Annotated in this window: 54 protein-coding genes and 3 pseudogenes (2 of these 57 cut by a window edge); 27 read left to right on the top strand and 30 right to left on the bottom strand. The window is 59.2% G+C overall.

Going from position 1 to position 57187, the window contains the following annotated elements:
* The 6 genes from HFC70_RS02770 to HFC70_RS02745 all read right to left on the bottom strand — a co-directional run.
* Window positions 1-107 carry the 5' portion of an ABC transporter ATP-binding protein gene (locus tag HFC70_RS02770; RefSeq protein WP_168471651.1) on the bottom strand. The gene continues 964 nt to the left of window position 1, outside the view, so 107 of the gene's 1071 nt are visible here — the first part of the coding sequence; its start codon is at window positions 105-107; its stop codon lies off the left edge, out of view.
* The gene (locus HFC70_RS02765; RefSeq protein WP_168471650.1) at window positions 104-931 is read right to left on the bottom strand and encodes a carbohydrate ABC transporter permease; all 828 of its coding nucleotides are present in this window, start codon (window positions 929-931) and stop codon (window positions 104-106) included. Before HFC70_RS02765 ends, HFC70_RS02770 begins: the two co-directional genes overlap by 4 nt.
* The gene (locus HFC70_RS02760) at window positions 928-1830 is read right to left on the bottom strand and encodes a carbohydrate ABC transporter permease (protein WP_168471649.1); all 903 of its coding nucleotides are present in this window, start codon (window positions 1828-1830) and stop codon (window positions 928-930) included. Before HFC70_RS02760 ends, HFC70_RS02765 begins: the two co-directional genes overlap by 4 nt.
* Window positions 1831-1947: 117 nt before the next feature.
* Window positions 1948-3183, bottom strand: coding sequence for a sugar ABC transporter substrate-binding protein (locus HFC70_RS02755; RefSeq protein ID WP_168471648.1), 1236 nt, complete (start codon window positions 3181-3183; stop codon window positions 1948-1950).
* Window positions 3184-3264: 81 nt separating this feature from the next.
* Entirely contained in the window at window positions 3265-4131 is an 867-nt protein-coding gene (locus HFC70_RS02750) for a sugar phosphate isomerase/epimerase (RefSeq protein WP_168471647.1), read from the bottom strand.
* Between the two features lie 50 nt (window positions 4132-4181).
* Window positions 4182-5216 carry a Gfo/Idh/MocA family protein gene (locus tag HFC70_RS02745; RefSeq protein WP_168471646.1) on the bottom strand — a complete coding sequence of 345 codons (1035 nt, stop codon included), beginning with the start codon at window positions 5214-5216 and terminating at the stop codon, window positions 4182-4184.
* Between the two features lie 131 nt (window positions 5217-5347).
* On the opposite strand from HFC70_RS02745, the gene HFC70_RS02740 reads away from it, so the two are divergent.
* Window positions 5348-6364 carry a LacI family DNA-binding transcriptional regulator gene (locus HFC70_RS02740; protein ID WP_168471645.1) on the top strand — a complete coding sequence of 339 codons (1017 nt, stop codon included), beginning with the start codon at window positions 5348-5350 and terminating at the stop codon, window positions 6362-6364.
* A gap of 126 nt (window positions 6365-6490) precedes the next feature.
* On the opposite strand, the gene HFC70_RS26910 is transcribed toward HFC70_RS02740, so the two are convergent.
* The 6 genes and pseudogenes from HFC70_RS26910 to HFC70_RS02715 form a co-directional block, all read right to left on the bottom strand.
* Window positions 6491-6673 (bottom strand): transposase, encoded by a 183-nt coding sequence (locus HFC70_RS26910; protein WP_246735639.1) that lies wholly within the window; start codon window positions 6671-6673, stop codon window positions 6491-6493.
* 109 nt (window positions 6674-6782) lie between these two features.
* Complete coding sequence (locus HFC70_RS26905; protein ID WP_246735618.1) at window positions 6783-7004, bottom strand: hypothetical protein; 222 nt, start codon at window positions 7002-7004, stop codon at window positions 6783-6785.
* 309 nt (window positions 7005-7313) lie between these two features.
* Window positions 7314-8522, bottom strand: a complete 1209-nt coding sequence (locus HFC70_RS02730; RefSeq protein ID WP_168471644.1) for an MFS transporter — start codon at window positions 8520-8522, stop codon at window positions 7314-7316.
* A 50-nt stretch (window positions 8523-8572) separates the two neighbouring features.
* Window positions 8573-9568: an AraC family transcriptional regulator gene (locus tag HFC70_RS02725; protein ID WP_168471643.1), complete on the bottom strand. Its 996-nt coding sequence runs from the start codon at window positions 9566-9568 to the stop codon at window positions 8573-8575.
* Between the two features lie 303 nt (window positions 9569-9871).
* Window positions 9872-11466, bottom strand: a pseudogene (locus HFC70_RS02720) (hypothetical protein); the annotation flags it as partial.
* A 76-nt stretch (window positions 11467-11542) separates the two neighbouring features.
* Window positions 11543-12565: a LacI family DNA-binding transcriptional regulator gene (locus HFC70_RS02715; RefSeq protein ID WP_168471642.1), complete on the bottom strand. Its 1023-nt coding sequence runs from the start codon at window positions 12563-12565 to the stop codon at window positions 11543-11545.
* Between the two features lie 303 nt (window positions 12566-12868).
* Here HFC70_RS02715 and HFC70_RS02710 point away from each other — a divergent pair, with 303 nt between their 5' ends.
* From HFC70_RS02710 to HFC70_RS02680, 7 genes are all read left to right on the top strand, one after another.
* Window positions 12869-14203: an ABC transporter substrate-binding protein gene (locus HFC70_RS02710; RefSeq protein WP_168471641.1), complete on the top strand. Its 1335-nt coding sequence runs from the start codon at window positions 12869-12871 to the stop codon at window positions 14201-14203.
* 104 nt (window positions 14204-14307) lie between these two features.
* The gene (locus HFC70_RS02705) at window positions 14308-15255 is read left to right on the top strand and encodes a carbohydrate ABC transporter permease (protein WP_168471640.1); all 948 of its coding nucleotides are present in this window, start codon (window positions 14308-14310) and stop codon (window positions 15253-15255) included.
* Window positions 15252-16190, top strand: a complete 939-nt coding sequence (locus HFC70_RS02700; protein ID WP_168471639.1) for a carbohydrate ABC transporter permease — start codon at window positions 15252-15254, stop codon at window positions 16188-16190. Before HFC70_RS02705 ends, HFC70_RS02700 begins: the two co-directional genes overlap by 4 nt.
* Complete coding sequence (locus HFC70_RS02695; protein WP_168471638.1) at window positions 16187-16375, top strand: hypothetical protein; 189 nt, start codon at window positions 16187-16189, stop codon at window positions 16373-16375. Before HFC70_RS02700 ends, HFC70_RS02695 begins: the two co-directional genes overlap by 4 nt.
* A gap of 2 nt (window positions 16376-16377) precedes the next feature.
* On the top strand, window positions 16378-17475 hold the full coding sequence (locus HFC70_RS02690; protein ID WP_168471637.1) for an ABC transporter ATP-binding protein: 1098 nt from the start codon (window positions 16378-16380) through the stop codon (window positions 17473-17475).
* Window positions 17468-18463: an ABC transporter ATP-binding protein gene (locus HFC70_RS02685; RefSeq protein ID WP_168471636.1), complete on the top strand. Its 996-nt coding sequence runs from the start codon at window positions 17468-17470 to the stop codon at window positions 18461-18463. Before HFC70_RS02690 ends, HFC70_RS02685 begins: the two co-directional genes overlap by 8 nt.
* Before the next feature lie 12 nt (window positions 18464-18475).
* The gene (locus HFC70_RS02680) at window positions 18476-20104 is read left to right on the top strand and encodes a dihydroxyacetone kinase subunit DhaK (RefSeq protein ID WP_168471635.1); all 1629 of its coding nucleotides are present in this window, start codon (window positions 18476-18478) and stop codon (window positions 20102-20104) included.
* Window positions 20105-20312: 208 nt separating this feature from the next.
* On the opposite strand, the gene HFC70_RS02675 is transcribed toward HFC70_RS02680, so the two are convergent.
* Window positions 20313-23132 (bottom strand): winged helix-turn-helix domain-containing protein, encoded by a 2820-nt coding sequence (locus tag HFC70_RS02675; RefSeq protein ID WP_168471634.1) that lies wholly within the window; start codon window positions 23130-23132, stop codon window positions 20313-20315.
* 436 nt (window positions 23133-23568) lie between these two features.
* On the opposite strand from HFC70_RS02675, the gene HFC70_RS02670 reads away from it, so the two are divergent.
* The 5 genes and pseudogenes from HFC70_RS02670 to HFC70_RS02650 all read left to right on the top strand — a co-directional run.
* Window positions 23569-24399 carry an alpha/beta fold hydrolase gene (locus HFC70_RS02670; protein ID WP_246735638.1) on the top strand — a complete coding sequence of 277 codons (831 nt, stop codon included), beginning with the start codon at window positions 23569-23571 and terminating at the stop codon, window positions 24397-24399.
* 124 nt (window positions 24400-24523) lie between these two features.
* Complete coding sequence (locus HFC70_RS02665) at window positions 24524-25345, top strand: alpha/beta hydrolase (protein WP_168471632.1); 822 nt, start codon at window positions 24524-24526, stop codon at window positions 25343-25345.
* Window positions 25346-25399: 54 nt separating this feature from the next.
* On the top strand, window positions 25400-26245 hold the full coding sequence (locus HFC70_RS02660) for an MBL fold metallo-hydrolase (protein ID WP_168471631.1): 846 nt from the start codon (window positions 25400-25402) through the stop codon (window positions 26243-26245).
* A gap of 234 nt (window positions 26246-26479) precedes the next feature.
* Window positions 26480-27382 carry an alpha/beta fold hydrolase gene (locus HFC70_RS02655; protein WP_210259108.1) on the top strand — a complete coding sequence of 301 codons (903 nt, stop codon included), beginning with the start codon at window positions 26480-26482 and terminating at the stop codon, window positions 27380-27382.
* Between the two features lie 211 nt (window positions 27383-27593).
* Window positions 27594-27755 (top strand): annotated as a pseudogene (locus tag HFC70_RS02650) (MmgE/PrpD family protein); the annotation flags it as partial.
* Window positions 27756-27964: 209 nt separating this feature from the next.
* On the opposite strand, the gene HFC70_RS02645 reads toward HFC70_RS02650, so the two are convergent.
* Window positions 27965-30268: an FdhF/YdeP family oxidoreductase gene (locus tag HFC70_RS02645; protein WP_168471630.1), complete on the bottom strand. Its 2304-nt coding sequence runs from the start codon at window positions 30266-30268 to the stop codon at window positions 27965-27967.
* A gap of 156 nt (window positions 30269-30424) precedes the next feature.
* Between HFC70_RS02645 and HFC70_RS02640 the strand changes: the two genes are divergently transcribed.
* The gene (locus HFC70_RS02640; RefSeq protein WP_168471760.1) at window positions 30425-31645 is read left to right on the top strand and encodes an MFS transporter; all 1221 of its coding nucleotides are present in this window, start codon (window positions 30425-30427) and stop codon (window positions 31643-31645) included.
* Window positions 31646-31655: 10 nt separating this feature from the next.
* Entirely contained in the window at window positions 31656-32771 is a 1116-nt protein-coding gene (locus HFC70_RS02635) for an FAD-dependent monooxygenase (protein ID WP_168471759.1), read from the top strand.
* Window positions 32772-32864: 93 nt separating this feature from the next.
* On the opposite strand, the gene HFC70_RS02630 is transcribed toward HFC70_RS02635, so the two are convergent.
* The 5 genes from HFC70_RS02630 to HFC70_RS02610 form a co-directional block, all read right to left on the bottom strand.
* Window positions 32865-34538: an FAD-dependent oxidoreductase gene (locus HFC70_RS02630; protein ID WP_168471629.1), complete on the bottom strand. Its 1674-nt coding sequence runs from the start codon at window positions 34536-34538 to the stop codon at window positions 32865-32867.
* A 56-nt stretch (window positions 34539-34594) separates the two neighbouring features.
* Entirely contained in the window at window positions 34595-34900 is a 306-nt protein-coding gene (locus HFC70_RS02625; RefSeq protein WP_168309547.1) for a UBP-type zinc finger domain-containing protein, read from the bottom strand.
* Between the two features lie 24 nt (window positions 34901-34924).
* Window positions 34925-35296 (bottom strand): response regulator transcription factor, encoded by a 372-nt coding sequence (locus tag HFC70_RS02620; RefSeq protein WP_168471628.1) that lies wholly within the window; start codon window positions 35294-35296, stop codon window positions 34925-34927.
* 90 nt (window positions 35297-35386) lie between these two features.
* Window positions 35387-36028 carry a response regulator transcription factor gene (locus HFC70_RS02615; protein WP_168471627.1) on the bottom strand — a complete coding sequence of 214 codons (642 nt, stop codon included), beginning with the start codon at window positions 36026-36028 and terminating at the stop codon, window positions 35387-35389.
* Window positions 36021-37598 carry an ATP-binding protein gene (locus HFC70_RS02610; RefSeq protein WP_168471626.1) on the bottom strand — a complete coding sequence of 526 codons (1578 nt, stop codon included), beginning with the start codon at window positions 37596-37598 and terminating at the stop codon, window positions 36021-36023. The genes HFC70_RS02615 and HFC70_RS02610 overlap by 8 nt, the downstream gene beginning before the upstream one ends.
* A 371-nt stretch (window positions 37599-37969) precedes the next feature.
* On the opposite strand from HFC70_RS02610, the gene HFC70_RS02605 reads away from it, so the two are divergent.
* Both HFC70_RS02605 and HFC70_RS02600 read left to right on the top strand, forming a co-directional pair.
* Window positions 37970-38488 (top strand): Dps family protein, encoded by a 519-nt coding sequence (locus tag HFC70_RS02605; RefSeq protein ID WP_168471625.1) that lies wholly within the window; start codon window positions 37970-37972, stop codon window positions 38486-38488.
* Between the two features lie 70 nt (window positions 38489-38558).
* The gene (locus HFC70_RS02600; protein ID WP_168471624.1) at window positions 38559-39530 is read left to right on the top strand and encodes an alpha/beta fold hydrolase; all 972 of its coding nucleotides are present in this window, start codon (window positions 38559-38561) and stop codon (window positions 39528-39530) included.
* Window positions 39531-39879: 349 nt separating this feature from the next.
* Here HFC70_RS02600 and HFC70_RS27235 read toward each other — a convergent pair.
* Both HFC70_RS27235 and HFC70_RS02595 read right to left on the bottom strand, forming a co-directional pair.
* Window positions 39880-39978 (bottom strand): annotated as a pseudogene (locus HFC70_RS27235) (VOC family protein); the annotation flags it as partial.
* A 149-nt stretch (window positions 39979-40127) separates the two neighbouring features.
* Window positions 40128-41021 carry a LysR family transcriptional regulator gene (locus tag HFC70_RS02595; RefSeq protein ID WP_168471623.1) on the bottom strand — a complete coding sequence of 298 codons (894 nt, stop codon included), beginning with the start codon at window positions 41019-41021 and terminating at the stop codon, window positions 40128-40130.
* A 140-nt stretch (window positions 41022-41161) separates the two neighbouring features.
* Here HFC70_RS02595 and HFC70_RS02590 point away from each other — a divergent pair, with 140 nt between their 5' ends.
* The 8 genes from HFC70_RS02590 to HFC70_RS02555 all read left to right on the top strand — a co-directional run bounded on the left by HFC70_RS02590 (window position 41162) and on the right by HFC70_RS02555 (window position 47267).
* Window positions 41162-41728 (top strand): hypothetical protein, encoded by a 567-nt coding sequence (locus HFC70_RS02590; protein WP_168471622.1) that lies wholly within the window; start codon window positions 41162-41164, stop codon window positions 41726-41728.
* Complete coding sequence (locus HFC70_RS02585; protein WP_168471621.1) at window positions 41725-41976, top strand: Atu4866 domain-containing protein; 252 nt, start codon at window positions 41725-41727, stop codon at window positions 41974-41976. The genes HFC70_RS02590 and HFC70_RS02585 overlap by 4 nt, the downstream gene beginning before the upstream one ends.
* A 385-nt stretch (window positions 41977-42361) precedes the next feature.
* Window positions 42362-43366 carry an AraC family transcriptional regulator gene (locus tag HFC70_RS02580; RefSeq protein WP_168471620.1) on the top strand — a complete coding sequence of 335 codons (1005 nt, stop codon included), beginning with the start codon at window positions 42362-42364 and terminating at the stop codon, window positions 43364-43366.
* A gap of 217 nt (window positions 43367-43583) precedes the next feature.
* Window positions 43584-44804 carry an adenylate/guanylate cyclase domain-containing protein gene (locus HFC70_RS02575; protein ID WP_168471619.1) on the top strand — a complete coding sequence of 407 codons (1221 nt, stop codon included), beginning with the start codon at window positions 43584-43586 and terminating at the stop codon, window positions 44802-44804.
* 434 nt (window positions 44805-45238) lie between these two features.
* Window positions 45239-45988, top strand: a complete 750-nt coding sequence (locus HFC70_RS02570; RefSeq protein WP_168471618.1) for an SDR family oxidoreductase — start codon at window positions 45239-45241, stop codon at window positions 45986-45988.
* A gap of 57 nt (window positions 45989-46045) precedes the next feature.
* A complete protein-coding gene (locus tag HFC70_RS02565; RefSeq protein WP_168471617.1) occupies window positions 46046-46594 on the top strand; it encodes a flavin reductase family protein in 549 nt (182 codons plus the stop codon).
* 49 nt (window positions 46595-46643) lie between these two features.
* A complete protein-coding gene (locus tag HFC70_RS02560; protein ID WP_168471616.1) occupies window positions 46644-46928 on the top strand; it encodes a DUF1330 domain-containing protein in 285 nt (94 codons plus the stop codon).
* 36 nt (window positions 46929-46964) lie between these two features.
* The gene (locus tag HFC70_RS02555) at window positions 46965-47267 is read left to right on the top strand and encodes a putative quinol monooxygenase (protein WP_168471615.1); all 303 of its coding nucleotides are present in this window, start codon (window positions 46965-46967) and stop codon (window positions 47265-47267) included.
* A 245-nt stretch (window positions 47268-47512) separates the two neighbouring features.
* Here the strand turns inward: HFC70_RS02555 and HFC70_RS02550 are convergent, their stop codons facing one another.
* Window positions 47513-48346: an AraC family transcriptional regulator gene (locus HFC70_RS02550; protein ID WP_168471758.1), complete on the bottom strand. Its 834-nt coding sequence runs from the start codon at window positions 48344-48346 to the stop codon at window positions 47513-47515.
* Between the two features lie 196 nt (window positions 48347-48542).
* Window positions 48543-48842 carry a hypothetical protein gene (locus HFC70_RS26900; protein ID WP_246735617.1) on the bottom strand — a complete coding sequence of 100 codons (300 nt, stop codon included), beginning with the start codon at window positions 48840-48842 and terminating at the stop codon, window positions 48543-48545.
* On the opposite strand from HFC70_RS26900, the gene HFC70_RS02545 reads away from it, so the two are divergent.
* Window positions 48816-49544 (top strand): AraC family transcriptional regulator, encoded by a 729-nt coding sequence (locus tag HFC70_RS02545; protein WP_246735616.1) that lies wholly within the window; start codon window positions 48816-48818, stop codon window positions 49542-49544. The genes HFC70_RS26900 and HFC70_RS02545 overlap by 27 nt on opposite strands.
* Before the next feature lie 132 nt (window positions 49545-49676).
* Here HFC70_RS02545 and HFC70_RS02540 read toward each other — a convergent pair whose 3' ends face one another.
* The 7 genes from HFC70_RS02540 to HFC70_RS02510 form a co-directional block, all read right to left on the bottom strand.
* Window positions 49677-50657, bottom strand: a complete 981-nt coding sequence (locus tag HFC70_RS02540) for an alpha/beta fold hydrolase (protein WP_168471614.1) — start codon at window positions 50655-50657, stop codon at window positions 49677-49679.
* Window positions 50658-50725: 68 nt separating this feature from the next.
* Window positions 50726-52324: an MFS transporter gene (locus HFC70_RS02535; protein WP_168471613.1), complete on the bottom strand. Its 1599-nt coding sequence runs from the start codon at window positions 52322-52324 to the stop codon at window positions 50726-50728.
* A complete protein-coding gene (locus HFC70_RS02530; protein WP_168471612.1) occupies window positions 52321-52764 on the bottom strand; it encodes a DoxX family protein in 444 nt (147 codons plus the stop codon). The genes HFC70_RS02535 and HFC70_RS02530 overlap by 4 nt, the downstream gene beginning before the upstream one ends.
* Before the next feature lie 185 nt (window positions 52765-52949).
* Window positions 52950-54932, bottom strand: coding sequence for an amidohydrolase (locus tag HFC70_RS02525; protein ID WP_168471611.1), 1983 nt, complete (start codon window positions 54930-54932; stop codon window positions 52950-52952).
* Window positions 54932-55222: a XapX domain-containing protein gene (locus HFC70_RS02520; protein ID WP_168471610.1), complete on the bottom strand. Its 291-nt coding sequence runs from the start codon at window positions 55220-55222 to the stop codon at window positions 54932-54934. Before HFC70_RS02520 ends, HFC70_RS02525 begins: the two co-directional genes overlap by 1 nt.
* Window positions 55223-55284: 62 nt before the next feature.
* Window positions 55285-55977, bottom strand: a complete 693-nt coding sequence (locus HFC70_RS02515; protein WP_168471609.1) for a hydrolase — start codon at window positions 55975-55977, stop codon at window positions 55285-55287.
* A 95-nt stretch (window positions 55978-56072) separates the two neighbouring features.
* The gene (locus HFC70_RS02510) at window positions 56073-57005 is read right to left on the bottom strand and encodes a VOC family protein (protein ID WP_168471608.1); all 933 of its coding nucleotides are present in this window, start codon (window positions 57003-57005) and stop codon (window positions 56073-56075) included.
* A 118-nt stretch (window positions 57006-57123) separates the two neighbouring features.
* On the opposite strand from HFC70_RS02510, the gene HFC70_RS02505 reads away from it, so the two are divergent.
* Window positions 57124-57187: the 5' end (the start) of a LysR family transcriptional regulator gene (locus tag HFC70_RS02505; protein ID WP_168471607.1), read on the top strand. 836 nt of this gene lie beyond the right edge of the window; the window shows 64 of its 900 coding nt (coding positions 1-64); it begins with the start codon at window positions 57124-57126; its stop codon lies beyond the right edge, outside the window.

Genomic DNA, 57187 nt, shown 5'->3' with positions numbered 1-57187 from the left:
ACAAGGGCAACGAAGGCACCTTTGCGGATGGTGAGGTCAATGTCCTTGAGCGCGTGGTAGGCGCCGTAATATTTGTTGACGCCCGACAATTCGATTTGATTGGTCATTTGAGAGCTCCCGATGTGAGGCCGGAAACGATGCGGCGCTGCAAAAGGATGAAAATCGCAAGGATCGGGGTCACATACATGGTCGCATAGGCCATTATGTTGTTCCATTCGCTGGTGTTTGGACCCATGAACGAGTTGAGACCGACGCTTGCGGGCTGCAATTCGATGTCCTGAATTATCGACTTCGAGTAAACGAACTCTCCGAATGCCTGCATGAAAATGAGAATGGCGCTGACAAGAATACCGTTTCGGGCAAGCGGCAGCACGATGTGGAAAAAAGCGCCGATGCGGGAGTTGCCATCGACCAACGCGGCCTCCTCAAGCTCCATTGGCACCGCCATGAAGGTCGCCCGCACCAGCACCACGAAGAACGGCATGCTCTTTGCCGCAATCGCCAGAATGACGGCAAAGCGCGGATAGTCCAGCAATCCGACCTGTGAAAACCCGACAAAGATCGGGGTGATCATCAAGGATGCGGGCAAGACCTGTAGCATCAGAATGAGGAAAAGGCCCACATCCACCCAGCCGTTACGATAACGCGCCAGCACATAGGCGCAGCCGGTGCCGAGAACGGCGATCAGCGCCACTGAGCCGAAGGCGATGAATGTCGAGTTCCACAGATAGCGGCCCATATTGCGGCTTTCCCAGACATAGACAAAGGTGTTCCACTGCGCTGTCGATGGCCAGAAGCTAGGCGGGCTGGCGAACATTTCCGAGCCGGTTTTCAGTGCCGTGATGTACATCCAGTAAAGCGGAAAAAGATAGATCGCCGCCATGATGAGGGCGATGGCGAGCATCAATCGATCTCGAGCGGTTTCACTCATCCGCGCACCTCATGACGTGTCGAGCGCACATAGACGATGGCTGCGAACATCACGAAGACAGTCATGATGACCGAAATCGTCGCTCCCTTGCCAAAGTCATATTGCCGGAAGGAAAGATCCCAGGCCCAATATTGGGCAACGTTGGAGGAATTGTTCGGTCCGCCATCGGTAATGGCGGCGAATAGGTCGAATTGTTGCAGGGTGAAGATCAGCCCAAGCGAAATGATTGCGCCGATCGTGGAGCGCATCATGGGCAAGGTGATCGTCCAGAAACGCTGCCACGCATTGGCGCCATCGAGTTCTGCCGCTTCATAAAGATCATCGGGAATGGCGAACAGACCTACCGACAACAAGATCATGTTGAAGGAGGTTCCGAGCCAGATATTGGCAAGGATGACGGCCCAAAGGGAGAAATTGGGGTCGGAGCGCCAGAAGATATTGCTTTCGATCAGGGCGCTCTCGCGCAGGAAAAAATTGAGTACGCCGAAATCACCGGAAAGGATCCAGTTCCAGATCGCGCCGACGACAAGCCCCGGCATGACCCAGGACACAAGAAACAGGCCTCGCAGCCACGAGGAGCCTGGAAAGCCCATCCAGAAAAACAGGGCAAGCCCAAACCCGACGAGAAATTGACCGGCAATAGAGCCAGCCACGAAGATGACGGTATTGTAAAAAATGAGCAGGGTTTCAGGTTGTTCGAAAAGATCGACGTAATTTTTGAAGCCGACGAACGGCCTGGTGATACTTCCAAGGCTGAACATGTCCACTTCCTGAAAGCTCATCAAGATGTTGTAGAGCAAGGGCAAGCCCGCCAGGATGAACAGAAAGATAAACGGTACTCCGATCAGACCGATGTCGAACCCTCGCCCATCTGTGATGCTGGAAAGTATCCTTTTCATAGAAACCTCATATGAACCGGCGAGGAGCTGCCAGACACCGAAGCATCAAGCAGCTCCTTCCGGGAGGAAAAGGTGGATGGCACGAATGCCATCGGTTTCTTGACGTAGACGTTGGCCTTAGCCTTCGATAAGCTTGATCTTCTCGGCAGCCTGATCGAGCGCTGCCTTAGGCTCCATTTGACCGGTCAGCGCTGCCTGGACGGCATCTTGAATCGCCTTGGAAATTTTCGGCCATTCCGGCGAAGGGCCGCGTGGCTTGGCATATTTCAGCTGTTCCACGAAGGTCTTGAGGGCCGCATCCTTGAGCACATTTCCGGTCGGCGGGATCGGCAGGTCGGAACGGGCGGGGATCTGGCCGAAATCCTTGTACATGGTGACGTCCTTGGAGGCGAAGAACTCAAGCGCCTTGAACGCCTCTTTCGGATGCTTGGTGTTGGAGAAAATCGCCCAGTTGTAGTCGCCCATGGCGGAAGAGCGCTCGGCACCTTGCTGCGGCACCGGCAAAAGCGCGGTTCCCCAGTCAAACTTGGCATCCGTCAGCATGCGGTCGATTTCCCAAGGGCCGGAAATGGCCATGGCGGCATTGCCCGCATTGAAAGTTGCCGTGGCATCCCACTGACTACGCGTCAACGTGTCAGGAGACGCCATTTTGCCGTCCAGCAATTGCTTCCAGATCGTCAGCGCCCTGACGGCCCCCTCGCTATTGATGGACTTGTAGGTTGCGCCACCCATTTGCGCCCAAGGCAGGAACTGGAAGGTGCCTTCCTCATTGGCCTTAGCCGAGAAAGTAATGCCGTAAACATTCTTGGACGGGTCTGTTAGCTTCTTGGCAGTTTCCAGCAACTCATCCCAGGTTTGCGGCGGTTTTTTCGGATCGAGACCAGCGGCCTTGAACAGGTCCTTGTTGTAGTAGAGCGCGATTGTGTTCGTAGCCTTCGGCACGCCGTAATATTTTCCGTCCCAGGTGGCGGAGGCGAGCGGTCCGGGGAAATAATTCTCCGGCTTGATAGCCGTCGATTTGGCAATCATCTCGGTGAGATCAAGAAAGGCTTTTCGCGACGCGAACATTGCATGATTGGGATTGTCGATCGTGATGATGTCGGGTGCGTTGCCTGTCGAATAGGCCCGCATCGCTTCGCTGACGACGTCATCGAACTGGATCTGGCGATACTCGATCTCGATGCCGTTTTTCTGGGCGTTGAATTCCTTGATAAGATTGGGGGCAGGCTGAATGTCGCGGTCGAGCGACCACAGCGTCAGCTTGACGTCTTCTGCTTGCGCGCCGAGCGCGAAGAGTGAAGTACTCGTTGCAAGCGCCGTTGCAACAGCAATCATATACGTGCGGATACCCATATTCTCCTCCTTTGTGGTTATCCCTATTTCCATGAGCCGGGACGCCAACCTCCTCCGTGGGAGTCCCTCGGATTGACCGACTTATACCGAATCGACGACGAAGCTGCCGCCACGCGCCTGCTTCAGATGGTTGAGGCCGTGGATCTGACCGGTCATTTCCAGTGCATCCCGATAGACCGGGTCGTGCCAGCCTTCGATGTCGATGGAGCCAGACCAGCCTGCCAGCCGTAGTTCGGAGATGATGTCCGTCCAGTTGCTGTCACCGAAACCCGGTGTCCGCATGAACACGAACGGATGTTTGCCGAAGATGCCGTGTTCACGGATAACGTTCCAGCGGATGGTCGCATCCTTGCCGTGTACGTGGAAGATTTTCGAAGCCCATTTCCGGATCTGCGGCAATGGATCGATCAGGTAGACCATCTGATGGCACGGCTCCCACTCAAGACCGATATTGTCTTCCGGTGTCTCGTTGAAGATCAGCTCCCAGGCGTCGGGGTTGTGCGCGATGTTCCAGTCACCAGTTGCCCAGTTGCCGTCCATCGCGCAATTTTCAAAGGCGATCTTCACACCCTTGTCGGCCGCGCGTTTGGCAAGCTCGCTCCAGATTTGCTTGTAGCGTGGCAGGCTGTCGGGCAATGGCTTGTTACGGATGCGACCGGTGAAACCGGCAACGCAGGTTGCGCCGAAGTGGTGCGCGTTGTCGATGCAATCTTTCCAGCCCTGGAGGGTCTGAAGGTCCATGTCGGTTTCTTCCAGCGGATTGCCGAACATGCCGATCGTCGAGATCGTGATGTCGCGGTCACCAATGGCATCGCGGCATCGCTTGCCGAGATCCGCGATGTCTTGACCATTGGTCGTCTGCCAGAAAAACGGCTCGAAACTTTCAAACCCCATGTCGGCGATCTGTGAAATGCGCTCAGCCGCCTGGCCCTTGGAGGCACTGACCATGGTGCCGATGCGAATGGACTGTCCCTGCTGATAACTCAATGTCGCGGTCCCTATGCTGCAATGTCGATGGGTTGGCCCGACTTGGCGCTTTCAATCGCGCCAAGCACCATGGCCAGGCTTTTGATATTGTCGTGGCTGACTGTCTCGGGTTCGCGCCCGGAACTGATGGCGTCGAGGAAATCGGCAATCACGCTGACATGGCCATGTGTTTCCTCGTCCTTTTCCGGGGGCGGCACGTCGATGGGCGTAAAACCATGCAGGAGCCCAGGCTCGGTCCCGGCGACGGCAGCCTTGAAGGTCTCTTCGCCATCCCAGGTCAGCATGCCTTTTGAGCCGACGATGCGCCAGGCGCTTTCCCAGCTTGTACGTTCGCCTTCGGCACACCAGGAGCCGCGATAGGTAAAGACCACCTCATCGGACAGCCTGAAAATGGCATTAGCTGCGGCGCCGTGGGTGTACCACGAGCCTGATGGATTGGTTTCGAGGCAATAGACCGATAGGGGCGACTTACCTGAAACGAAGCGTACGGCATCGAAAGTGTGAATAGCCATGTCGAGAAGCAGGACGTTGTCCATCTTTTCCCGGAAGCCCCCGAAATGCGGGCCTAGAAAGAAATCGCAATGAATGCCGGTAACCGAACCAATGGCACCGCTTTCCACCAGTCGGTGCATGCGGCGCACGCCTGAAATAAAGCGTCTGTTCTGAACGACTGCGTGGATACGGCCCGCTTTTCTGGCGGCGCGGCGCAAATCTTCTGCCTCTTCCATCGAAGTCGCCATCGGTTTTTCGCTCAGCACATGGCAAGCATGGGCAAGGCCGGTAGTGACGACCGAATGGCGGGCGACTGGGATAACGACATCGAAGAGAATATCGGGCCTTGTGTCGGCCAATACGGTGGGCAGATCAGTCCCGATGACGACCTGATGAAGATTGAACTCGTCAGCGATTGCCTGCGCCGTATTCCGATCCAGATCGACCAGACCGACGATGGTGACTGACTGTTGCATTTGCGGTGTGGTCTGCAACGCTCTAAGCCAGCCTTTGGCCATGGCTCCGCATCCACACAAAACGGCGTTGTATGTCACTGAAATCCTCCTGATACGGCAACCGAAACTCCTCTTCCGGTTCCCCGTAAACGTTTACGACACTATGGACAGGAGCCCGTTTTTGTCAATACTGTTTCCAAAATCGCTTTAGAACTGCGGAAAGGCACTTTATGAAGGGCATTCGCCAACTGGCAGAACATCTTGATATTTCTATCGGCACGGTCTCACGTGCGTTGAATGGAAAAGCCGATGTGAACGAAGAGACGCGTCGCCGTGTGCTCGAAGCGGCCGACAGGTTAGGCTATGTCGCAAATCAGTCGGGACGCTCTTTGCGCAAGGGATCGACCGGTGTCATTGGTTTTATGATGCAGACGGGTCCTGAGATTACCGGGCAGGGCGACACCTTCTTCATGAGTGTCTTTGATGGCGTTCAGACCGTCTTTGCCCGTCATAAACTCGATTTGGTAGCATTGCTCTGTTCATCCGACGAAGACCCGGACGCCTATCTCCAGCGCGTCGTTGCGCGCGGTTTTGCTGACGCCATCATTCTTTCCGCCACCCGTTTTCACGATGCCCGTTTCGAACTTCTTGCCAGACGTAATATTCCATTCATCACGCTGGGACGAAGCCAGACCGATGTTGGGCAGCCTTGGATCGATCTGGATTTCGAGGGCATGGCGGACGTCGCCATCGAAAGGTTGGTGAAGAACGGTCACCGGCACATCGGCCTGATCTGGCCGCATGGCGATCTCAATCTTGGTCATCTGTTCGTCCAGCGCTCTCGTGAGGTTCTTGGCCGGCACGGGCTGTGTTTGGCAGAAAATCACATCTTTCGTGCAACGCCGAGCGAAACGGGCGGCTATCACGTGGCTCACCAAATCATGGCCAGCGACCCCCGTCCGACTGCTGTCGTCCTCGTCAACGAAACGCTGGTGACGGGACTCTATCGCGGGCTCGAGGAGGGTGGATTGATGCCCGGAAAGGACATTGCCATCATCGGCCGACAGAGTTCGCAGGCGCAGTTCCTGAAACCAAGCCTTACCTGCTTCAGCCTTTCTCTCCGCGATCTTGGCATAAGCCTTGCCGAGGGCCTGTTGTCGGTCATGCCGGAATATAAGGTGCACTATCCCAATGCTATCAAACGCAAGGTGTGGCCAATGAACCTGATTGAAGGTGAGAGTGGCTAGGAGGCACCCGAGCGCCCCTGCGTCATGCAAAGGCTTCTCTGTTGATTGCCACTGAGAACTGACCCGGCGTGGCCTGATATTTCCATTGAGAATTGGCTCTGACGCACTTTTGCTGCTGTGCAGCCCCTACGATGCGCCAATCAAACGCGTCTGCAGCAGATCGAGTTTCGCTCTCCCGTACATCTGGCGTTTTATGAGCTTCAGTCGTGTGACCTGACCCTCAGTCTGCCCATTTGACCACGGCGAGATGATCGCATTTCTCACGACTGTGAGGTCTTTTTCAATTCCGCCAGCAAACGATCCGACCAGACTTTTCTTCGCAGCTTCAAGCCATTCGTCGAGCTTTCGTGATGCCTGGAGCGGATCATGGATTGGAAGTCACCAATGGCCGCGCGGGCAACCATTAACTCCGGAACGTTCACTTCTTCGACAGCTCCAGGATCGCCTCGTTCGTCTCCTGGCGGCGCAGATATCCCTCGTACTGTAGTTTCTCAGCGTAGGTCAAAAGCTTGGGATCAACGACATTGCTGCCGATCGCCTGCCTGATCTTACGCATCGACTTGCCGATTGCATCGAAAAACGCTCGGCTGGAATTCTCCATCAGGTGCCAACGATCATCGACCTGCTCAACATCAGGCAAGGCCTTTGCGATGGCCTCACCATATCGGAATCTGCGACAACACGGTGGCTGGTCCTTATGTGTTCAAGGCGTGCCACCGCGCGAACAATTGTAGCTGGGAGTGGAGTTGCCCCATAAACTCGGACAGGATCAGATTTCTGTTCAACGGTTTGAGAACTCACGCGGGGATCGATACCCCTGGTGCACGGCGGTCACTGCAGAGCCGTGTGTTGCCTACCGCCGTGCAGATGCGCCCAGATGCATCCCAACCCCCTAGAAATTGGCGATCGCTTCTCGTTACCTCACCTACTCACGCAACAGTAGCAAAGATCAACTCCGGGGCTGCAGCAGGGCCAGCACGACCGTCGATGCGGCCAGGATGGCGGTCAGAGTTAAGGGTCCCGTAGCGCCGTAAGTGTCTACGATATAGCCTCCAACGACCGCGCCAATCGTGATCGCTACCTGGAATGAGGTCACCATTAGGCTGCCCGCGGCCTCCAGCGCGTCGGGCGCGGCGCGGGACAGATTGGTTGGCAGCACCACCGGCGCCATGCCGAAGGCGAAGCCCCACAGCGCTGTGAAGCCGAAGGCAACGCCGATGTGCACGCCCCAAAGTACCAAAGCAAGCGCTGCAAACGCCATTAACGCGGCGGTGACTGCGAGGGCAATGCGGATATTGGCGTCGGCCATGCGACCACCGGCGATATTACCGATCACAGCGGCGATGCCAAATCCGAGCAGTGCCAGGGCAATCGGCCCGGTGGATAGCAGCGTAACCTGTTCGAGGAAGGGGCGCACATAGACCGAGCCAGCGAAGTGCCCCGTCATCAGCAAGAGGATAGCGAGCATGCCAATCTGAATGCCACGCCGCCGTGTCAGCCGGAAGACGTCGGCAAGGCTGTTGCTCGTGGTCGCGGGCAAGGTCGGCAGACTGAGCCACTGCAGCAACATGGCAAGGGCGGCCAGCCCCGCTGTCATGGCCATGGCTACGCGCCAACCCAACCAGTCGCTGATTAACGCACCCATCGACGGTGCGGCAATGGTAGCGAGCGAGACGCCCAGAGTGACGATAGCCATGCCCCGGCCTGTCGCATGGGCGCCAACCAGTCTTGCGACGACGGCAACTGAAAGCGCCCAGAAAGCGCTCAGCGCAATGCCAAGTCCTGCTCGACCTAACAATAAGAGCCAAAAATCGGTCGCAGTCGCTGCAAGAATGTTGGAACCGACCGCCAGGGCGCTCAGACCAACCAGCACCGTCTTGCGGTTCAGTCGGCCAATCAGGACATTGCTCAATATAGCCGTCACGGCGCCAACAGAAGCGGTGGCGGTAACGACCTGTCCGGCCATTCCCTCGCTGACGCCGAGATCACGCGCCATCGGGGTCAACAGGCCTGCCGGCATGAACTCGGCCGACACCAGAGCAAAGCTGGTGGCCGCCATCGAAAGGACCGCAAGCCAGGTGGCCGGGCTCCACGCGGCTGACATAGGGGCGTCGGTGTCCGTCAGCGCGCCTTCAAGCTGGAATGATGTGTCCGTCATTGAGATGTCTCCAAGAGTTGGAGATCTTCATAGACGAGTTTTGTCGGATGTTATGTATCCTGAAATCCGAAATCCATGTCTGTTCGTCCGGAAATTGTGCGACGCACAACGCCTGGCGAGACACCGGTAATGCGCTTGAACGCGCGCGCGAAGGACGCTTCGGACTCATAGCCCAACCGGGTGGCGACGTCGGCAACCGATGTGCCGCTTTGGCCCAACAACTCGCGGGCAAGCTGCATACGCAGACGGGCGAGATAGTGTGCCGCGCCTTCCCCTAAAACAGCGCTGAAGCGCTCCGCGAAAATCGAGCGCGATTGACCTGCCACGGCAGCGAGTCTTTCCAAGTTCCAGTTATGGCCGGGGTCTCGGTGCATGGCTGCCAGGGCGCGGCCGATATTGGGGTCGCGGATGGCGGCGAGCCAACCGATTGTCGGGGCGCCGGTGCAATTGACCCAGCAGCGGATGAGCCGCGCGGTGAGCAGGTCCGCCATTCGTGACAAGATGGTGGCGCTGCCCATCTGTGGATGGGTTGCCTCCGCCGTCATCGCCGCGAGCAGAGGGCCGACGATCGGGTCATTGCCGGCCACGTCACAGCCCTTGATGATTGGCGGCATCAAAGTGATCAAGGGATTGAGAGCACAAACGCCCAAGGCCATCGAACCGCAGAAAAGGGTGCTTGTTGCGCCTGTCCCTTCTCGCACCACTTCGCAAACGTTGGTCCCCAACTTGGTCACCTGACATCTGTCGAGAGAGTCGTCGGCAACATCTGGCGCACTGGCAAGTTTATGGGCGACGCCCTGCGGCAACAGCACCAGATCGCCATCGCGCAATTCCTGCCAGCCTAGCGCTGCCGTATGGATCCAGCATGGACCTTGGCTGACAAAGTGAAAACGAAGCAGCTGTTGTTGCGGAAAGGCGATGCTCCATGGGTGCCGGAGCTCGCAGCGGCTATAGTTGACGCCACTCAAGCGGAAGTCTTGCAGGACTTCGCTCAGTGCATCCACTGGAATATATGGCGAAGACGGTTGGGACGAACGGTCAAGCATTCGTGCATTATAGATGCTAAGCGTCCGGTAGGCAAATGGGAATCGAGGCCCGTAGATTTGCCATTCCAATCCCGTTCAGCGCCAAGGCGGGGCCAGACGAACGGCATCTGACAACGCAGCGTGCCTTGCTTCCAGTCCCGATCACTTTATGTCTAAGTCATTATTTTTCAGGATTTTTAAAGCCAAAAGAAGCGCGCAGGACCGTATCCTCTCAAGGCAGAGCCGACCGGCAGTGTCCACGCAGATGCGGAGATTGTTTCCGCATCTGCCTGGACGATGTGGATCAGCTATTCATCCGGGCGGCTATGCAGCTTCCCAAACCTGATTGAGGATTTTCGCCGCAAGTGCCGCCTTGTCCTGCGGTAGGAAGCGACCGTAGTGCTGCTGAACGACATCCGGCGTGTCCTGAATGGCGTAGCTCGCCTGCTCGTAAGACCCGGTCTGCTTGAGGATATGCGTTGCCAGAATATCCCGAAGATTATGCGGTCCGTGCGGGAGCAATCCCTTGATCGCTCCGCGGCCGGTATAGGGGTTGTAGATGCCATAGCGTTGGATCACGGTTCGCCAGGCTTCATAGAATTTGGCGGAATCGTATGCCGCGTCCAGACTGGTCGTCTTCACCGTCTTGACGAACAGGGTGCCGGGATCCTTTGCCGGACCGAGCAGCACACCGCGATGGCGATCGATATAGGCCTCAAGGTATTTGTAGAGGTCGAGCAGATCAGGCAGGATCAGCCGGAACGGCTTTTGTCCGAAGAAGGATGAGCCGGCGTTCTTGAAGGCGACCGACGGGATGAGGACCCATCCGTTCTCTCGATCGCTCCAGCGCAACTCACCGCATTTCATGTCTTCCAGCCGTCGCTCTGATGTCGGAAAATGCCCGCGCGGGCACAAGCGAAGCTGTCGAAGGTTCTTTTGCCGAAGTCCCAGATGCAGGCCAAGGCGGAGCAAAAGGAAAGAGCGGACCGCTTCGGCTGCTGCTCGAGGATAACGATCTTCATCCGGCATACGCTTCAGGATCTCATCTGTGATCTTGCGGTATTCCAACAGTGGGCTGTCGGCTTCAAGGACCACCATGATCGGCTCGAAGGGATCGCGATGCACACGCATGACCCGCTGGATTTCCTTCGAGCGATTGGCGACATGCCGGTGGAATGCATCGCATGCGCCGTGCCAGTCGCGAGACGCAAACTCTATCTCCTCCGGTGCGATCAGCCCTTCTATCGGTCTGACATTCTTTAGAAGGCCTGGATACTGACGGATCCAGCCGACTTCGGCACGGGTCAACGCCATTGCCACCATCAACATGTCTTCTTCCCACTTGGTATAGAAGCCGCGCCGCTGCTCGCGCCGCTGCAGGTACCAATCCCACACACCTGGGAAGATCAGCAGGTCAAAGGTCAGTTGGTTGAGCGGCACGCCGCGCCCTTTGACAACGCCGGCGGGCGAGGCGGCGAGCGCCCCGAACATCAGCCCGAGATGCTCGACCTTCTGCGATGCCGTTTCCTCGCCCCATACCCCGTTGCGTTGAAATACGATCGCCGTCAGCATCGATATCTTGAAGCGGATCAGATCGGCCATCTCCATAGCCAGTTGCGGCAGCGCATCGACGACGCCTGACAGGAAATCAGGATCTTCAAAGGTTTCCGTATTGTGCTGGTGCTCCCTGCAAAGCTGTGCGCGCGAGGCGACAGGGCTCCTCCGCCATAGGTGACGCCTGGAAACCGAATTGCATAGCGCTGTTTGATCGCCGCCGCCTGGTAGCGGCGATAGTCGGTTGAGCCGGAGATAATGACCCGGCGCACCCATTCGATGATTTCCTCCCCCTTGGAGAATGACAGCCTGCTGAAATCGTCCGGAAGATGCCAAGCAAGGCGCCGCCGAGCGGAAATAGGAGTGGACATTTAACAATCAATCCCCGAAGCATCCTGATGAGGTGCGGCGCATTTGCCTCCGCGGGCATGCATTGCCGCCTCAAAGATTTTCCTTCAGCAGAACCTCGATGCGGATCTTTTCCTGCGATGCGATCAGCTCGCGCTGCTCGAGCCTGGCGCGCATGATGCGGATGGCACTCCGCACGGCGTGGCTCGGATCCTGAGCGATAATCGCGTCAATCCGGTCATCCTTCAGCGCCTCCTCACTGAAGGGCGTTCGTTCATGGACCACGATCGTCAGTGCCCGCGGATCCTGGACCTCCTCGATCGCGATCAAAGGCGCCCGCGCCTCTGAACTCAGGACATAGACAGCCCGGACATCCGGATGGTTCTCAAGAAGTCGGCGGATGACCAGTCGCGCCCGTCTTTCATCACCATAGGTTTCCAGTGAAGGCAAGGAGACTAGGTGGGGAAACTGCTGGTTGACAATGCTGTCGAACCCAAGCCGGCGCTCGATACTGTCCTGCGCCATCATGGTGTCCGCGACGACCATGATCTTGCCCGACATATTTCCCAGGAACCGCCCGACGATCTTGCCGGCCGTTGCCCCGGCGGCAAAATTGTCGACGCCGACGAAATCCGCCGTCGGCAGCTTCTCCTGGCCGGAGAGGAATTGCACCACCTTGATGCCGCGCTCGATCAGGCGGGCCATGGCATCGCGCACCTGCGGTGATTCCGGCGCCATGATCGCCACCCCGTCGATCTGTTCGGGGTCGAGGGCGGCGAGATATTTCGCCAGCGCATGCGGATCACTCACCGACACCTGCACCACGTCGATATCCGTCAGGTCGCCGCGCAGCGCCTCGCGTGCCTCCACCACCTGGGCCAGCAGCTCCTGCAGATATTGGTCGCCGGAAAGCGGCAGCACGAAGCGGAAGCGATAGGTCCTGTTACGCGCCAGGTTCACGGCCGCCGGGTTGCGCACGAAGCCGATCCGGCCGATTGCCTCGTTGACCCGCCGCGCCGCCTTCTCGCTGACATTCGGCCGGTCGTTCAGCACGCGGTCGACCGTGGCAAGGCTCACTCCTGCAGCTTCCGCGAGGTCTTTGGCGGTGGGTCTCATGAGGCCTTTCGAATATCTGGGCGAGAGTGCTGTTGAAAGACTTCTCCAACAAATTCAAACGAAAAGCAAGAAATTGAGGTGCGCACCTCAAAATTAACTTGCTTTGAGGTGCGCACCTCAATTATAGAGGTTCCAGTGTCCAGCGAACCTGCCGTGCATCCGTCGCGCCCGTCGTTCGGCACGAGGAACCGGCAAGGGAAGGTCCGTCGGTTCGAGGAGATGCGCAGTGCATTTTTTTGCCCTGGAGGGGGCGTCGCACGTGTCCCGATGGAGGTCGGGATTTCGTTTAGGGAGGAGAACGTCATGACATCAGCATTCCTGAAATCGTCGGTCGCGGCCGGTACACTCGTCTGGGCCAGCTTGTCCGGCGCCGGCGCCGTCAAGGCCGAGGACCTGACCCTGTGCTGGGCGGCCTGGGATCCGGCCAATGCCCTGGTCGAACTGTCCAAAGACTTCGAGGCCAAGTCCGGCCACAAGATGAAATTCGAATTCGTGCCCTGGCCGAACTTTGCCGACCGCATGCTCAACGAACTCAATTCCGGCGGCAAGCTCTGCGACCTGATGATCGGCGACAGCCAGTGGATCGGTGGTGCCGCCGAGAATGGCCAGTATGTGAAGCTCAATGATTTCTTCCAAAAGGAAGGAATCAAGATGGAGGACTTCATCCCGGCGACCGTCGTCGGTTATGCCGAATGGCCGAAAAACTCGCCGAACTACTGGGCGCTGCCGGCTTTCGGCGACGTCGTCGGCTGGACCTATCGCAAGGACTGGTTCTCGCGTCCCGAACTGCAGGCCGAGTTCAAGACGAAATACGGCCGTGATCTGGCCGTGCCGAAGACTTTTGCCGAACTCAAGGACATCGCCGAGTTCTTTCAAGCGCGCGACATCGACGGCAAGAAGGTCTATGGCGCCGCGATCTACACCGAGCGCGGCTCGGAAGGCATCACCATGGGCGCCATGGATGTGCTCTATTCCTTCGGCTTCCAGTACGAAAACCCCGACAAGCCTTATGACCTCGAAGGCTTCGTCAACTCGCCGCAGTCGATCGCAGGTCTCGAATACTACAAGGCCCTCTACGATTGCTGCACGCCGCCCGGCTCTTCCGACACTTACATGTCGGAAAACATCGATGCGTACAAATCCGGCCAGGTCGCGCTGCAGATGAACTTCGCCTTCATCTGGCCGGGTATCCATGCCGACGCCAATGTCGGCGGTGACAAGTCGGGTTACTTCCCCAATCCGGCAGGCCCCGACGGCAAGCAGTTCGCCCAGCTCGGCGGCCAGGGCATCTCGGTGGTCGCGGCATCGTCCAAGCAGGATGCGGCGCTGGAATACATCAAGTGGTTCGCCCAGCCGGAAATCCAGAACAAGTGGTGGTCGCTCGGCGGTTATTCGGCCCTGCGCTCCGTTGTTGAGGATTCGGGCTTTGCCACCAGCCAGCCCTATGCCCAGACCTTCCTCGACTCCATGGCGATCGTGAAGGACTTCTGGGCCGAGCCGTCTTACGCCTCGCTGCTGCAGGCCTCCCAGAAGCGTTTCCACGACTACGTCGTGGCCGGCCAGGGAACCGCCAAGGAAGCGCTGGACGGGCTGGTCAAGGACTGGACCGAAGTCTTCGAGGACGAAGGCAAGCTCTGATCCGAGAAGCCTCGATCCGCCGAAGGCGGAGCTGATGCAATCGCGGGGCCGGTCGCCTGACCGGCCGGCCCTGCCGGATGCAACCCATACCCTGGGGGAAACCCATGTCCGACACTGCCATCGAGCGCATCGCCCGTGCCACGCCGCCGCCTGTGGCGAGACGCATCTCCGGTCTCTCGGACCGCGCCATTGCCTGGCTCTTCGTCACCCCGTCGATCGTGCTGCTGCTGGCGATCAACATCTTTCCGCTGATCTGGACCGTGCGGCTGAGCTTCACCAATTTTCGGGTCAATCGCCCGAACGAGGCACCGGAATTCGTCGGATTGCGCAACTATACCCGCATCCTGACCGATGGCGACATCTGGCTGACCATGCAGGCGACGGCCCATTTCCTGCTCTGGACCATCGCGCTCCAGGTGCTGATCGGCTTTTCGCTCGCCTACCTGATCAACAAGAAGTTTCGCGGCAACGACCTGTGGACCACCATCATTGTGCTGCCGATGATGCTCAGCCCCGCTGTCGTCGGCAATTTCTGGACCTTCCTCTACCAGCCGCAGATCGGCCTGTTCAACTACGTCATCAGCTTCTTCACCGGCATCGACCCTTCCGCCTTCTCGATGATCGGCGATGTCTCGCTGGCGCCCTGGGCGATCATCATCGTCGACACCTGGATGTGGACGCCCTTCGTCATGCTGATTTGCCTTGCCGGCCTGCGCTCGATTCCCGCCAGCATCTACGAGGCGGCCGAATGCGACCGCGCCAGCAAGTGGCGGCAGTTCTGGACCATCACCATTCCGCTGGTCCTGCCCTTCCTGATGCTGGCGATCCTGTTTCGCGGCATCGAGAACTTCAAGATGTTCGACCTCGTCGTGCAACTGACAGGCGGCGGCCCGGGCTCGATCACCGAGCTCACCTCGATCAACCTCAAGCGGGAAGCCTTCGAGAAGTGGCGCACGGGTTATGCCTCGGCCTACGCGGTCATTCTGTTCGTTACGGTTTTCGGACTCGCCTCGATCTATGTGAAGGCGCTGAACAAGGTGAAAGAACGATGAGCTATTCCGTCACCGAACCCTCTGTCCGCCAGAAGTGGTTCGCCGGCATCCTCGTGATCGTCTATGCCGTCGTCACCATCATGCCGCTGATCTGGATCATCACCACCGGCTTCAAGAGCCCATCGGATTCCATCGCCTATCCACCAAAGCTGCTCTTCCAGCCGACGCTGGAAGGTTATGTGAACCTCTTCACCACCCGCACCCGCGTCTCCGATGCCGATCTGGCAGCGCTGGGCGAGCCGAAGACCTGGTACGAGGCACTGGTGCGCCAGGACGGGCTCGTCATTGCCGGCCCCTCGCGCTTCGGCGAGCGCTTTACCAATTCGGTGATCATAGGCTTCGGCTCCACCTTGCTCTGCATCGTGCTCGGTACGGCTGCAGCCTACGCCTTCTCCCGCTTCAAGGTACCGTTCAAGGATGATCTGCTGTTCTTTATCCTCTCGACCCGGATGATGCCGCCGATCGCCGTCGCCATCCCGATCTTCCTGATGTACCGGTCGCTGGGCTTGAGCGACACCCATCTGGGTATGATCCTGCTCTATACAGCGGTCAATCTCTCGCTCTCGGTCTGGCTGCTGAAGGGCTTCATCGACGAAATCCCGATCGAATACGAGGAGGCGGCGCTGATCGACGGCTACACCCGCTTCCAGGCCTTCTACAAAGTGGTGCTGCCCCAGGCCGTCACAGGGATCGCCTCGACAGCGATCTTCTGCCTGATCTTCGCGTGGAACGAATATGCCTTCGCCGTGCTGCTCACCTCCGGCACTGCCCAGACCGCGCCGCCCTTCATCCCCACCATCATCGGGGTGAGCGGTCAGGACTGGCCGGCGGTCGCCGCCGGCGCCACGCTCTTCCTCATCCCGGTTGTCGTCTTCACCATCCTGTTGCGCAAGCATCTCCTGCGGGGAATTACCTTCGGAGCCGTCCGCAAATGAGCCGATTTCTCGAAGGCCTGCGCCGCCTGAGGCGCAATGAATGGGAATTGCTTGCCTCAGCGCTGATCGCGCTCGGCGTTGTTATGATGATGCAGCCCTTTGCGCTTGTCCTCTATTCCTGGTCTTTTCTCGTGACGCTGATCGGAACCGTGATGTTCATCATCGTCAGCCACTTTCCGGAGTAACCATGGCGCAGATCCGAATTGAGAACGTGCGCAAGGAGTTCGGCAGCTTCACCGCTGTCCAGTCCTCCAGCTTCACCATCGAGGATGGCGAATTCTTCATGCTGCTCGGCCCCTCCGGCTGCGGCAAGACCACGACTTTGCGCATGATGGCAGGACTGGAGCTGCCGACCAGCGGCGAGATTTACATTGACGGCGAGGAAGTTGGCATGAAGCCGGCGAGCCAGCGCGACATCGCCTTCGTCTTTCAGATGTTCGCGCTCTATCCGCACATGAATGTCCGCCGCAACATCTCCTATCCGCTCTTAAGCCAGGGCGTGCCGAAGACGGAGGTCAGGACACGCGTCGAGGAAGTTGCCCGCATCCTGAAGATCGAGGACATCCTCGACAAGCCGGTGGGTGGGCTGTCCGGCGGCGACCGCCAGCGCGTGGCGCTCGGCCGCGCCATCGTCCGCCGGCCCAAGGCCTTCTTCATGGACGAGCCGCTCGGCGCACTCGATGCCGAGTTCCGCGAGCACATGGCGGAAGAACTGCGGGCGCTGCATGACCGTATGGGCGCGACCACCGTCTATGTCACCCACGACCAGCTGGAAGCCATGCAGATGGGCGACAAGATCGTCGTCATGAACCATGGCGTCGTCGAGCAGTTCGGCCTGCCGCAGCAGATCTACGACTGGCCGGCGACCCGCTTCGTCGCCAATTTCATCGGCTCGCCCTCGATGAATTTTCTGGAGTTCGACGGCATGGTCGGCATCGGCAGCGATCACGTGACCCTCGACGGCCATCGCTTCGCCATTCCCGTCCTGCGTCAGGGCGCCGAGGGCCGGTTGACGCTCGGGGTCCGTCCCGAACACGTCCGCTTCTCCGACACCGCCCCCTATCGCGGAAGGGTCATTGCCACCGAATATCTTGGCACGACCCAGATCGTCACGCTCAAGACCGCCAACGGCGACATCAAGGCCCGCATCTCGTCCGCCGCATCGATCAAGGCCGGCGAGACGGTCGGGCTCGAATTCGACAGCCGGACGCTGACGGTCTTTGCCGGCGAGCGCGGCCATGCGCTTGTGTCGGCCGGCAATGAGGGAGTGCTGCGCCATGGCTGAGGTCACCCTGAACAACGTCACCAAGCGCTTCGGCGATCACCTCGCCCTCGACACTGTCTCGATGACGGTGCCGGACGGCTCCTTCGTCGTGCTGCTCGGGCCCACCGGGGCCGGCAAGACCACGACGCTGCGCCTGATTTCCGGCCTCGACCGGCCCGACAGCGGCGAGATCCTGATCGACGGCCGGCCGACGCAAGGGCTCACCCCGGCCGAACGCAACGTCGCCATGGTCTTCCAGCAATATTCGCTCTACCCGCACCTGACGGTCCGCGAAAACCTGGAATTCCCGCTGAAGTCGCCGCTGCTCCGAACCCCGAAAGACGAGATGGACCGCAAGGTGAAGGCCATCGCCGACGTCCTGCAGATCGCCCACAAGCTCGACAACAAGGCGACGGCTCTGTCCGGCGGCGAGATGCAGCGCGTCTCGATCGGTCGGGCGCTGGTGCGCAACCCGCAGATCTATCTGATGGACGAACCCTTGAGCTCGCTCGACGCTAAGCTTCGGGCGGACCTGCGCATCGAACTCAAGAACATCCAGGCCAATCTCGGCGCGACGCTGCTCTATGTCACCCATGACCAGGTCGAGGCGATGACCATGGCGACGCATGTCGGGGTGCTGCATCACGGGCGCCTCGTCCAGTTCGGCTCGCCGCGCGAAGTCTATGAACAACCGGTCAGCATCTATGCGGCGGCCCGCCTCGGCCAGCCGCGCATCAACATCCTGCCGGCCGATCTCTTTCCCGGTGCCCCGCCGCGGGCCGTCTCCATGGGCCTCAGGCCCGAGCATATCCGCCAGGGGGCAGGCGAGGAGAGCCTCGTTCACCGGGTCGAGCGGCTCGGCGACCAGACCCGTCTGCACCTGTCCTTCCGGGGAACCAACCTCGTTACGGTCACGGAGCCCCATACGGCCTTGCGCGATGGTGACATCGTCAAGATCGAACCCAGCAACCCGCTTTATTTCGACGCCGACGGCCTGCGCCTCGCATAAGGGAGTTTTCCAATGGCACAATTCATCAACAAGCGTGAAGACGTCGTCATCGAGGCCGTCGAAGGCCTGCTCGCAACCTCGGCCGTGCCGCTCGCAAGGCTGGACGGCTACCCGCACATCCGCGTCGTCGTGCGCGCCGATTGGGACCGCTCCAGGGTCGCGCTGGTCTCCGGCGGCGGCTCCGGCCACGAACCGGCCCATGCCGGCTTCGTCGGGGCGGGCATGCTCACCGCCGCCGTCTGCGGCGATGTCTTCGCCTCGCCGAGCGTCGACGCGGTACTAGCCGGTATCCTCGCCGTCACCGGCCCGGCCGGCTGCCTGCTGATCGTCAAGAACTACACTGGCGACCGGCTGAATTTCGGCCTCGCCGCGGAGCGCGCCCGCGCCTTCGGTCTCAACGTCAACATGGTCATCGTCGACGACGACATCGCGCTGCCGGACCTGCCCCAGGCCCGCGGTGTCGCCGGCACGCTCTTCGTCCACAAGATTGCCGGTGCTCTCGCCGAAAACGGCGCGGACCTCGATACCGTGACCGAGGCCGCCCGCCGCGTCATTTCCGGCACCCGCAGCATCGGCATGTCGCTCGACACCTGCACCGTGCCGGGCTCGCCCAAGGAGGATCGAATCCCGAAGGGCATGGCCGAGCTTGGCCTTGGTATCCATGGCGAGGCCGGCGTCGAGCAAGTGGATTATTCCGGCGCGCAATCGGCCATGGCTGCCGTCGCCCGGAAGCTCAAGGCCGCGGTCGGCGAGCGGAACCATGTGGCGCTGATCAACAATCTCGGTGGAACATCCGTTCTCGAAATGTCGGTTCTGACACACGAACTCATTCGATCGGAGATCGGTTCTCACGTAAGTCACGTTGTCGGGCCCGCCGCCATGATGACGTCGCTCGACATGCGCGGCTTCTCGATCTCACTTTATCCGGCTGACGACGAGGATCTTGCATGCCTTGCAATGCCTGTTGGTCCGTCCGCCTGGCCCGGCCTTGCCAAGGTTGACCCGGTGAGGGTCATGGGTCTTCCCGACGGGCTGACGCCGATCATGCCTCTTCCGTCAAACCACAAGCCGACGCGCGACTTTCTGGTGGATTGCTGTGAGGTCATGATTGCCGCGGAACAGAAGCTGAATGCTCTCGATGCAAAATCCGGGGACGGAGATACCGGTTCCACACTGGCGGGTGCCGCACGGGCGCTCATCAGTGCGATGGATCGCCTGCCGCTCTCCGATCACACGCAATTGCTGCGGGCAATCGGTCTCGAGCTCAGCCAAACCATGGGCGGTTCCTCCGGCGTCTTGCTCGCGATCTTCTTTGCCGCGGCTGGTGACGGAGCCTCGAGCGGTTTGCCCATGCGCGAAGCGTTGAAGGCAGGGCTTGGCCGGATGCAGGAAATTGGCGGAGCCAAGGTCGGCGACCGCACGATGGTGGATGCCCTCGCACCGGCTCTCGACAGTCTGAATGACGGCTTTTCGCAGGCCGCCAGTGCCGCTCGAAAGGGAGCGGACGGAACCGCTGGAATGAGCCGAGCCAAGGCCGGACGTGCAGCCTATGTCAACGCGCGACAACTCGAAGGTAACAATGATCCCGGGGCGGAGGCTGTGGCGCGCCTCTTCGAATTCCTGGCATCGCGCAAATCATGAAGGAACGGGCGCACCACGAGGTGGGGCTTGTCGCAAATTTCCGTCTTTAACCCTATGTTGGCCAGGGGAAGAGAAATTTCCGCCGGCCGGGGATATTCTGACATCCCTGAAAGTTTGCGACACGCCTGGAAAGATCATTGTGAGGGGGTCTGACAGAGACCTCGGCTGGTTGAAAGGCGATATTGGAGGATCGCGTTGGAGGGTGGACTCATGAAAGATTGGCAAACAACCGACGAGCGTTCCTGACGTCAGCCGTCTTCGAACCTTCCTTGATCCGGCCGAGAATATCTTCAAGCCTGCCGCGGGCGGCCCGCGCCATTCCTTCCCGCACGTCGAGTTCGGCGAGGCTTGTCGCGGCGCGGAGTTCCCATGCGAGTGCCGACTGACTGTTCGCAGTGTCGGCGGCATACTCCAATTGCGCCCGCGCACCCTCGAAGTCCCCGGCCTTGAACAAATGCAGTCCCGCAACACGCTGGAGTTCAGCGGTGCACCAGTGCGGATGCTCACGCCGTTCTTCGCTATCGAGCGCGGTCACCCACGCGATCGGCAAATCGGGCAGGATGGTCGCCAGGATGTGGCGATGGAGTCCGTCAAGACTGTCCTGATGCAGGATGATGGCGTCGTCTGCAAGCACGACACCATGTTTGAGGCGGTAGGCGGCGCTCTGATAGGTCCGCCCCCATTTGGCCCAGTAGCCGAGGTCGTTCTCCATCGCGATCTTGACGAGAAGAGCGGACAACGAACTCGCTTGCTCGATGTCGCCCACCCAGAACGCAAGAGGGATTATGGTCTGGCCCAGGCCATAGGATAAGCCGAGCAGATCGCCGGACAAACCAATCGTCATGGCTTCGTGCGCCAGGTCCAGAGCCGCGTCTGGTTGACCTACGAGCCATAGAAGGTTGGAAAAATTGGCTCTTGAAGCGACACCCTGTTTGTACATGAGATCCAGCTGAACATGGGCCGTCATTACGGCCCGGCTCCGGATGGCGGCTTTGCCGTGTTCGAGCGCCGATGTCAGATCGCCGTTTCGCCACATGCTTAACGCGACGATGCGTTGCGCCATTGCGTTTTGCGCCGCGTCCGAAGAACGCTCTGCAACGCCCTGAAACTCGCGGGCATAGGCCAGCGCTGCGCCATAGCGTGCTTGCGTTAGTCGGGTGCCAAACAACGCCCAGAGGCAATCAAGTAGACAGCTCGTTTCGTTTTCACGCCGCGCTACCTCGACGGTCTTGACCAGCAAGGGCTGGACCTTGGCCGATAGGCCAAGAGAATTGTACCATGCCTTGTGCAAGCTTGGCGCCAGCCAGATCAGGTCGGTGTCCGTAAAGTCCGGATCGGCGGACAGGATGTCAATCGCTTGCTCGATGACGAGCGCGTAGTCCTTGAGCATCGACAGTCGCAGCCACATGGGACCGCTGTCGACGATGAGACGGACCGCCTGACGGGAGTCGCCTTCCAGGCTCAGCCCCCAGTTTATCGCCCATCGAACGTCGGAAACCACGCTTCGAAGTTCGGCGCTTACCATGCTTTTTTCGGCCGTGGAGGTAACGTCGAGCTTCCGTGTCTTGGCGAGATAGCCAACCAGGTACTCGGCATGCCTCCGATATACATCGTTGGCATCGCATCGCTGCCTCAGTTTCGGCTCGCAGAATGCCCGCGTGGTTTCGAGCAGCCTATACAGGATGCGGTTGCCCGTCCTGCTGACGATGATCAGAGACTTGGTAATCAGGCCCGACAGCCTCCTCAGAATGACATCCGGTTCCATAGGCGAGACGACAATGGCTCCTTCCATTTCGAACTCGCCGCGGAACACACTGAGTGTCACGAGCAGGTCCCGCTCGTCATCACCCAGCATGTCGAAGCTCCATTCCAACATTGCCGTCAAGGTGCGATGCCTCGGCGGGGCAGACCGTCGCACTTCGCCAAGAATCGCGAATTGCTCATCAAGGATTTTGGATAGAGCGCCTACGCCGATCGCCTCTATTCGGGCCGCTGCCAGCTCGATCGCCAGAGGGATGCCGTCCAGCCGTCGGCATATATGGATCAGATCGATGACATCGTCGTTGTCGAGCGCCACGGTCTGGGCCGACGAGATGGCGCGTTCTGCCAGAAGCTCGACCGCAGGATATGCCATGGCGGCTTCCAGAGTCGGGAGAATGTCGTCTTCGCCCGGAAGCCCGAGGCCACCGAGCCGGACCGTTGCCTCTCCCTCCAACAGGAAGGGCTCCCGGCTGGTGGCCAGGACCCGCAGGGTCCCGACCCCCTTGAGGAGCCTCTCGACCAGGCCGGCTGTCACGTCAAGTACATGCTCGCAATTATCGAGAACAAGCAGTGTCGGTTCTTCCTTGAGGGCCCTGAGTATCCGTAGTTCGGGAGAAGCCTGGTCTCCTCCCTCCAGGTCGAGCACGGAAGCGATTGTGGCGGCGACGAAATCGGCCGAAGCCAGTGGCGCAAGGTCAACGAAGCAGATGCGGCGGCTGTCGTCATATGTCATGCACCAGCACGCCTCGACCGCCACACGGGTTTTGCCGATGCCGCCGGGGCCGACCAGGGTTACACACCGGTAGCGACCGATGCGCTCGATCGTTGCGCTCACGTCCTCACCGCGCCCCACTATTGTGCTCAGCGGCGAGACGAGGCCGATCGGTGTTTTGCCGAAATCGGATGCTCTTGACGGTGCGATGTCCGTCGTCAGGCTGGTTAGCGAATAACCGCGGCCAGGAGCGTTCGTTATGTGGGAGGTTTCTTCCTGACCCGCGTCGAGAAGTCTCCGCAAGGAGGACATCTGAACCCTCAGGTTAGCATCATCGACATGAATGCCGGGCCAACCGGCTCTCATCAGCTCGGCGTAGCCCACGGTCTCTCCTGGCCTCTGGACGAGAGCCTCCAGAAGGGCAATCGCGCGGCTCCCTATCTTTACCCGGACACCATCGCGCAGCAGAACGCCTCGTGCGGGATAGAAGGCGTATTCGCCGAACCTGATCTCGCGGTCGCCGCGCGGGCCCTTGTTCTCCTCTTCCGTTCCCATCGTCGCCCCACTTGGAACTCACCCAGCACCACGCCTCTGACGCTCTCTGGCGAAGTTTACTTCGACTCTTGCTCGGAGTCTCGCCTTTGATCGATCGAGCCTGCGATCGTGGAACCTGCGGTGACCGTGCGTGGCGTGGTGGCATTTTCCACACCGCTGCAATTCGGTACGGCGCTCCGCGATATTCTGATTTTCATCAATTTACGACGCTTTACTCGATTCACACCCCTAACCAAGCCACCGTCCAAGTTGTCGAAACAAAGCCAGTCACGCCTCGAGGGAGACGACCATGAACGACAAGGCCATCGCGCTGAACCTGGATGCCACCCGACGAGACCTCTTGATTGCGGCAGGCGCAGCGTTCGCGGTGGCGGCTCTTCCAAACCGGGCCTCCGCCGCTTCCCAATCCACCGAAACCAAAAAGGGGAAATCCATCATGTCCTTCATCAAGACCGAAGACGGTACTGAAATCTTCTACAAAGACTGGGGTGCTCGCGATGCCCAGCCAATCGTCTTCCATCATGGCTGGCCACTTTCTGCCGACGACTGGGACAATCAGATGATGTATTTTCTCGACAAGGGATTCCGTGTCATCGCCCACGATCGCCGCGGTCACGGTCGATCGACCCAGACCTATACAGGCAACGAGATGGACACCTATGCCGCCGACGTGGCGGAGTTGGCCGAGAAGCTCGACCTCAAGAACGCCATCCATGTTGGCCACTCGACGGGCGGCGGCGAGGTCGCGCACTACGTAGCCCGGGCCAAGCCCGGCCGTGTCGCCAAGGCCGTGCTGATCGGAGCTGTGCCGCCGATCATGGTCAAGTCCGAAAAGAACCCGGGCGGCTTGCCGATCGAGGTCTTCGATAGTTTCCGTGCAGCACTAGTCGCCAATCGTGCACAGTTCTTCCTCGATGTCCCGGCCGGCCCGTTCTACGGCTACAACCGTGAGGGTGCCAAGCCGAGCCAAGGGGTGATCGAGAACTGGTGGAGGCAGGGCATGATGGGCGGCGCCAAGGCGCATTACGACTGCATCAAGGCATTCTCCGAAACCGATTTTACCGAAGACCTGAAGAGGATCGAAGTCCCCGTCCTCATCATGCACGGCGACGATGACCAGATCGTGCCTTATGCAGACTCCGCGCCGCTCTCGGCCAAACTGCTAAAGAACGGCACGCTCAAAACCTACAAGGGTTTGCCGCACGGTTTGTGCACCACGCATCCGGAGATCATCAATCCGGACCTCCTCGACTTCATCAAGAGCTGAGGCGCGCACCGGACATTCAATGGCACGCCGCGCCGGGTTCGCCCAATCCGACGTCCACCGCACGGCGGTGACGGCTGCGGCGTGCCTATGCTGCTGCCGTATACTCTCAACAAGGGGAACGACAATGACCAAGACCATCATGCTCATCCACGGCGCCTGGCTCAATGCGAAAAGCTGGGAAGGCTTCAAGGCGCACTACGAAGCCAAAGGCCATACTGTTGTCGCGCCGAACTGGCCCTATGATGACCGCGACCCCGCCGAACTCCGGGCCAATCCGCATCCCAAGCTCAAGGAGATCGGGGTCAAAGGCATTGTTGACCATCTTGAGGCGGAAATCAGGAAACTGCCCGAGCAGCCTATCCTGATCGGTCATTCTGCCGGAGGCGTATTCACCCAGATCTTACTTGATCGCGGCTTCGGAGCTGCTGGCGTTGCCATCGATCCCGCGCCGACCACTGGCGTGCGGCTCGGCATCCACTCCATCGTTTCGGCCTTGCCCGTACTGGGCTCCTGGGGCAGTTGGGGCCGCGTCATGCACATGTCGCGCAAGTTCTTCGGCGCGCGCTTCGCAAACACGCTGCCGCCGGAGAAGGCAGACTACTACTACGATCGCTACATCGTACCCACCGCGGGCAAGGTTTACTGGGACGGAATCCTGACCTCCGTCGGCAAGATCCGCTGGGACAATCCGAGCCGTGCGCCGCTGCTCCTGATCGGCGGCGGCCTGGACCTGATCGCCGATGCCAGCATGACCAGGGCGATCTACGACAAACAGAAGCGTGCGCCATCTGAGACGGTTCTCAAAATTTTCGAGGATCGCTCACACTGGACCTGCGTCGATCCAGGCTGGGAGCAGGTTGCAGATTTCGCGCTCGATTGGGCAATGCGTCATGCCCGACCCGACACTGCGAATGTGGCGCGATTGGGTGTCACCAAGGCCGCCTGAACTATCCGGTGCGGGACGACCCATCGTCCCGCACCGTTTCACGGGGGAGCTTTCATGCGTATTCATCATTTCAATTGCGGTACGCATTGCCCATTCGGCGGTATGCTGTTCGACGGCCGCAGCCGCGGGTTCCACGCCGACATCTGCACGCATTGTGTGCTGCTCGAGACGGCAAACGGACTGGTGCTTGTGGATACCGGCTATGGCTTGCAGGACGTGTGGAAGTCCGGCCCACGCAGGCTTGCCCGTCTCTGGCCAGCTCTTCTCAACACGCAATTGCGTGAGGAGGATACAGCGATCCGTCAGGTTGAGGCGCTCGGCTACTGCGCGCGCGATGTGCGCCACATCGTCCTTACCCATCTTGATTTCGATCATGCCGGTGGGATCGAGGATTTTCCCGAAGCCCGCATTCACGTCATGGCCGCAGAGCGGTCGGCTGCGGAGGCGACACGGCTCAACTTCATCGCACGCCAGCGCTATCGGCCGTCGATGTGGGACAGCGTGCGGGATTGGCGGACCTATTCCGGGGGTGGCGAGAACTGGTTTGGCTTCGAGACCGTCCGTGCGTTGGACGGACTTCCTCCCGAGATACTGTTGGTCCCGCTCCGCGGCCACACCTTGGGACATACCGGCGTGGCGATCCGCGTGGAAAACGGATGGCTGTTTAATGCGGGCGACAGCTTCATGCATCACGACGAACTCGATGCCTTGACGCCCCGCAGCCCGGTGGGGCTGAAAATCTACCAGTCGATCATGAGCAGTGACCGGACCGCGCGGCTGGCCAACCAGGACAGGCTGCGTGCGCTCAACCGGGATTACGGTTCCTCGATAACCATCTTTGCTTCACATGACACCGCGCGGCTCGCACTTCTGAAGAACGCGACGGCCAGCGCAAACTGATCCTGAGTGTTCAATCAAGACGGTGGGAATCCAAATGACAGACAAGCCATTGACCCCTGTCTTCGTGCGCTTCTCGACCGTCCAAGGCCGCGGAGTAGACGGCATCAGCGTTCATTCCAGGCTTTCGCTGTCGGTGGACGCGATCCGCCGCGTGCGACACCGCGGGCGGACCGTCTTCCCTCAGGTCCGTCCCACCTTTTACAATTGCTGTCCAACTCCCCAAGGAGAGCCGAAATGAGATATGCACTCGCATTGTTCATGGTCCTGGTTTGGTCGCCATTCCAGGTCCTTGCCAAGGATTCCGCCGCGACCACTTCGACGAAATCGGTCGAAGTCGATGGTGTAAAACTCGCTTATCGTGAGGTCGGCTCTGGCGAGCCAATCGTCCTGTTCAACCGCCTCCGCGGCACATTGGACACCTGGGACCCTGCCTTCGTGGACGCGCTGGCCGAAGAGTACCGGGTCATCATGGTCGATTATTCCGGCGTCGGATATTCTGAGGGCAAACTCACGCCCGACATGGTTGTCATCGCAGACACGATGGCGGCTTTTGCCAAAGCGATAGACCTGGAGACATTCGATCTCGTTGGCTGGTCCTGGGGCGGCGCGCTTGCTCAGGTCTTCCTCATCAAACACCCCGCGATGGTTAAGCGTGCGGTATTGATCGGCACGAATCCTCCGGGCGAGAACGAGCATCCGATGCGCAAGGATTGGTTTGAGAGGGCGATCAAGCCCGTCAACGATCTCAACGACGAAGAAATCCTGTTTTTCGAGCCGGCCTACAAGGAAAGCTTGGTCGCCGCCGCGGCCTCGCATGAGCGCATCTATGCCCGCCAAGGGGTAACAGATCACATTCCCTCGACAATGGATGCGTTCAACGTCTTCTTCGCAGCTGCCCAGAAATATCACGAAGACAAGGAAGGCATCCGCCAGGCGCTTATGACCTCCGACGTGCCGATGCTGATCTTCTGCGGCGATAACGATCCAGGCACCCCTGCCGACAACTGGTTTCCACTCATCCGGACAATACCGCGCGGACAGCTTTTGATCATGCCCAGAGCCGGCCACGGACCGCAGCATCAATTCCCGCAGCTGTCCGCCGACTACATCCACGTATTCCTCAAAGGGGCGCTCTGAGACTTGCAATACGCATTTGGCGCGATCCTTCCCGCATCGGGCGTCGCGCGCCGCAGTCGTAATCCTGACATCTATATGCGGCACGCACGCCTTCGGCGGCCTGCAGGTAAACGACCGAGTGGAGGCGCCATGCTTCAGGTAAAGTTTAACAAAGCACGAAAGTCAGCCCCACAATGGGACCATTGTGGCCTTGATGAAAATTTGTAACACGCTCGATGAGGTGCAGCGCATCGAAACAAAAGTGGGACAGTCTACTGTCAGCAATCTGGCTTATTCTGATCCCGCAGATGAGATGCAGGCGCGGTTTTCGATGCAATACTGCCTTGCCACCGCGCTTCTTCAAGGCAGGCTTTCCTTGGCTGATTTCACGCGGGACGGCAACATTTGTCCGGCCAACGTGCCCGATCAGGGCATCACTGCCGCCATAAAATCTAAGTTAAATCAGATACCTATTCAAACCGCGGACACAGCGATGGTTCCAATCCTATCAAGGCGCTATGCTTTGAGGGTTTCAGCCGAAGAGCTGCTGCCGGCGAATGCACGACCACGGTCTTGCTTCTAACGCTATACCAGCGGCGTCGATCAGGGGATCGAGATCGGTTGCGCGGATCTACGTACCTTCACCGGAACGCCCTTATATGCTGGCGTTCCGGATTTTCTGTCGTAATCCGCCAGCGCGATGACCTGGTTCATTTCGGGGTAGTAGCCTGCCACCGAGCCAGGTGGAATATCGTAGGCAACGGCGGTAAATCCGGCAACGGTTTTGGTACCGCTCGCAGAGATCGCTTCGACGTCGATCAGATCGCCGTCTGCCAGGCCACGTGTTTCGAGGTCTTTCTGGCTCATGAAGATGACGTCGCGGCGGCCGAAGACGCCACGGTACCGGTCATCGAGGCCGTATATCGTGGTGTTGTACTGGTCGTGACTGCGGAGAGTGGTCAGCACAAGGGCATCGGGGTCGCGCAGGCGTGCATCCTCATCCAGGCCAGGTGCCACCAGAAACTCGGCCTTGCCGGACGGCGTATTCCACACGCGGCTCGACGCCGCGACCGTGAGACGGAAGCCACCGGGCGTCTTCACGCGTCTGTTGAAATCGTGGAAATCGGGAAACACAATCTCGATCTTGTCGCGGATCAACTTGTAGTCGCCTGCCATTTCCTCCCAATCAATGCCGTACCGGTCGCCAAGCGTTGCTTTGGCCATGCCGGCAACGATCCAGGGCTCCGAGCGCAGTTGGTCGCTGGGCGGTTTGAGGAAACCGCGTGACGCATGCACCATCGACATGGAATCCTCCACCGTGACCGATTGGCGGCCTGTCGCTTGCATGTCCAGATCCGTCCGGCCCAGAACCGGCAGGATGATCGACGTTTTTGCCAACAGCAGATGCGAGCGATTGAGCTTCGTGGCGAGATGGACGGCCAGGTCGAGCTTTCGCATGCCCGCGAATGTCGCTTCTGGATCCGACATGGCGACAGCGAGATTGCCGCCGAGACAGACAAGTGCTTTCGACCTGCCGTCGATAATGGCTTCGACGGCCTCTACGGCGTTGTGCCCCTTTTCCGAAGGCGGTCGAAAACCGAAGGCTCTTTCCATGCCGTCGAGAAGCGCGACATTTGGAATTTCCGTGATACCGACTGTCCTGTCGCCCTGCACGTTGGAGTGGCCGCGCAACGGGCATATACCGGCACCCTGCCGGCCGATATTGCCGCGCAGCATCAGAAAATTGGCGAGTTGCTGAACATTTGCGGTGCCATTGGCATGCTGGGTGATACCCATGCCATAGCAGAGGATGACGTTTTTGGCCTTAAGGTAGACATCGACAGCGCTGTCCAGCGCTTCCAGCGACAGGCCCGATTTTTCGACGATTTCAGACCATTCCGTGCGTTCGATATCGGTCTTCAGTTCCTCCAGTCCAACGGTGTGGGCCTCGATGAATTCACGGTCGAGCACGCCGGGTCCTCCGTCGGCGATGTCAGCCGCGTCGCGTTCGAAAATGCGCTTCATCAGGCCTTTGAGCGCGGCGAGATCGCCGCCGGTGCGAACCTGGTGATAGGCGGACGCAATCTGGGTCGACGACATCGTCGTCATCTCGATCGGATCCTGCGGTGCGGCGAACCGCTCCAGTGCGCGCTCCTTGAGCGGATTGAAGACCACGATGGGCACCCCCCGGCGTGACGCTTCGTGAAGCGTAGTCATCATGCGCGGATGGTTGGTCCCGGGATTGTGCCCGAACGAGAAGATCGCGTCGGCATGATCAAAATCCTCCAGCGTCACAGTGCCCTTGCCGACGCCGATCGACAGGGGCAGGCCGACGCTGGTGGCCTCATGGCACATGTTGGAACAGTCGGGGAAATTGTTGGTGCCATAGGCGCGCACGAAAAGCTGGAACAGGAATGCCGCCTCGTTCGAGGCCCTGCCGGACGTGTAGAATTCCGCCATGTCAGGGCTGGGCAAGCTGTTCAGTTCTGCGGCGATGCGGGCGAATGCAGCTTCCCATTCGATTGGTATATAGCGATCGCTCGCATGATCGTAGATCAGCGGATGCGTCAGCCGGCCCTGGTCTTCGAGCTTGTGGTCCGTCCACTCCCAGAGGTCGGTGACGGTATGGGCGGCGAAGAAATCCGGGCCGACACGCCTGGCGGTCGATTCCCAGGTGATCGCCTTGGCGCCATTCTCGCAGAACTCGAAGGAACTTGTATGCTTCGGATCGGGCCAGGCGCAGCCGGGGCAATCGAACCCCTCCGGCTGGTTTGCCTTCAGCAGTGTAGCAGCACCCTCTGCGATGATCTGTTGATGGGCGAGGGTTTTGGCCACGGCCTTGAGTGCGCCCCAACCGCCCGCCGGGGCCGTGTAACGCTCGATCCCATCCGGCCGCTTCTCGCTCATTGCAAACTCCCTTCACCGTGTTTCTACAGATCTAGCATCGAACCCATCGATGCGAACCTAGACCGATGTATAGGTCCGGGTAGACGTCCATTGGATGTGCGTGCAATGCCATTGGACATAGCTTGCTCTGATCAAGATTTGCGTTGGAGCAGGATTATGGAAAAGACCGAACAGATGCAGGCCAGGGCGGCAAGCGCCACCCGAAATGATGCGATCGGACAGGCTACGCTACTGGCCATGGCCGTCGCTGGCGGCATTGCAGTCGCGAACATCTATTACAACCAGCCGATGCTTGGCCTTATCGAGGCGGATTTCAGTCAACAGCCGATCACCGGCATGGTGCCGACGGCGACGCAGCTCGGCTATGCGCTCGGGTTGTTTTTGCTGCTGCCGCTCGGCGACCTCGTTAATCGGCGCCGCATGATCATTGGTCAGTTCCTGGTTCTGGCGGCAGCGCTGGCGCTCGCGGCACTTGCGCCGACGGCCTGGATGCTGATTGTAGCCTCAGTCATTGTCGGCACATGTTCCACTGTCGCCCAGCAGATCGTACCGTTCGCCGCATCTCTGGCAGCGCCGGAAAAGCGCGGCGCCACGATCGGCACAGTCATGGCGGGCGTTCTGTCGGGCATATTGTTCAGCCGCACCCTCTCGGGTTTCGTTGGCGAACATGCTGGCTGGCGGGAGATGTTCTGGATCGGGGTGCCGCTGGCGCTGTTTGCCGCCGGTCTCATGTATGCGATGCTTCCGCATCACCAGCCAACATCGACCTTGCGCTATCATCAGGCACTCCGGTCTCTCGGCCAGCTCTGGAAACGCCACCCGGCGTTGAGGGCCGCGACCGTCATTCAGGCATTGCTGTTTGCTTCGTTCACAGCCTTCTGGACAGTCCTGGCACTTTATCTCGCCGGGCCGAAGTTCCAGCTCGGTGCGGATGTCGCAGGTCTGTTCGGTGTCGTCGGTGCGGTCGGCATCTTTGCAGCGCCGCTGGCAGGCCGGGTCGCCGACACGCGGGGGCCGCATTTCGTGGTCTGGATGGGCGCGGGCCTGACGATCCTTGCCTGGCTGATCTTCGGCGTCTGGGCATCAATCGCTCCCCTGGTCGTCGGCGTCATCGTGCTCGATTTCGGCATACAGAGCGCACTCATCTCCAACCAGCACATCATCTATGCGCTTGAAGCCGATGCGCGCAGCCGACTCAATACCGTTTTTATGACCGGTATGTTCCTTGGCGGCGCCGCGGGCTCGGCGATGGCGACGTTCGCTTGGGGACAGGGTGGCTGGCCCTTCGTCAGCCTTCTTGGCGCGGCCCTTGGCATCGCAGCGTTCGCCATCAAGTTTATTCATCATCGCCGCCATCCGGCGGTTGTCGGGCACTGAGGTCAGGACGATGAACAAGCTACTTATCAGAATCGTCGGCGGTTCGCTCGCCGGCCTCTTCGCTGGCATCATGCTGCAGCAGGCTGGCCACGATGTTCGCATCTACGAGCGATCAAGGAACGGTCTGGCCGGGCGGGGAGCGGGCCTTGTCGGTCAGAGCGATCTGCTTCGCATTCTCAGGCTGATCGGTTGCGAGCATGTGGCACGCATCGGCGTGGTGGCAAAGGAACGCATCTATCTCGATCAGGACGGTAGTATCGCCCAGACCGTCAGTATGCCCCAGACACAAATCTCCTGGGATGTCCTGTTCGAAACCGTCGCGTCGCGTATCGCGCCCGAAACCTATTTCTTGGGCCGGGACGTCGTCGATGTGCTGGACGGCGAGAGCGGTGCGGAACTGATTTTTGGTGACGGGACGCGAGAGACAGCCGATCTTGTGATCGGCGCCGATGGCCTCGGTTCCGTGGTGCGTGGTGCGCTTAATCCAAAGGAGAATCAGAATCGCTATTCCGGCTATGTTGCTTGGCGCGGGTTGATCCCGGAAACCAGTCTGCCCTCTGCCGCCGCGCTGCTTCTCGACCGGTTTGCGTTCCATGTCCGGCCGGGCGTACACGCTCTCGGCTATCTTGTCCCCGGTTCGAAAGGAGAGATGAGCAGGGGCAGCCGTCGCTACAATTGGGTCTGGTACCGTAAGGTGCAGCCAAGCGACCTTGCCGGCACGTTCACCGATCTCGATCAGCGGATGCATACGTTTTCGCTGCCGCGCGGCGGCTTGTCGAACGACCGTCTGCAGGCCTTGCGCACCGATGCCGCACAAATGCTTCCGCCGCAATTCGCGCTGGCGGTTGCTGCCGAGCGAAGCCCGTCGATACAAGGTATTTTCGACTACGAGGCACCCCGTATGATCGGCCGATCCATCGTTCTGATCGGTGACGCCGCCTTTGTCGCGCGGCCGCACACCGCGATGGGCGTGTCGAAAGCAGCCGGCGATGTCATGGCGTTGAGCAACTGCCTGGCGTCTGCGGTTGACCTTCATGCCGCCCTGCGGCGGTTTGAGGCCGATCGTATCTCCGTTGGCCGGGAAATCGTTGCTTATGGTCGGCAGCTTGGCGCATCGGCAATTTGAGCGTCGACTGATCGTCTATCACGTCAGAGAATGACATTTCGACCCGCTGGCATCTGCCAGCGGGTCGTTTGATTTAGAATATTGGCGGGCGTTTCAGTTCGGGGTCTTCATCAGGCTGAGCGCAGCGTGGATCTGGGAGACAACGGCTGCACCTTCCCCGACTGCGGCCGCCACCCGCTTGGTCGATCCGGCCCGGACATCGCCGATGGCGAAAACGTTTGGTAGGCTGGTCTCCAGCGGCAGAGGACTGCGGGTGAAGCTGCACAGCGCATCGAAGGATTGTCCTGTAACGATGAAACCCTTGTCATCGGTATGGACGCGGTTGCTGATCCAGCCGGCGTTCGGATCGGCTCCGATAAAGAGAAAAAGGTGATGAAGTGACAGCTGTCGTTCGCTGTTATCCAGCCGGTTGCGCAGGGTGGCGGATTTCAAGCCGCCCGTGGGATCGCCCTCAATCGCATCCACTTCGCAGTGCATGTGCAGTTCGACATTGGGGAATGCCCTGATGCGGTCGATCAGATATTGCGACATCGTTTCTTCGAGCGCGCGCCGAACGACGAGATGGAGTTTCTTGACCTGAGGTGCGAGGAAAGCGATGGCCTGACCGGCCGAATTTCCCCCGCCGACCAGGGCGATTTCTTCGCCGGCGCAGAGTTTTGCCTCTATTGGAGAAGCCCAATAGGAGATGCCATTGCCCTCAAGGCTCTCGATGTTGGCGATTCCCGGACGCCGGTAATGCGCACCGGAGGCAATGACGATCGTTCGCGACGTCACGGCCTTTCCACCTGCGAGTTCCAGCGTCAGCACACCGGCATCGCGCTCGGGCGCGACCAGACTGTTGACTGCAACTGGCAAGACCATTTCCGCGCCGAATTTCAGTGCCTGGTTATAGGCGCGCCCGGCCAGCGCCTGTCCGGATATGCCGGTGGGGAAGCCGAGATAGTTTTCGATGCGTGAGGAAGCGCCTGCCTGTCCTCCTACCGAACGCTCGTCGATGACCATGACGTCAAGCCCTTCGGAGGCGGCATAGACGGCGGTGGCAAGGCCTGCCGGTCCGGCGCCGACAACGGCAACGTCATAGAGCTTTCCAGGCATGAGTTCCGGCGTCATGCCGAGGCATGCCGCTGCTTCCGCGTCGGTCGGGTTCTTCAGCACGGTACCATTGGGGCAGACCATCAGAGGAAGTTCTGTGACAAGGATGCCCAAGCGTTCGATCAGAGCACGGCCTTCGCCTTCGCTGGCAGAATCGAGCACGATATAGGGAAAGGCGCTGCGGGCGAGAAACCCTTGCAGGCGTAACAGCGCTGCATTCCCCGGAGCCCCGATCAGAACAGAACCCGCGCCGGAATCGATCAGACCAACGCGACGCAGGATAAAAGCCCGCATGATAATCTCGCCGACATCCGCTGAGCCGATCACCAGGGCGCGAAGATGAGCTGCATCGAACGCAACCGCGGTGCAACCGTCGGAGCCGGCCCGTGCACCTGCCAATGTCGGGCGGCCCGAGAGTTGATTGACTTCACCCGACAGTTGACCGGCGCCATGGGTTGTGATCGGCGCCTCATGCGACAGGCCTTCATGTCGAAAGACATCCATCGAACCTTCCAGCACCAGCCAGGCAGGCACCGCATGATCGCCGACCTTGTAGATAAATTCCCCGGCTTCGAAATGCTGCGGCGCGCCACTGGCAAAGCGTTTGGCCGTCTCGACCTGACGAGGGCTCAGCACCGGGAACATCTGGTGCTGTCTTGCGCTGAGATCCGCCATCAATTTTTCTCCTGGCTTGAAACGTGTCGAAAATGGCGTCGAGGATTTGAGGTGGTCTAGTAGTAGCGAGGTATGGGGCCACGCTGCGGTGTCTGGTCCGGCAGTTCGACCATGGTCTCGTCGACAAAACACCATCCCCAACCTTCCGGCGGATCGTAACCTTCTATGATCGGATGCTGCGTGGCATGGAAATGTGCGGTGGCGTGACGACCGGGAGATTGGTCGCAGCATCCGACATGGCCACACTCACGGCATAACCTGAGATGAAACCAAACCTGTCCTGTCTCCAGGCACTCCTCGCAGCCGAGCGTTTTGGGGCGAACCGTGCGGATCGTTGAAGTGTGCGAACAACCGTGCGACATGGATTTACTCCTCGTTGGCGTGGATCAGTGCTTCAGCGCCCGTTCGAGACACTGGACCAATTGGCTGAAATTCACGGGCTTGCCGAGAAAGGCAAAAGCGCCGCCACTCATCGCCGCCGCCCTTGTTTTGTTGTCGCTATAGGACGTCATGAAGATCATCGGGGGCTTCAGCATATCTTGTTCGTTCAGCACAGCCTGCAGCTCGAGCCCCGTGAGACCGGGCATTTTGACATCCACGAGCATGCAATCGATCGAGGCGCGATCCTGGGCTGCAAGATACTCTTCCGCGGACGTGAACAGCCGGCTCTGGTAACCGCAGGACAAAATGAGATCGTCAAGCGCTTCGCGGATCGACCGATCATCGTCGACGATAGCTATGACTGGTGTTTTGTACAATTTCTCTGGCCTTGCCGTGTTAGATCGACAACCCGGTATATGCACCTTTGAGACCGTTCCTTGTACCATACAAGGGTCTAGGTTTTTCCACTACAGACCAAGCAGTTCGGCCTTGCGGACAAGGTCTGCTACTGAGCGCGCCTCCATCTTGCGCATGACATTGCCGCGATGGAGTTTGACCGTGATCTCGCTGATGCCAAGGTTGAACGCAATCTGCTTGTTCATCAGTCCTTGCACGACGGCAGCCATGACCTCGTGTTCGCGACGGGTCAACGTCTTCGCGAGTTCGGATACGGCGCCATTGGCCGCAGATTGTAGGCGCAGGTCACGGTCTTTCTGAAACGCCACGGAGACGGCATCAAGGATATCCTGGTCCCGGAACGGTTTTGCCAGAAAATCCACCGCGCCGGCCTTCATCGCCCGCACAGTCATCGGTATGTCGCCATGGCCGGTCATGAAGATGATCGGCATCTGGTTACCAAGTTTTTCCAGATGAAGCTGGAAGTCCAGGCCATTGGCGCCGGGCAGTCTTACGTCGAGCAGGATGCAGCCCGGCCGCTTGAGGTCGGCATTATCAAGCAGGTCCTGAGCGCTTTCGAAGGCCTGCGCTACCGTTCGGACCGAAAGAAAGAGATCAACCAGCGCCTCTCGGATCGAGGGATCGTCATCCACGACGTAAACGACAGGCGTATCGTTGCTCGTGGTTTTGGCGGACTTTCTGGCATCATTCATGGGCAGCCTCCATCGGCACGATCATTTCGAACAGTGCGCCACCTTCGACGTGATTGCCGGCGCTCAATGTTCCGCCGCGGGCTTCGAGCATACCGCGGCAAATGGCAAGGCCCATGCCAAGGCCGGTTTCCTTGGTGGTGCAAAACGGCTTGAACAGCTTTTCCAGAATGTCGGCGCTCAGACCGGGGCCGTTGTCACGAACACTGACCCGAACGCCATGACCATCTGCCGGGTTGATCGATACCGAAATCCGTCGAAGCTCTTCCGGCGTTGCGGCCATGGCCTGAATGGCATTGGTGATCAGGTTGATCAGCACCTGCTGCAGCTCGATGCGAACCGCACTGACGTTGCTTATCCCGGGAGCCTCGCTGGTTTCGAATTTTATGCGATTTCTGGAAAGTTCGCTCTCCATCAAAGACTGCGTCTCGTTGACGAGATCGGCCAGTGACACGGGCTCAAGGACCGGCGTGCGCTCGCTCAACATCGACCGGGTGCTCTGGATGATGTCGCTGGCGCGTTGGCTATCGCGCACGATGCGCTCGGCCGAGCGGGAAACAGCCGCCAGATCCGGCGGGTCGCGGTCGAGCCAACGCTGCAGGGTCTGTGCATTGACGACAAGGGCGCCGAGCGGCTGGTTAAGTTCATGAGCGAGCGACGCCGACAGGGCGCCGACGGTGGCGGCGCGTGAGGCCAGCGCGAGTTCGGCCTGGGCCTCGAACAACGCCTTCTGGGCCAGCTCGCGCTCGGTGATGTCGAACATACCGACAATGACGCGGTTAAAGTTGGCAACGTCCATCGGAAAGCCCACAGTCAGCAGCACCAACTTGTTGGTCCCGTCGCTGGTGATGATCGTGCCCTTTCCCTCGAAATAGCTTTGGTTCTCGAAGATCGCAACCATCAGATCAAGAAACGTGGCGTCGTCCTGCGCAATGTAGCGCCGCATCGAGCCGGCATTCTGTGCACTGACATTGCCGAGAAGCTCCAACGCTGCGGCATTGGCAGCGACTGTCGGTATGCGTTCGATGCAATTGGCAATGAAGTCCGGATTGTCCCGCGCATAAGCACGCAGATCGGCGACACCCTGCGTCTTCAGTTTCATCAACAACGCTCGCACCTCGGAGTAGTCCCGCTCCCAAAGGGCGACGCGGCTCTGCTCAAAAATCGTCCGGTAGCGTTCTTCGCTACTCTGCAAGGCGACATTGGATTTTAAAAGATCATGACGCGCACGGTGGTTCCTTATGATCAGCGCACAGGTGATCAATATGGCAGCGACGGCCACGGCCAGGCGCAAAATTGCGGCAAGGTCGGCGTCTGTGCCGTGGGCCGCCGCGTAAGATAGTGTTGAAAGACCAACACAGACCGCCGTCAACAGCAACGTTCCCTTCTCTGTCAGCGTTTCCGCCGACAGAAGGAGCGTGATGACATAGAGCGTGGCGAGCGCACTGTGAATGTCGGTGAACGTATCGAGATAGAAGACCGTTAACGCCAGAGCGAATGCGAACGACAGAATGCCGATTTCGTAGCGTGCCGATAGCCGTCGTTTCGGGTTCACAAGTTCAAGCGAAGGCATGCAGGTTCCCACCTGGATATCGATCTTGGCATCAAGCCATCCCGCTGGAGAAAACGCAATTCTAAAATCCGCTATTCGCGTGTGAACTCAATCTGATAGGCGGTAAAAAAGAAAGACCATCCCAGGGCGGCTGGGATGGCCTCGATCGGATCGCGATATCCGCTGGTTCAGGGGAGGGGCTGAACCGTCAGGGCTTTGGTGCCCAGCATGTCTTCTTGGGAGGGGCTGAAGACATGCGATATCTAACCTCGGCCGAAGTGCTTTGAAACTATACATAGGTGTGGGGTCGACTAACCAAGCATTGGATGTTGAGGGTTCGCTGTTTCGTCTAAAAAGTCTCCAGCAGCCCGCTCAACCCAATGGAGACCATCATGGACCGCACGCTCGCTGAAAAACACCGCAAATCCCCGCTTGCAACACCGACAACGCTTGGCACAAACGCGACTGCCGATATATCCGGCGCACTGACGGCGCTTCTGGCCGATGTCTTCGCCCTCTACCTCAAGACCAAGAATTTCCATTGGCACATGAGCGGGCCGCATTTCCGCGACTATCACCTCATGCTCGATGAGCAGGGTGAGCAGATCTTCGCGATGACGGACGATATTGCTGAACGAGCTCGCAAGATCGGCGGCACGACCGTCCGTTCGATCGGTCATATTTCCAAGCTGCAGCGCCTGCTCGACAACGATGCTGATTTCGTGACGCCGGCCGACATGCTGGCTGAACTTCGCGAAGATAACCTTACGCTGGTTTCTCTGATGAAGGAGACCCACAATCTCTGCGACGAGCATGGCGATATCGCGACCGCCAGCCTGATTGAAAACTGGGTGGACGAGGCCGAGCGGCGCGCCTGGTTCCTGTTCGAGAGCACCCGCGGCGCCGAGTGAGCATGCCAGCCTGTCAAACGGCTATGTCGGCCGACAGCTATATAGCCGCCTCGACACTCGGAGACATCTCATGACCAGTGAATTTTCCCTTTCCCGTCGGCAGGTTCTGCTGACCGGCACCACGATTTCATTGGCTCTGGCCATCCCGGCTCTGGCTTCTGAAAAGAAAATTTCCCCTCATCAGCAAGGAATTGAACCAATGACCCATAGTTACGTGACCACCAAGGACGGCGTTGAAATCTTCTATAAGGATTGGGGTCCGAAGGACGCGCAGCCGATCGTGTTCCACCATGGTTGGCCATTGTCGTCCGACGACTGGGATGCCCAGATGCTGTTCTTTGTCAGCAAGGGTTACCGCGTCGTCGCCCATGATCGCCGCGGCCATGGCCGTTCGTCTCAGGTCAGCGACGGTCACGACATGGATCACTACGCCGCCGATGCCTCCGCCGTGGCTGAGCAGCTCGACCTGCGCAACGCCGTCCATATCGGCCATTCGACAGGCGGCGGCGAAGTCGCTCGTTACGTCGCCAAATATGGTCAACCGCAGGGCCGCGTCGCCAAGGCCATTCTTGTCAGCGCCGTTCCGCCGCTGATGGTCAAGACCGCAGCCAATCCTGATGGCACACCGATCGAAGTATTCGATGGTTTCCGTAACGCACTCGCAGCCAATCGCGCTCAGTTCTTCCTCGATGTTGCGTCCGGCCCATTTTACGGCTTCAACCGGGAAGGCGCGAAGGTCTCGCAAGGCGTGATCGACAATTGGTGGCGCCAGGGGATGATGGGCAGCGCTAAAGCTCATTATGACGGCATCAAGGCCTTTTCGGAGACCGACCAGACAGAAGACCTCAAGGCGATCACCGTGCCGATGCTGGTCACACAGGGCGATGACGACCAGATCGTTCCCTACAAGGACGCCGTGGAACTCCAGGCCAAGCTGCTGAAGAACAGCACGCTGAAAATCTACAAGGGCTTCCCGCACGGAATGCTGACCACGCATGCCGACGTGATCAATCCGGACCTGTTGGCCTTCATCAAGGCTTGATTGTTTCCCGAACCAATGGCGATACGGCGGCCCTTAAGGGCCGCCACAAATGCTAGTCCTCTCCAAGGCAAGGCAATTCCTGCAACTCGCAGCCCGTCAATATATGGCTCAGCACCACCGGCCAACCTTCGGGCGAACCATGTTCAAAATAAGCAATTTCAAGAAACTTGGTAGCAATTGTCTGCGTCAGCTACTCCGTAGCTGCTCAACCGCGGAACATTCAGTGCGGATGTAAGAACCGCGCAGAATTTATCTTGAGTGCCATCAACGCGTAGATACGTGATCCCGACATAGTCCTTGATGCCCTAGTTCGAACCGTCGCGGCCTTGTCCGAACTGCTTGCCGCCGCCGAAGGGCGACTTCGATGCTTTTTGCCGTCCGGATCGCGAGGATAGGCGACGAAGGAGCCATTCGGAAGCTCCACAGGCGCCCTCTTGACGAGCGTGCCCATTCTCACAAATCGGGCGCCACCCGCACCCGCACCCGCACCCGCGCCGCACCCGGCTCGGGTCCACCGGACCAGCGAAGGACAGGGCCTTATAGGCGTCCAACCGCAAAGTACAAAAGCCAGGCAGCTCTAGCCACTGGCAGCTAAGACTATGTCAGTCTGTATGCGCGAACATGGTCAATGAGCGCCCGCAGTTTGGGCGCCATATTACGGCGATTGGGGAAATAGAGGAAGAACCCTGGAAAGGGCGGCAGATAGTCGTCCAACGCAGTGATCAACTCGCCACGATCGATGTATGGGCGAAACGTTTCTTCCAACGCAAACGTAATACCGCCGCCAGCGAGCGCGGTCCGGACCATCAAATGCAGATCGTTTGTGGTAATTTGCGGCTCGACGGCAACGTCGAACGTTATGCCATCCTCCTCGAACTCCCATCGGTGCGGCGCGGCACTTGGAGATGGACGCCAACCGATACAGCGATGATTCACCAGTTCCCGAGGATGGCGGGGCGTTCCGTGGACCTTAAAATATCCCGGCGTCGCGACCACCACTTCTCTCTCTTCTTTGGTCAGTGGCACCGCGACCATGTCCTGCTCGATCACCTCACCCAGCCGGACTCCTGCATCGAAGCCGGCGGCTACGATATCGAAGATGTCGTCGGTCACCGTCACGTCGATCGTGATGCCGGGATGGGCCTCGGCGAAGGACGCGATCAGCGGGCCGGACAAAAATTGTTCCGCAATCGATGTGACCGCAATCCGCAGCAAACCACTGGGCCGGGCGTCCCCTGCCACGTTCTCGAAGGCAGATCTGACCTCGGCCATTGGCTGGGATAAGGTTTCGTGGAAGCGATTGCCCGCCTCGGTGAGCCGCACGCTGCGCGTCGTGCGGCTGACGAGCGCAATGCCGCAGATATCCTCAAGCCGTCTGATTCCCTGGCTTACGGCCGAGCGTGTGACGCCGAGGCGGTCGGCTGCCGCCCTGAAATTTCCCTCTTCGGCGACGGCCAGAAACATCGGCACCAGGTTTAGATCGATAGCCATTGTCGCATCCTGCTAACCAATCACGTTAGTGAAAAGGGAATACAAGCGACAATCGAATTTGTCTACCTATTGCCCGTGGCCGACAGTCGCCATCGCGGCACGGCAGGCAAGAACAACCGATCATCGAAGGAGATATTCCCATGACACACATCAAGATCAGACTCGCAGCAGCTTTGGCTCTTGGGATCTGCGCCGGACCTGTCGCTGCACAGGATAGCGCGTGCCCTCGGGAAGGCGCCGATGCTCCTCTCGCACTCCATGCCGACTGGATCATGAAGGGCTGGGAACGCCATGAAGGCGATGGCAATTTCGTGTTCGCAGAAAAGCTGAACCGGTATTACGACCTGGAAAACACCGAAGGCGTTTTTTACGACAATTTCGCGCCTGGCAGCACACAGCTCTTTGACAACTCGGCTCGCTACGGCGCCAACTGGGAGGCATTGCAGAACGCTGCCCGATCTGTTCGCCACGGCTTGACCGGAGGTCACGACGCGATCGTCGGCGACACCGTCGCTTCGACGACGCTTGGCTTCGTTGGCCGCATTGATCGGCTTGACGGCAAGGTGATCGCTTTTGATGGCCGCTCGCAGCTGGGCTGGGAATGCACCGCCGGCAAATGGAAGATCCGCCATGAACTGAACTACGCCTGGGTTGTCGAGCCCGAGACCATTCAGTCTTTTCTGGGCAAGACGGAGCCGGCGCAATGACGACCCCGACGCTCTCGCACCCTTATGTCGGCATGTGGGAGACCGCAGACGGTCGCATCCGGCACCAGTTGCTCCCGAATGGCCGCTACGACGAGGCGCGCGGGTCCCGCGAAAGCGCCTATCAAGGACGATACGAGGTGTCCGGAAACTATATCGAATATTGGGACGATACCGGCTTTACGGCCGACGGCGACTTTGTCGATGGCGTCCTGTACCACGCGGGAATGGTTCTCTATCGCAAGCGGTAGTCAGAACACCACGCCGGCATATCCATTGCCGGCGTGGTTCAATTTCTTTCGCTTGATGCGAACGGATGTGCCCGAGAAATTGGCTTCGCCAAGAGACAGGCAGAAATTCCTTCGTGGTCTTGCTCGAGCAAATCGGGGGCGAGAATTTTTTCGGGAGGGCGGTAGGCGAGCTTGCGCGCTTCTCGGAAGATCTGGCGCGGTTTCGACGTCGATGCGGATTTCTAAGAGTCAGAAAGGGCGGGCCTTATTTTCCTATCGGATGAAACCAGATGCTGCATTGCATCATTGATGGTGGTTGTGGGCGAAGATATGAACCGGGGCGTGTTCCATTGAAGCCCTAGGTCACCTTAAGGCAGCTCTGCCCGGTTGTAGGAAAGGATCGACATTGGCAAACATCGAAGGATCCGGTCAAAAGGTTTTGCCCCCAATCCCGGCTGTTACCGGGAAGCCCATTTATCGGGCGGCCCTCTTGCCTGAACTGGAAGAGGTCGTTGTAAGGCCCGAGCGGACGTCCCCGCTCGGGCTTGAACAGTATATCGCCGGTCGCACGCTTGTCAGTGGCGATAGTCCAGCGTGGACCGACATGTTCGTTCAGGTCTATTCCCGTCTCCACAAGCAGGAGCCTTTTCTGGTTCCCGCTGTTGCGGAACCCCTGATCGTCTGGGTCATGTCGGGAGAGGCCGTCGTCGAAGAGCGAGACCTCGACGGAGACTGGGTCGCAAACACAGTCTCCGTTGGCGACCTCTTCCTGACCCGCTCCCCCACGCCCTACGAGATGCGTTGGCGCGCGATCGGAGATGCGCCCTTCCAGGTCATGCATCTTTACCTCTCCGTTCCGCTGTTCGAGCGCGTCGCCTACGACGTTCTGGGCTGCGCCGCCCCTCCTGCACTGCGCGACATCTCCGGGGGCAAGGACACGCAGCTGTCACACCTTCTCGCATTGATCCATCAGGAGCTGACGTCTGAAGGGAAGGGGAACCATCTGTTCATCCAGGGCCTTGCCCAGACCCTCGCCGTGCATCTGACCCGGAATTATGTCGCGAGCGAAGCTCCCGACGATCGCCAAAATGCGCTTCCCGGCTTCAAGCTGCGTCGCGCCGTCGCCTACCTCGAAGAAAATCTAGCCGAGCCGTTCAATCTCGCGCAGCTTGCCGAAACGGTGGGGATGAGTGAATTCCATTTCAGTCGTCTGTTCAAAAAGGCGACCGGGCTCTCGCCCTCGCGCTACTTTATCCGTCAGCGCATAGCCCGGGCACAGCTTCTCCTGCAGGAGACGGATACAAGCATCATCGAGATCGGCATGTTGGTCGGCTATTCCAGCCCTAGCCACTTCGCCCAGGTCTTCCGTCGGGAAACCGGCCTGCCGCCGAGCCACTATCGGCGAGGCTAAATTTCGACCTTTCGCGATTTCGAGCAAGATCGCGACAGCGCCCGCAAAGGGCGAAAGATCGTTTCCGGGAGTGCCGCAACTACGCGGGCTGCGACGGCGATGAACAACGAGAGGGGTCTGCAGCATTGGTATGATTAGAACCTAAAGGCTCTTGTTTTGGCGAAACTCAGCCCGCACATTAAGTCACTGACAACGTTGCGCGGAAGTTCTAAGTGGCATGACTAACGAAGACATTGAGAGGATTTCCGCGTGGGTAGCGCAGCAAGGACTTCACGGAGCAAGCGAGTCCCTGTTGCTCGGTGGCTTTTGTGCAGCATGTCGTGATGCTGGTTTACCACTTGACCGCAGTCTTGCACTCATTGACACGCTGCATCCGGTTCACGAGGGACGCGCCTTTCGATGGGACAGTCAGCAAGTGGTGGAACCAGAGTTCGAGTACGGTCCTAGCAGTTCTGGAGACGCCTTCGAAAATTGGAAGCGCTCAGCCTTCTACTATCTCTGGGCCGGGAAGGAGTCTGAGGTCAGACGTCGTATCGGACGAGGAGATCCGACCGATTTCGCGATGCTCGACGACATGCGTAACTCCGGCCTTATAGACTTTGTGGCCTTCATCCATCGGTTTGAGAAGCAGGGGACCATTGGGGAGATGGACTGCTTCTTCTCTCACTTCGCGACTCGCGACCCCGGTGGTTTTTCTGATGTCGATCTTCAAAACCTTCGCAAGCTTTTGCCGGTTCTGGCATTGGCGATTAAAAGCACTGCGCTTGCGCGGATCGCAAGGACAATTGCCGAAGTCTATCTTGGGTACGACGCAGCACGAAAAGTCTTCGAAGGTAAAATCAACCGGGGCGCGGCGGAACGGATATCCGCAGCCCTGTGGTTCTCGGACCTTGCAAACTATACAAGAATTTCTGCCTCAGTATCGCCTGAGGAGATCATTCCTCTCCTGAATGATTACAGTGATGTGGTCATCTCAGCAGTCCATGAGGCTGGCGGGTCGGTCCTGAAATTAATCGGGGATGGCGTCCTGGCAATTTTCAGAGCGGATCGAGAGGTCGATGCGTGTGACGCCGCGTTGCAGGCCGAAAACCTCCTTCGTCTGAGGCTGAAATCCCTTAATACCCGTAGGACATCGGAAGGCCGTCCCACAACGGAAGTCTGTCTCGGGCTACATATCGGTGATGTCTTCTACGGGAATATCGGAAGCGAGGATCGGCTCGATTTCACTGTGATAGGTCCCGCAGTAAACGAGGTGAGCCGCATTGTCTCCATGTGTCGATCGTTGGATGTAAACCTACTAACGTCTTCAAACTTTGCAGACTGTATTGAGGGTCGCGATCGCCAGCGTCTCGCATGCGTAGGCCGTTTCGCATTAAAGGGCGTGGAGCGCTCGCAATTGCTCTACACTCTTGATACGCCCGATCACGCCCTCGGCTAAAAGCGAGTTTCCACCCGCGTTCAGCGCAGTTAGCGTGCCCGCATCGGTAGTTCCAGCCATAGACGCGTGGAACCCAGTCGTAGTTTGTCGCGTCTCGCCGAACATGCCCAATTTCTGAAAACGTATGATGGGCGCCTGCTACCAGATATCTTCGATCGGCCTCAGCAAAGGCGACAGCGCGCGTGGCCGCAGACCCATTCTGGTTTACGTCGAAGTCGGCAATGACTTTCGGCCGGCCCAGGTCTTCTGTCGAAACTGGCCTGCCGCCCAGCCACTATCGGCGAGGCTAGTTTTGGATCTGTCGCGATTTTGAGCAAGATCGCGACAGGTCGAGCAAGGCCCCGAGAGAAGGGCGCCGATGAACAGCTTAGCTTCCTCCTTGTCAAAACGAAACGCCCACCGCGGTGGTGGCTTCAAGACAAGGAGTGAAGACAATGACCAACCTGAACGGAAAGATCGCACTGGTCACCGGCGCATCGAGTGGCATTGGTGCTGCTACCGCCGTCAAGCTTGCTGAAGCCGGCGCAAAGGTCGGCCTGGCTGCCCGCCGCACCGAGAAGCTCGAGGACATCAAGAAGCAGATCGAAGCCAAGGGCGGTGAAGCTCTCGTGATCGAAATGGACGTGGTTGGCACGACCTCGGTCGAAGCGGGCGTCAAGAAGCTGGTCGATACCTATGGTTCGATCGACATCCTCGTCAACAATGCCGGTCTTATGCCTCTCTCCGATATCGATCAGTTCAAGGTCGACGAGTGGCAGCGAATGGTGGACGTGAACGTGAAGGGCCTGCTCAATACCACGGCCGCTGTTCTGCCCCAAATGATCAAGCAGCATTCCGGCCACATCTTCAACATGTCCTCGATCGCTGGCCGCAAGGTCTTCAAGGGTCTGTCGGTTTACTGCGCCACGAAACACGCGGTCACAGCCTTCTCCGACGGCCTGCGTATGGAAGTCGGCCAGAAGCACGGCATTCGCGTGACCTGCATCCAGCCGGGCGCGGTCGCCACCGAGCTCTACGATCACATCACCGATCCGGGCTATCGCAAGCAGATGGACGAGCTGGCCGGCCAGATGACCTTCCTTCAGGGCGAGGACATCGGCGACACCATCGTCTTCGCAGCCCAGGCCCCGGCTCATGTGGACGTCGCCGAGCTGTTCGTCCTGCCAGTAGAACAGGGCTGGTAACAGGCCGGCCCTGACGGGTCCCTGCTTCAACGCAGGGACCTCTCAAGGGAGATTGACATGAAGGAATTACCCGCATCTCAAGCGTATCGCCTGTTGGAGCCGGGCCCAATCGTCATGGTCTCCACCAGTGACAACGGCAAGCCCAACGTAATGACTATGGGCTTCCATATGATGATCCAGCACGCCCCACCGCTCATCGGTTGTGTCAACGGGCCCTGGGATCACAGCTATCGGGCTCTCCGGAAAACCGGAGAATGTGTCATCGCTGTACCCGGTCTCGATCTCGCTGAAACCGTTGTCGACGTTGGAAACTGTTCGGGGGATAGGGTGGACAAGTTTCAGAGGTTCGGCCTCAGGACGCGGCCCGCCAGCAACGTGTCCGCTCCGCTCCTCAGTGACTGCCTGGCCAACATCGAGTGCCGGGTTGTCGATACCAGGCTCTGCGACCCCTACAACCTCTTCATCCTTGAGGCGACGAGGATCTGGATCAACGAGAGCCGCAAAGAGCGTCGAATGCTGCATCACCGCGGCGACGGCACGTTCACCGTCGACGGCGGCACCCTCGACCTCAAAGACCGGATGGTCAAATGGCGCCACCTCCCGTGAAGGGCCAGGACCTCCAGAAGCCACAGAACTCAACCGGAAAGGAAAAACTATGTCTGCCTATCTCATCGTTGATCTCGACATTCACGACATGAAGTCGATCGAAGACTATCGGTCCAAGGCCTTGCCGCTCGTCGCCGAAGCCGGCGGCAAGCTTATCGCCATCGATGAAACCCCAATGGAGTTGGAAGGCTGGATAGCTACCAACATGCTCATCATCGAGTTCCCGGACAAGGACGCCATTCGTCAGCTCTTCGCATCACCGGAATATGCGCCGCTTGCGGCTCAGCGTCAGGCTGCGGCCGGATCGCGCATCATTGCGATCAACGGCGTCTGAATACTGCATCGGCTTTACCGAACAAGGAGACCCGAAATGGCTGAATTGACCAACGTGGCCTACTTCACCGCAAAGCCAGGCCGTTCTCAGGATCTGGGTGCCGAACTGCAGCAGCTCGTCACTCCCTCGCGCAAGGAGGAAGGCTGCCTGTGCTACGAGATCCACCAGTCCAATGACGTTCCCGACGTGTGGATGGTGCTCGAAGACTGGCGGCATGTATCCGACTTCAAACTGCATATGAGCACGCATTACGTCCAGGCTTTCATGGCGAAGGTCCCGGATCTGTGCGTCGAAGACGTGGAAATCTGCGGTTACCAGCAGCGGTCTCCGCAGGCCTGACCCAATAGCAGCCGGTTAGATCTTTCGAGAATAAAGCAAGGATCGCTGCCATGGCCCAATGCCCTCGAAAACACATCTCAGCACCTGGCGAACAGACGGAGCGCTCGTTTGGTATGTCGACATTGTGCAGTTCGTTCAGCAGCTTGGCGGGCCTTAATGGTCAAAAGATGCTGCTGCACTGATCGCGGGTTCGATTCCCTTCAAGACCCTCAATTGGGCAGACCCTTACCAAGGGCTGGTGTGGACTACGCGTTACGCCGCCAATTGCCAGGCGTGGTGCCGACGATACCTGCAAAGACGCGCGTGAAATGGCTTTGGTCCGCGAAGCCGCAGGCGATGGCAACTTCGGCGAGCGGAGTATTTGAGGCCCGCAGGAGGTCGCGGGCACGGTCTATTCGCTCACGAAGAACCCATTGATAAGGTGTCATACCGGTCGTCTCGCGAAAGGCGCGAATGAAATAGCCGCGCGACAGATTGCACATCTGCGCGACCGCGGAAATCGACACATTGCCATCGAGGTTTTCGAGAAGCAGACTTTTCGCCAGATCCTCATGCGCACGCGAAAGGCTACCCAATCTATCGGAGGCTTTCGCGGGCCGGCCGCCGTAGCGCTGAACCAGATAGGTGCCGATGGCCGTTGTCATCTGGTCAACGAATAGCGCGTTGGCCTCTTCTGGCTTTTCGAGTGACGGGACCAACGCGCGAGCGAGATTGGCAAGCACGATGTCTTTTGATGCGGTTTCGACTGACAGCGAGGTCACGCCGGACATCTCGGCATCATCGGCAATCTTGCCGAGGGACGCTGGCGAAATTTCAAACAACACGAAATCGAAAGGACCGCGGAGATCCGCCTTGTAGGTGTCCGAGAGATCGCGAATATAGATTGAGTTCTCGATAAATTCGTGGGTGGTCGCATGATGTTCGTGGAAGATGCGCCGCGTGTGGCCACCGAGCGAGGAAACCCCCACGACGAACCCTCGATCGCTTGCCGGTGTCATGACCTGATCGAGTTTAGTGTCGACCGTCGCCTTCCGAAAGATATCGATGTCTGAACCAGGCAGGCTTTGGTTGATCGACAACTGCTTCAACGAACACCCGAACCCGTCGGTCGAGTTTCCATTGGAAGATTGGTGGCGGTGGGGGAGAACTTGGACCACGACGCAGTTCTTTCATTTTTAGACACTCGAACACGGGACCTACCGGTTTTGGTAGCTTTCCCACACTAAGCTTGCCTCACGACAATTTGTTAAATCGGCCCGGCGAGGATCCTTTTGTTCAAGATGGACGTTTGAAACCTGTGTAGGAAATTTTGAAGCGCGGCATCTCGTCGGTACGGCTATACAGTCCCCAGCCAGGATGATCGAGACACATGTGAGTGAAGCGTTGACGGTCAGTGAGAGAATTGTGGCGTGTTTTGGGATTGATGCCGCAAGGACGCTGGTAATCAGGCCCCTTTGCGAAGCCAAGCTCGCTGTCGTCCATCTTGAGCACTCCTATGACAATGGCGAACATGCAGTCGTCCTGCCGGCTGATGACGCTTTTCTGGTCATGCTCTATCTCGTCGACGTTGATCATCGCGACATCCTGCCCGACGGAGCACGAACACCTCTGAAGACCTATTCCAGAGGCTCTATGTGTCTCATCAGTCTGAGGAATGGCGCCGCAATTTCGGTTCGTGGCCGCTTCGAAGCACTCGCGTTTCATATCCCAAGCGCGCTTTTTATCGAGCTCGCTGACGAAGCAGGCGAGCCGCGTATTGATGACCTCACAACCTGCCGCAGGATTAACGATCAGGTGGTCCGCAACATAGGCGGTGCGCTGATACCGATGTTCGACATGCCGGACGAGGTCAGGGATACACTGCTTCCTCATATCGGATTAGCGTTAAGCGCCCATCTTGCGCATCGTTACGGACGGTCCCCCATCCAGCACCTTTCGGCCACCGGTCAGTTGTCACCGCTGCAGGAAAAGCGCATCAAGGCGTACATAGCTGCGAACCTATCAGGCGGCACACCGGTCGATAAGATCGCCGAAGCGTGCGGGTTTTCAGTCGATGAGCTCTGTTCCGGATTTTTGAGCACGACCGGGCAGCCTGTTTCGGAATGGATTGCGTCATATCGAATGAGCAGAGCCCAATCGCAACTGAGCAGAACCGGTGAAACTATTGCCCGGATCGCCGAAGAGTGTGGGTTTCCGGACGAAAATGAATTCGTCGCAACCTTCACGAGGGCCGAGGGAGTACCTCCTGCGGTGTGGCGCTTGCGCAACCGACACTGACGGAAAAACCATCGAGCAGCATTGCTCTTGAGCTGAGCTTGAGAAAAGAAAACTCACGGTGATGGCCATATGGGTCGAGTTTGTGCGGCCGGATCCGGGTGCGGCCAAAATGGCCCCACCCGGACAGTCCCATTAAGCCTGGATAAATGCCAAGAGGTCGGCGTTCAGGACATCGGCGTGCGTTGTCAGCATGCCGTGCGGATAACCCTGATAGACCTTCAGGGTGCCATTTTGCACCAGCTTGACGGAAAGCTTGCCGGCGTTGTCGATAGGCACAACCTGATCGTCGTCGCCGTGCATAACGAGCGTCGGAACAGTGATGGCCTTCAGGTCTTCCGTCTGATCGGTCTCGGAAAAGGCCTTGATCCCGTCGTAATGGGCCTTGGCACTGCCCATCATGCCCTGCCGCCACCAATTCTGGATAACGCCCGGATAGACCTTGGCGTCAGGACGATTGAAACCATAGAACGGACCCGTGGGAAAATCGACGAAGAGCTGCGCGCGGTTCTCGGCGACGCCTTTGCGGATGCCATCGAACACGTCCATCGGCAGGCCGCCCGGATTTGTCTCGGTCTTGAGCATCAGCGGCGGAACGGCTGAAACCAGAACGGCCTTGGCGACGCGGCCGGCCGGCTGGCCGTATTTTGCCACATAACGAGCAACTTCGCCGCCGCCGGTCGAATGGCCGATATGAACCGCGTTCTTCAGATCGAGCGCTTCGACCACGGCGAAGGCATCGGCGGCATAGTGGTCCATGTCGTGACCGTCAGAAACTTGAGCAGAGCGCCCGTGACCACGGCGGTCATGGGCGACGACGCGGAAGCCCTTTGCCAGGAAGAATAGCATCTGTGCGTCCCAATCGTCCGAGGAGAGCGGCCAGCCATGGTGAAAGACGATCGGCTGGGCATCCTTCGGTCCCCAATCCTTGTAGAAAATTTCGACGCCGTCCTTGGTGGTGATATAGCCCATTGTAGTATCTCCTTTGGCTGAGGTGGTGGTCGAAGCAGCGTTGGCCGCCAGGCCAAACGATGCGGGAAGTACCATGGCGACTGCGGCGGCTGCTCCGGAAAGCAATGCGCTGCGGCGGGTGATGGAGGGGAAGTTCTCGGTCATTTTCGCGTACCGTGATCCTTTAATGGCTATGATTCGAGGGTAGGGGTGGATGCCGCTCTCCCGTGTTGCTAGGCGGCCCCCGGCCGGTTGATTGTCAGGAAATGCCGGACAACGGGCTTATCCGTTCCTGAGTGATAGGCGAGGACCTGGCCTTGCAGATCGGCATCGGCATTTGAAACCCGCTTGTGCTGGCGGAGATGCTCGGCCCAGGATTCGACCATGAACCATTCGACGATCTTTTGCGGATCGGCGGAGTCTTCGGTCACCCCCCATCCGTAGGCGCCATCCCGCCGCCGCTCTTGGGACATCTCATTGAGCGCATGCAGGAAGGCTGTGCGATGATGTTTTTCGACATGGTATTCGATGAGGATCAGAACGGGTCCGCGGTCGTGGGCGACTGGCTCGGCGACCAATGGTTCTGGCCAGTGATTGGATGGCACCAGGTCGGCCTCGCCGGACGGAAGCTTGATCCGGTGCATGATGAAGCCGGCGACGAGCAGTCCTGCGGCTCCGATCAATAGGGTGCCGGGCACGCCGGCCGCTTCACCGACAGCACCCCATCCGAGGCTGCCGGCCGTCATCGCACCGTTGAACACGGTCAGATAGACGGCAAGGCCACGCCCCCGGACCCAGTTCGGAAGCACAGCCTGTGCTGCGCCATTCAGCGTCGTAAGGGCAGTAATCCAGGCAGCGCCGAGGAACAGAAGGACGACGACCGCCACCCATTGCGGTGGAGCCAGCGAGAGTGCTGCCATGACCAGAGCCGTCACGACTGCCGAACCCAGAAGCAGGCCGTCGGAATCAAAGCGCTGGCGCAAACGCGGCATCACCAGGGCTCCGCCGATGGCGCCGGCGCCCACGGAACCAAGCAGAAATCCATAGAAGCCTGCGTCCCCGCCCAGAAGTTGGCGAGCGACGAGAGGAAGAAGCGCCCAGACCGCGCTGGCGAAGGCGAAGAAGATCGTCGCCCGCAGGAGCACGACGTGAAGCGGCTTGCTGGCTCGGGTATAGCGCAGTCCGGCACGGAAGGCGCCGAAGAAGTTTTCGGACAATGCGTCATCGGCGTTCTTGGCACGCGGCCACCAGAGGAGCGCGGCGATGACGAGGATGTAAGTGGCGACGTCCGCGCCGTAGGTCACGGCAGCGCCGAACGCGGCGAGCAGCAGGCCACCGGCGGCAGGGCCGATCGAGCGCGCGATGTTGATGCCAAGCGAGTTGAGTGCAACCGCGCTTTTCACATCCTCGCGCGGCACCAGTTCCGGCACGATCGCCTGCCACGTCGGCCCCATCAGCGCAGCGCCGATACCACCCAGAAAGGTCAAGCCGATCAAGGCACTGACAGAAAGCATCCCCATATAGGACAGGAGCATCAGCGAGATGCTGACGCCGGCGAGTAAAAGCTGGATGGCGATCAGGAACTTGCGCCGGTCGAGGATATCCGAAAGTACGCCCGCCGGGATCGCCAGCAGGAAGATCGGCAGGGTACCGGCGGCCTGCACCATGGCGACGGCCGCGGGTGCCGCCGAGAGATCGGTCATCAGCCAGGAACTCGCGACGTCGCGCATGAAGCTGCCGGTGTTGCCCAGTACCGTTGCCGTCCAGAGGACAGCGAAGACAGGCTGACGAAGCGGCGCGAAACTGCCGCCTGACGATTTTGCGGCGCTCATTTGGCTGCTCCCTTGGTAAGGTCGGTGATGGCGACAATGATGAAGGCACCGACAAGACCGAAATGTTCGAAGAAGGCGTTGGTCGCCATCATCCGCTCCATGCCAGCGGGCATTTCCCAGAACCGCAGTGCGATGAAGGTTGCCAGAAGCGTGAAGACGGCGAGCGCCAGTGCACCGAGCCAGCGCAGGAAACCGGATAGGATCATTGCGGAGGCTGTTAGTTCGAACACGATCACCGCGACCGCGAAGAGTACTACCGGGTGGAGGCCGAAATGCTCCATCTCCGCAATCGCACCCTGGAAATCGAAAAGCTTGGTCAGCGGCCCCTGGATATAGGCTGCACACAGGGCGAGCAGCGCAAGGGTCCGGGTGGCGGGGGCGCCAACGATGCCGGCGATACGCGGGCGCCAGCCGTTGGTAGAGAGGGTGTTATCGGTCATGTTAGCTCCTGCAATGTTGGCCGCTTCGTCCATGTGGCGGCGTTGTTTCCAGCCGATGAAGCGATACTGGCCGCAAAGATTAGCATCAACAATTGCATTAAAACTTGAGATTCTATTGCGATATTCGCAATAATATTCCGTGGGGGCACCAATCTGATCGCTGCCCCCTCGATTATGTTGAAAACTCACACGGCCCAGCAGGCGCAACCGAGCGCGCCGAAGAAGCCCTTCAGGTCGGCGATCGGCAGTTTCGATGTCCAGGCGCCGGCGTGGTCATGGCCATGGACTGTGCAGGAATTTGCGCAACCGCAGCTCGAGATCGCGGTTCGGCGCAATGAGTTCATGCCGGCGCCCTGCGGCTCGCCCCAGGCGGCGTAACCACCGAATGCCCGCACGGGCGACCAATCCGGCATGGCCGGAGGCACGTCGTTCTCGTCGAGCGCCTTGAAGTCTCCGGCACCATAGACGATCTTGCCGCCGACCATGGTCAACTGCGAGGACAGGAACGAGATTTCGTCCTCGGCACAGGTGAAGAAGTCCTTGTCCGGCACGACCAGATCGGCGAACTGACCCTTTTCGATGCGGCCCTTCTTGCCTTCTTCGTTGGAGAACCAGGTGACCTTCTCGGTCCACATACGAAGAGCGGTCTCGCGGTCGAGGCAGTTGGCGCGCGGATAGAGCTGCATGCCGCCGACGGTCTTGCCCGTAACCATCCAGGCGAGCGAGACCCATGGATTGTAGGAGGCGACACGGGTCGCATCGGTTCCTGCCGATACGTTGACACCCTTCTCAAGCATGCGCTTGATCGGGGGCGTGGCCTCGGCGACGCCATGACCATAGCGCTCGACAAAATATTCGCCCTGATAGGCCATGCGGTGCTGGGTGGCGATACCGCCGCCGAGCGCCGCGATCCGGTCGATCGAACGATCCGAGATCGTTTCGGCGTGGTCGAAGAACCAGTTCAGACCTTCGAGCGGGATGTCCTTGTTGACTTTCTCGAAGACGTCGAGCGAACGAGAGATGGTCTCGTCATAGGTAGCATGCATGCGCCACGGCCAACGGTTTTCAGCGAGCACGCGAACGACGTCCTCAAGTTCGCCTTCCATCTCCGGTGCCATTTCGGGCCGCGGTTGACGGAAGTCCTCGAAGTCCGCAGCGGAAAAGACGAGCATTTCGCCAGCGCCGTTATGACGGAAATAGTCGTTGCCCTGCTTGTATTTGACCGACTGCGTCCAGTTGAGGAAATCCTGCTTCTCTTCCTTCGGCTTCTGCGTGAAGAGGTTGTAGGCCAGACGTACCGTCAGTTGATCCTCATCCGAAAGCTTCTGGATAACCGCGTAATCGTCCGGATAGTTCTGGAAGCCGCCGCCCGCGTCGATCACACCGGTGATACCCAGCCGGTTGAGTTCGCGCATGAAGTGGCGGGTGGAATTGACCTGGTATTCGAACGGAAGTTTCGGTCCCTTCGACAAGGTCGAATAGAGAATGCCCGCATTCGGCTTGGCGAGCAGCAGCCCGGTCGGATTGCCGTTGGCATCGCGGGTGAACTCGCCGCCCGGCGGGTTCGGTGTGTCCCTGGTATAGCCGACAGCGCGAAGAGCAGCGCCGTTCAGTAGCGCGCGGTCATAGAGATGGAGCAGGAAGACCGGAGTATCGGGCGCGATGGCGTTGATCTCCTCGATCGTCGGCAAGCGCTTCTCGGCAAATTGGTGTTCGGTAAAACCACCGACCACGCGAACCCATTGCGGAGCCGGCGTGATCGCGACCTGCCGCTTCAGCATGTCCATCGCGTCGGCGAGTGAGCGAACGCCATCCCAGCGGAGTTCCATGTTGAAGTTGAGGCCGCCGCGCACGACGTGGGTATGGTTGTCGATCAGACCCGGCAGCATGCGCTTGCCTTTCAGGTCGATGATCTTCGTATCCGGTCCGGCGAGCGTCATCACCTCGCTGTCGGTTCCCACCTCGAGGAACAGGCCGTCTTTCACGGCGACGGCGGTTGCGTTTGGATTTGCGCGATCAAGCGTCGTGATCAGTCCGTTGTGAAAAACGATATCGGCGTGCATGGAAGCAACTCCGGTCTTGATGGGATCGGCGGCATTGGCCGGTGAAAACAGATTTGAAAAGGCGAGGCTTGACGCTGCGCCCAGGAATGTGCGCCGCGTCGTCATCAGCTTTTTCCCGATGTCAAATCGTCGCCCAGGGAGGTCGCCTTCCCTACATTAAGCCCACCCTTTGGAAGGTGACCAAACATGTGCGGCTTGACCTGATGAAGCCAGGAAACGGCAGCGGGCTCGCGGCTCCAGAGATTTTTTGCCAGCGGCACGATCTGTTCGCCGACAAGAATACCGAGCAAGCCGACGAGAGCGACGACGGGCGGAGCCGGGGAGCGGACGTTGAGCAGTCCGTAGATGACGCCGACGAGAAGGCCGGCTGCCAGCGATAGAAGGTAGATTTTCATCCAGGCGTTCCTTTTCCAAAAAGATCGCCCCGCCAAGTGGATCCGGGCGGGGCTGTTTCAGATCAGATAGCGGCCGGGTTCGGGCCGATCCGCTTGCCGTGCTTGACGCGTTCGGCGCCGCCGTGGACATGGGTAACAGCATAATCGATGCCCATGCCGTAGGCGCCGGAATGCTCCTTCACCAGCGCCGTGACCGCGTCATAGGTTTCCTTGCGGGCCCAATCGCGCTGCCACTCCAGAAGGACCTGCTGCCAGGTGACGGGAACGACACCGGCCTGCACCATGCGGTCCATCGCATATTTGTGCGCATCGACGGACGTGCCGCCGGAAGCATCCGCAACCATGTAGATCTCATAGTCGGTATCGTTCATGCAGGAGAGCGCGAAGGTCGTGTTGCAAACCTCCGTCCACAGACCGGAGACGACGACTTTCTTGCGACCATCGGCAGCGTGCTTGGCAAGGGCATCCCGAACGTTCTGGTCGTCCCAGGAATTCATCGACGTGCGCTCGAGGATATCATTGTCCGGGACGACGGCGAGCAGTTCCGGGAAGGTGTTGCCTGAGAAGCTGTCGGTTTCGACGGTGGTGATGGTGGTCGGGATGTTGAAGATCCTGGCTGCCTTGGCAAGGCCAACCACGTTGTTCTTCAGCACTTGGCGGTCGATCGACTGAACGCCGAAGGCCATCTGAGGCTGCTGATCGATGAAGATGATCTGACTGTTCTGCGGGGTGAGGACCTGAAGCTTGCTGGACATCTCGTGTCTTCCTTTGACTGGGTTGAGGATAGGTAATGGGGCAGGCAGGGCGGCACGTCTTGAAAGTTATGCCGCCGTATTGTTGGAAAGTGACTTCAGGCCGCGAGCGGCGTCAGCCCGGCCTCGATCTGGTCGCGAAAAGGCTCGTACCGCGCCGGCAGTTTCAAGACCTCACCCAGATGTGCCGTGTCTTCATCACGGTCGAAACCGGGTTCATTCGTGGCGATCTCGAACAGCACACCGCCGGGTGTGCGGAAGTAGATGGCCCAGAAATAATCGCGGTCGATGACCGGTGTTACCTGGTATCCTGTCTCCATCAGGGCCTTGCGGACCTCCAGCTGCTTGGCGCGGTTCTCGACAGCGAAAGCGATGTGATGGACCGAACCCGCGCCCTGCCGTGCAAAAGGTGTACTCGGAAGAACCTCGAGGTCGATCGTGTCTGCACCATTGCCGCCGGGCATGATGAAGCGGGTGACGTCACCTTCGGTTTCGGCGCGCTCATAACCCATGAAGCCAAGCAGTTCGGACGTGGCAGCGGTGTCATGCAGGCGGAACTTGGCACCGGTGAAGCCCCTGATCCCGACGCTTTCGTCTATGCCGGCACCGTCCCAGGCCTTGCGACCGTCATTTTCCGTTTCAACAAGGGCGAAACCTTCACCGTCTGGACCATTGAAAAGGAGGCGGTCAGCGCCGAAGGCGGTGTCGGCATGGAGGTTGCCGGCTCCCTTTGCCGACAGACGCTCCTGCCAGAAGGAAAGCGTGCCCTTGGGCACCGCAAACTGTGTTTCGCCGACTTCGCCGACGCCGGGGCGGCCGCGCATCACGTCGGGAAAGGGGAAGTAGGTCATGACGGAGCCGGGGGTGCCGGCCTCATCACCGTAATAGAGGTGGTAGACGCTGGGGTCGTCGAAATTCACGGTCTGCTTGACGCGGCGCAGGCCGAGCGTGTCTGTGAAGAATGTGTTGTTCTGGCGGGCATCCGATGCCATCGATGTGATGTGATGCAGTCCCTTGATATCCTTGATCATGATGTTGCCCTTTCGCGGCTGCGTTCGTTCGTCTGGTGTGATTGGAAGCTACCCCCATTGATCGGCTGCCGGAATTGCAATAATAATTGTGATTGAATTGTCTCTGGTGAAATAATCGATGAACGACTACAAACTGCTTCGAACCTTTCTGCAGGCCGCCGAGAAGCGGAATTTTGCGCAGG

The organism is Agrobacterium sp. a22-2 (assembly GCF_012276985.1).
GTDB lineage: Bacteria > Pseudomonadota > Alphaproteobacteria > Rhizobiales > Rhizobiaceae > Allorhizobium.
Note: the sequence above shows the minus strand (reverse complement) of the source record. Positions and strands in the feature narration are given on the sequence as shown.

Excerpts from the sequence above, each read along its gene's own strand:
- HFC70_RS02765 (WP_168471650.1), bottom strand. The coding sequence starts at position 931 with ATGAGTGAAACCGCTCGAGATCGATTGATGCTCGCCATCGCCCTCATC.
- HFC70_RS02760 (WP_168471649.1), bottom strand. The coding sequence starts at position 1,830 with ATGAAAAGGATACTTTCCAGCATCACAGATGGGCGAGGGTTCGACATC.
- HFC70_RS02755 (WP_168471648.1), bottom strand. The coding sequence starts at position 3,183 with ATGGGTATCCGCACGTATATGATTGCTGTTGCAACGGCGCTTGCAACG.
- HFC70_RS02750 (WP_168471647.1), bottom strand. The coding sequence starts at position 4,131 with ATGGTCAGTGCCTCCAAGGGCCAGGCGGCTGAGCGCATTTCACAGATC.
- HFC70_RS02740 (WP_168471645.1), top strand. The coding sequence starts at position 5,348 with ATGAAGGGCATTCGCCAACTGGCAGAACATCTTGATATTTCTATCGGC.
- HFC70_RS02730 (WP_168471644.1), bottom strand. The coding sequence starts at position 8,522 with ATGACGGACACATCATTCCAGCTTGAAGGCGCGCTGACGGACACCGAC.
- HFC70_RS02725 (WP_168471643.1), bottom strand. The coding sequence starts at position 9,568 with ATGCTTGACCGTTCGTCCCAACCGTCTTCGCCATATATTCCAGTGGAT.
- HFC70_RS02715 (WP_168471642.1), bottom strand. The coding sequence starts at position 12,565 with ATGAGACCCACCGCCAAAGACCTCGCGGAAGCTGCAGGAGTGAGCCTT.
- HFC70_RS02710 (WP_168471641.1), top strand. The coding sequence starts at position 12,869 with ATGACATCAGCATTCCTGAAATCGTCGGTCGCGGCCGGTACACTCGTC.
- HFC70_RS02705 (WP_168471640.1), top strand. The coding sequence starts at position 14,308 with ATGTCCGACACTGCCATCGAGCGCATCGCCCGTGCCACGCCGCCGCCT.
- HFC70_RS02700 (WP_168471639.1), top strand. The coding sequence starts at position 15,252 with ATGAGCTATTCCGTCACCGAACCCTCTGTCCGCCAGAAGTGGTTCGCC.
- HFC70_RS02695 (WP_168471638.1), top strand. The coding sequence starts at position 16,187 with ATGAGCCGATTTCTCGAAGGCCTGCGCCGCCTGAGGCGCAATGAATGG.
- HFC70_RS02690 (WP_168471637.1), top strand. The coding sequence starts at position 16,378 with ATGGCGCAGATCCGAATTGAGAACGTGCGCAAGGAGTTCGGCAGCTTC.
- HFC70_RS02685 (WP_168471636.1), top strand. The coding sequence starts at position 17,468 with ATGGCTGAGGTCACCCTGAACAACGTCACCAAGCGCTTCGGCGATCAC.
- HFC70_RS02680 (WP_168471635.1), top strand. The coding sequence starts at position 18,476 with ATGGCACAATTCATCAACAAGCGTGAAGACGTCGTCATCGAGGCCGTC.
- HFC70_RS02675 (WP_168471634.1), bottom strand. The coding sequence starts at position 23,132 with ATGGGAACGGAAGAGGAGAACAAGGGCCCGCGCGGCGACCGCGAGATC.
- HFC70_RS02670 (WP_246735638.1), top strand. The coding sequence starts at position 23,569 with ATGTCCTTCATCAAGACCGAAGACGGTACTGAAATCTTCTACAAAGAC.
- HFC70_RS02665 (WP_168471632.1), top strand. The coding sequence starts at position 24,524 with ATGACCAAGACCATCATGCTCATCCACGGCGCCTGGCTCAATGCGAAA.
- HFC70_RS02660 (WP_168471631.1), top strand. The coding sequence starts at position 25,400 with ATGCGTATTCATCATTTCAATTGCGGTACGCATTGCCCATTCGGCGGT.
- HFC70_RS02655 (WP_210259108.1), top strand. The coding sequence starts at position 26,480 with ATGAGATATGCACTCGCATTGTTCATGGTCCTGGTTTGGTCGCCATTC.
- HFC70_RS02645 (WP_168471630.1), bottom strand. The coding sequence starts at position 30,268 with ATGAGCGAGAAGCGGCCGGATGGGATCGAGCGTTACACGGCCCCGGCG.
- HFC70_RS02640 (WP_168471760.1), top strand. The coding sequence starts at position 30,425 with ATGGAAAAGACCGAACAGATGCAGGCCAGGGCGGCAAGCGCCACCCGA.
- HFC70_RS02635 (WP_168471759.1), top strand. The coding sequence starts at position 31,656 with ATGAACAAGCTACTTATCAGAATCGTCGGCGGTTCGCTCGCCGGCCTC.
- HFC70_RS02630 (WP_168471629.1), bottom strand. The coding sequence starts at position 34,538 with ATGGCGGATCTCAGCGCAAGACAGCACCAGATGTTCCCGGTGCTGAGC.
- HFC70_RS02625 (WP_168309547.1), bottom strand. The coding sequence starts at position 34,900 with ATGTCGCACGGTTGTTCGCACACTTCAACGATCCGCACGGTTCGCCCC.
- HFC70_RS02615 (WP_168471627.1), bottom strand. The coding sequence starts at position 36,028 with ATGAATGATGCCAGAAAGTCCGCCAAAACCACGAGCAACGATACGCCT.
- HFC70_RS02610 (WP_168471626.1), bottom strand. The coding sequence starts at position 37,598 with ATGCCTTCGCTTGAACTTGTGAACCCGAAACGACGGCTATCGGCACGC.
- HFC70_RS02605 (WP_168471625.1), top strand. The coding sequence starts at position 37,970 with ATGGACCGCACGCTCGCTGAAAAACACCGCAAATCCCCGCTTGCAACA.
- HFC70_RS02600 (WP_168471624.1), top strand. The coding sequence starts at position 38,559 with ATGACCAGTGAATTTTCCCTTTCCCGTCGGCAGGTTCTGCTGACCGGC.
- HFC70_RS02595 (WP_168471623.1), bottom strand. The coding sequence starts at position 41,021 with ATGGCTATCGATCTAAACCTGGTGCCGATGTTTCTGGCCGTCGCCGAA.
- HFC70_RS02590 (WP_168471622.1), top strand. The coding sequence starts at position 41,162 with ATGACACACATCAAGATCAGACTCGCAGCAGCTTTGGCTCTTGGGATC.
- HFC70_RS02585 (WP_168471621.1), top strand. The coding sequence starts at position 41,725 with ATGACGACCCCGACGCTCTCGCACCCTTATGTCGGCATGTGGGAGACC.
- HFC70_RS02575 (WP_168471619.1), top strand. The coding sequence starts at position 43,584 with ATGACTAACGAAGACATTGAGAGGATTTCCGCGTGGGTAGCGCAGCAA.
- HFC70_RS02570 (WP_168471618.1), top strand. The coding sequence starts at position 45,239 with ATGACCAACCTGAACGGAAAGATCGCACTGGTCACCGGCGCATCGAGT.
- HFC70_RS02565 (WP_168471617.1), top strand. The coding sequence starts at position 46,046 with ATGAAGGAATTACCCGCATCTCAAGCGTATCGCCTGTTGGAGCCGGGC.
- HFC70_RS02560 (WP_168471616.1), top strand. The coding sequence starts at position 46,644 with ATGTCTGCCTATCTCATCGTTGATCTCGACATTCACGACATGAAGTCG.
- HFC70_RS02555 (WP_168471615.1), top strand. The coding sequence starts at position 46,965 with ATGGCTGAATTGACCAACGTGGCCTACTTCACCGCAAAGCCAGGCCGT.
- HFC70_RS02545 (WP_246735616.1), top strand. The coding sequence starts at position 48,816 with ATGCTCTATCTCGTCGACGTTGATCATCGCGACATCCTGCCCGACGGA.
- HFC70_RS26900 (WP_246735617.1), bottom strand. The coding sequence starts at position 48,842 with ATGATCAACGTCGACGAGATAGAGCATGACCAGAAAAGCGTCATCAGC.
- HFC70_RS02540 (WP_168471614.1), bottom strand. The coding sequence starts at position 50,657 with ATGACCGAGAACTTCCCCTCCATCACCCGCCGCAGCGCATTGCTTTCC.
- HFC70_RS02535 (WP_168471613.1), bottom strand. The coding sequence starts at position 52,324 with ATGAGCGCCGCAAAATCGTCAGGCGGCAGTTTCGCGCCGCTTCGTCAG.
- HFC70_RS02530 (WP_168471612.1), bottom strand. The coding sequence starts at position 52,764 with ATGACCGATAACACCCTCTCTACCAACGGCTGGCGCCCGCGTATCGCC.
- HFC70_RS02525 (WP_168471611.1), bottom strand. The coding sequence starts at position 54,932 with ATGACGACGCGGCGCACATTCCTGGGCGCAGCGTCAAGCCTCGCCTTT.
- HFC70_RS02520 (WP_168471610.1), bottom strand. The coding sequence starts at position 55,222 with ATGAAAATCTACCTTCTATCGCTGGCAGCCGGCCTTCTCGTCGGCGTC.
- HFC70_RS02515 (WP_168471609.1), bottom strand. The coding sequence starts at position 55,977 with ATGTCCAGCAAGCTTCAGGTCCTCACCCCGCAGAACAGTCAGATCATC.
- HFC70_RS02510 (WP_168471608.1), bottom strand. The coding sequence starts at position 57,005 with ATGATCAAGGATATCAAGGGACTGCATCACATCACATCGATGGCATCG.